Origin of the sequence: Cephaloticoccus capnophilus, from assembly GCF_001580045.1 — a bacterium.
Taxonomy (GTDB): domain Bacteria; phylum Verrucomicrobiota; class Verrucomicrobiia; order Opitutales; family Opitutaceae; genus Cephaloticoccus; species Cephaloticoccus capnophilus.
On the sequence record NZ_LSZP01000047.1, the window covers coordinates 57,672 to 115,124 of the forward strand.

46 protein-coding genes and 2 tRNA genes (2 of these 48 running past the window's edge) are annotated in these 57,453 nt (G+C 62.4%); 16 read left to right on the top strand and 32 right to left on the bottom strand.

Annotated features, from left to right (window positions below):
* The 4 genes from ureC to ureG form a co-directional block, all read left to right on the top strand.
* Window positions 1-805, top strand: the 3' portion of a protein-coding gene (gene ureC / locus AXK12_RS06210) for an urease subunit alpha (protein ID WP_068712563.1). Its footprint begins 905 nt before the window's first position; only the last 805 of its 1,710 coding nucleotides appear in the window; the start codon falls outside the window, past its left edge; it ends in the stop codon at window positions 803-805.
* A gap of 11 nt (window positions 806-816) precedes the next feature.
* Window positions 817-1,347 (top strand): urease accessory protein UreE, encoded by a 531-nt coding sequence (gene ureE / locus AXK12_RS06215; RefSeq protein ID WP_068712566.1) that lies wholly within the window; start codon window positions 817-819, stop codon window positions 1,345-1,347.
* Window positions 1,348-1,386: 39 nt separating this feature from the next.
* Window positions 1,387-2,067, top strand: a complete 681-nt coding sequence (locus tag AXK12_RS06220) for an urease accessory protein UreF (RefSeq protein ID WP_068712568.1) — start codon at window positions 1,387-1,389, stop codon at window positions 2,065-2,067.
* A gap of 146 nt (window positions 2,068-2,213) precedes the next feature.
* Window positions 2,214-2,819: an urease accessory protein UreG gene (gene ureG, locus AXK12_RS06225; protein ID WP_068712656.1), complete on the top strand. Its 606-nt coding sequence runs from the start codon at window positions 2,214-2,216 to the stop codon at window positions 2,817-2,819.
* Here the strand turns inward: ureG and AXK12_RS09100 are convergent.
* A complete protein-coding gene (locus AXK12_RS09100) occupies window positions 2,816-2,998 on the bottom strand; it encodes a hypothetical protein (protein WP_156468906.1) in 183 nt (60 codons plus the stop codon). The genes ureG and AXK12_RS09100 overlap by 4 nt on opposite strands.
* A 362-nt stretch (window positions 2,999-3,360) precedes the next feature.
* Between AXK12_RS09100 and AXK12_RS06230 the strand changes: the two genes are divergently transcribed.
* The 3 genes from AXK12_RS06230 to AXK12_RS06240 all read left to right on the top strand — a co-directional run bounded on the left by AXK12_RS06230 (window position 3,361) and on the right by AXK12_RS06240 (window position 5,165).
* A tRNA-Ile gene (locus AXK12_RS06230) sits at window positions 3,361-3,436 on the top strand.
* A gap of 37 nt (window positions 3,437-3,473) precedes the next feature.
* A complete protein-coding gene (locus tag AXK12_RS06235; RefSeq protein ID WP_068712570.1) occupies window positions 3,474-3,875 on the top strand; it encodes a hypothetical protein in 402 nt (133 codons plus the stop codon).
* Window positions 3,876-4,085: 210 nt separating this feature from the next.
* Complete coding sequence (locus AXK12_RS06240; protein ID WP_082782702.1) at window positions 4,086-5,165, top strand: DUF481 domain-containing protein; 1,080 nt, start codon at window positions 4,086-4,088, stop codon at window positions 5,163-5,165.
* Between the two features lie 190 nt (window positions 5,166-5,355).
* Here the strand turns inward: AXK12_RS06240 and AXK12_RS06245 are convergent.
* Window positions 5,356-5,433: transfer RNA gene (locus AXK12_RS06245), tRNA-Glu, on the bottom strand.
* A gap of 160 nt (window positions 5,434-5,593) precedes the next feature.
* Here AXK12_RS06245 and glgB point away from each other — a divergent pair.
* The gene (gene glgB, locus AXK12_RS06250; protein WP_231863565.1) at window positions 5,594-7,627 is read left to right on the top strand and encodes a 1,4-alpha-glucan branching protein GlgB; all 2,034 of its coding nucleotides are present in this window, start codon (window positions 5,594-5,596) and stop codon (window positions 7,625-7,627) included.
* Window positions 7,628-7,680: 53 nt separating this feature from the next.
* Window positions 7,681-8,844, top strand: coding sequence for a hypothetical protein (locus AXK12_RS06255; RefSeq protein ID WP_068712576.1), 1,164 nt, complete (start codon window positions 7,681-7,683; stop codon window positions 8,842-8,844).
* A 97-nt stretch (window positions 8,845-8,941) separates the two neighbouring features.
* On the opposite strand, the gene ispH is transcribed toward AXK12_RS06255, so the two are convergent.
* The 11 genes from ispH to lgt form a co-directional block, all read right to left on the bottom strand.
* On the bottom strand, window positions 8,942-10,780 hold the full coding sequence (gene ispH / locus AXK12_RS06260) for a 4-hydroxy-3-methylbut-2-enyl diphosphate reductase (protein WP_068712577.1): 1,839 nt from the start codon (window positions 10,778-10,780) through the stop codon (window positions 8,942-8,944).
* 97 nt (window positions 10,781-10,877) lie between these two features.
* Entirely contained in the window at window positions 10,878-13,697 is a 2,820-nt protein-coding gene (gene alaS / locus AXK12_RS06265) for an alanine--tRNA ligase (protein WP_068712578.1), read from the bottom strand.
* A 140-nt stretch (window positions 13,698-13,837) separates the two neighbouring features.
* Window positions 13,838-15,898: a potassium transporter Kup gene (locus AXK12_RS06270; protein ID WP_231863566.1), complete on the bottom strand. Its 2,061-nt coding sequence runs from the start codon at window positions 15,896-15,898 to the stop codon at window positions 13,838-13,840.
* 242 nt (window positions 15,899-16,140) lie between these two features.
* Complete coding sequence (locus tag AXK12_RS06275) at window positions 16,141-18,993, bottom strand: type IA DNA topoisomerase (protein ID WP_068712579.1); 2,853 nt, start codon at window positions 18,991-18,993, stop codon at window positions 16,141-16,143.
* A 187-nt stretch (window positions 18,994-19,180) separates the two neighbouring features.
* Entirely contained in the window at window positions 19,181-20,344 is a 1,164-nt protein-coding gene (locus tag AXK12_RS06280; protein ID WP_068712580.1) for a lactonase family protein, read from the bottom strand.
* Window positions 20,345-20,359: 15 nt separating this feature from the next.
* On the bottom strand, window positions 20,360-23,893 hold the full coding sequence (locus AXK12_RS06285; RefSeq protein WP_231863567.1) for a PPi-type phosphoenolpyruvate carboxykinase family protein: 3,534 nt from the start codon (window positions 23,891-23,893) through the stop codon (window positions 20,360-20,362).
* 205 nt (window positions 23,894-24,098) lie between these two features.
* Window positions 24,099-24,833 (bottom strand): ABC transporter ATP-binding protein, encoded by a 735-nt coding sequence (locus tag AXK12_RS06290; protein WP_068712581.1) that lies wholly within the window; start codon window positions 24,831-24,833, stop codon window positions 24,099-24,101.
* 68 nt (window positions 24,834-24,901) lie between these two features.
* Window positions 24,902-26,140: an ABC transporter permease gene (locus AXK12_RS06295; RefSeq protein WP_068712582.1), complete on the bottom strand. Its 1,239-nt coding sequence runs from the start codon at window positions 26,138-26,140 to the stop codon at window positions 24,902-24,904.
* Window positions 26,141-26,582: 442 nt separating this feature from the next.
* The gene (locus AXK12_RS06300) at window positions 26,583-26,966 is read right to left on the bottom strand and encodes a response regulator (RefSeq protein ID WP_068712583.1); all 384 of its coding nucleotides are present in this window, start codon (window positions 26,964-26,966) and stop codon (window positions 26,583-26,585) included.
* Window positions 26,967-27,056: 90 nt separating this feature from the next.
* Entirely contained in the window at window positions 27,057-29,270 is a 2,214-nt protein-coding gene (locus tag AXK12_RS06305) for a PEP-CTERM sorting domain-containing protein (RefSeq protein ID WP_068712584.1), read from the bottom strand.
* Window positions 29,271-29,446: 176 nt separating this feature from the next.
* Window positions 29,447-30,238, bottom strand: a complete 792-nt coding sequence (lgt, locus tag AXK12_RS06310) for a prolipoprotein diacylglyceryl transferase (RefSeq protein ID WP_231863568.1) — start codon at window positions 30,236-30,238, stop codon at window positions 29,447-29,449.
* Between the two features lie 222 nt (window positions 30,239-30,460).
* Between lgt and gcvT the strand changes: the two genes are divergently transcribed.
* The 4 genes from gcvT (at window position 30,461) to AXK12_RS06330 (ending at window position 36,554) form a co-directional block, all read left to right on the top strand.
* Entirely contained in the window at window positions 30,461-31,600 is a 1,140-nt protein-coding gene (gcvT, locus tag AXK12_RS06315) for a glycine cleavage system aminomethyltransferase GcvT (protein WP_068712588.1), read from the top strand.
* On the top strand, window positions 31,597-31,980 hold the full coding sequence (gcvH, locus tag AXK12_RS06320; RefSeq protein WP_068712590.1) for a glycine cleavage system protein GcvH: 384 nt from the start codon (window positions 31,597-31,599) through the stop codon (window positions 31,978-31,980). The genes gcvT and gcvH overlap by 4 nt, the downstream gene beginning before the upstream one ends.
* Window positions 31,981-32,188: 208 nt before the next feature.
* Window positions 32,189-33,367, top strand: coding sequence for an efflux RND transporter periplasmic adaptor subunit (locus AXK12_RS06325; RefSeq protein ID WP_068712592.1), 1,179 nt, complete (start codon window positions 32,189-32,191; stop codon window positions 33,365-33,367).
* A gap of 55 nt (window positions 33,368-33,422) precedes the next feature.
* The gene (locus tag AXK12_RS06330; protein ID WP_068712594.1) at window positions 33,423-36,554 is read left to right on the top strand and encodes an efflux RND transporter permease subunit; all 3,132 of its coding nucleotides are present in this window, start codon (window positions 33,423-33,425) and stop codon (window positions 36,552-36,554) included.
* A gap of 119 nt (window positions 36,555-36,673) precedes the next feature.
* Here AXK12_RS06330 and AXK12_RS06335 read toward each other — a convergent pair whose 3' ends face one another.
* The 11 genes from AXK12_RS06335 to rpiB form a co-directional block, all read right to left on the bottom strand.
* Window positions 36,674-38,833, bottom strand: a complete 2,160-nt coding sequence (locus AXK12_RS06335) for an LPS-assembly protein LptD (RefSeq protein WP_156468908.1) — start codon at window positions 38,831-38,833, stop codon at window positions 36,674-36,676.
* Between the two features lie 70 nt (window positions 38,834-38,903).
* Complete coding sequence (gene sucD / locus AXK12_RS06340; RefSeq protein ID WP_068712598.1) at window positions 38,904-39,827, bottom strand: succinate--CoA ligase subunit alpha; 924 nt, start codon at window positions 39,825-39,827, stop codon at window positions 38,904-38,906.
* A 38-nt stretch (window positions 39,828-39,865) separates the two neighbouring features.
* Window positions 39,866-41,047: an ADP-forming succinate--CoA ligase subunit beta gene (gene sucC, locus AXK12_RS06345; RefSeq protein ID WP_068712600.1), complete on the bottom strand. Its 1,182-nt coding sequence runs from the start codon at window positions 41,045-41,047 to the stop codon at window positions 39,866-39,868.
* Window positions 41,048-41,409: 362 nt separating this feature from the next.
* Window positions 41,410-42,204 carry a ribonuclease PH gene (gene rph / locus AXK12_RS06350; RefSeq protein ID WP_068712603.1) on the bottom strand — a complete coding sequence of 265 codons (795 nt, stop codon included), beginning with the start codon at window positions 42,202-42,204 and terminating at the stop codon, window positions 41,410-41,412.
* Window positions 42,205-42,221: 17 nt separating this feature from the next.
* Window positions 42,222-43,196 (bottom strand): HPr(Ser) kinase/phosphatase, encoded by a 975-nt coding sequence (gene hprK, locus AXK12_RS06355; RefSeq protein ID WP_068712605.1) that lies wholly within the window; start codon window positions 43,194-43,196, stop codon window positions 42,222-42,224.
* 13 nt (window positions 43,197-43,209) lie between these two features.
* Window positions 43,210-43,992 (bottom strand): LPS export ABC transporter ATP-binding protein, encoded by a 783-nt coding sequence (lptB, locus tag AXK12_RS06360; protein ID WP_068712607.1) that lies wholly within the window; start codon window positions 43,990-43,992, stop codon window positions 43,210-43,212.
* A 17-nt stretch (window positions 43,993-44,009) separates the two neighbouring features.
* Window positions 44,010-44,609 carry an LptA/OstA family protein gene (locus tag AXK12_RS06365; protein ID WP_068712609.1) on the bottom strand — a complete coding sequence of 200 codons (600 nt, stop codon included), beginning with the start codon at window positions 44,607-44,609 and terminating at the stop codon, window positions 44,010-44,012.
* Window positions 44,606-45,145: an LptA/OstA family protein gene (locus AXK12_RS06370; RefSeq protein WP_068712611.1), complete on the bottom strand. Its 540-nt coding sequence runs from the start codon at window positions 45,143-45,145 to the stop codon at window positions 44,606-44,608. Before AXK12_RS06370 ends, AXK12_RS06365 begins: the two co-directional genes overlap by 4 nt.
* A 9-nt stretch (window positions 45,146-45,154) precedes the next feature.
* The gene (locus AXK12_RS06375) at window positions 45,155-45,703 is read right to left on the bottom strand and encodes a KdsC family phosphatase (RefSeq protein ID WP_068712613.1); all 549 of its coding nucleotides are present in this window, start codon (window positions 45,701-45,703) and stop codon (window positions 45,155-45,157) included.
* Window positions 45,700-47,733 (bottom strand): alpha-ketoacid dehydrogenase subunit alpha/beta, encoded by a 2,034-nt coding sequence (locus AXK12_RS06380; RefSeq protein ID WP_068712615.1) that lies wholly within the window; start codon window positions 47,731-47,733, stop codon window positions 45,700-45,702. The genes AXK12_RS06375 and AXK12_RS06380 overlap by 4 nt, the downstream gene beginning before the upstream one ends.
* 82 nt (window positions 47,734-47,815) lie before the next feature.
* Window positions 47,816-48,259, bottom strand: coding sequence for a ribose 5-phosphate isomerase B (gene rpiB, locus AXK12_RS06385; RefSeq protein ID WP_068712617.1), 444 nt, complete (start codon window positions 48,257-48,259; stop codon window positions 47,816-47,818).
* 118 nt (window positions 48,260-48,377) lie between these two features.
* Here rpiB and AXK12_RS06390 point away from each other — a divergent pair, with 118 nt between their 5' ends.
* Window positions 48,378-48,851: a hypothetical protein gene (locus AXK12_RS06390; RefSeq protein WP_068712619.1), complete on the top strand. Its 474-nt coding sequence runs from the start codon at window positions 48,378-48,380 to the stop codon at window positions 48,849-48,851.
* 364 nt (window positions 48,852-49,215) lie between these two features.
* Here the strand turns inward: AXK12_RS06390 and AXK12_RS06395 are convergent, their stop codons facing one another.
* From AXK12_RS06395 to AXK12_RS06410, 4 genes are read right to left on the bottom strand one after another with little or no spacing between them, the layout of a single operon-like run.
* Window positions 49,216-50,055 (bottom strand): NAD(+)/NADH kinase, encoded by an 840-nt coding sequence (locus AXK12_RS06395; protein ID WP_068712621.1) that lies wholly within the window; start codon window positions 50,053-50,055, stop codon window positions 49,216-49,218.
* Window positions 50,056-50,114: 59 nt separating this feature from the next.
* Window positions 50,115-51,629: a TlyA family rRNA (cytidine-2'-O)-methyltransferase gene (locus AXK12_RS06400; RefSeq protein WP_231863569.1), complete on the bottom strand. Its 1,515-nt coding sequence runs from the start codon at window positions 51,627-51,629 to the stop codon at window positions 50,115-50,117.
* 2 nt (window positions 51,630-51,631) lie between these two features.
* Window positions 51,632-52,624 (bottom strand): bifunctional heptose 7-phosphate kinase/heptose 1-phosphate adenyltransferase, encoded by a 993-nt coding sequence (locus tag AXK12_RS06405; RefSeq protein ID WP_068712623.1) that lies wholly within the window; start codon window positions 52,622-52,624, stop codon window positions 51,632-51,634.
* Window positions 52,621-53,829, bottom strand: a complete 1,209-nt coding sequence (locus AXK12_RS06410) for a M24 family metallopeptidase (RefSeq protein ID WP_156468910.1) — start codon at window positions 53,827-53,829, stop codon at window positions 52,621-52,623. The genes AXK12_RS06405 and AXK12_RS06410 overlap by 4 nt, the downstream gene beginning before the upstream one ends.
* A 53-nt stretch (window positions 53,830-53,882) precedes the next feature.
* Here AXK12_RS06410 and AXK12_RS06415 point away from each other — a divergent pair, with 53 nt between their 5' ends.
* Complete coding sequence (locus AXK12_RS06415) at window positions 53,883-54,443, top strand: DUF192 domain-containing protein (protein ID WP_231863570.1); 561 nt, start codon at window positions 53,883-53,885, stop codon at window positions 54,441-54,443.
* 124 nt (window positions 54,444-54,567) lie between these two features.
* On the opposite strand, the gene AXK12_RS06420 is transcribed toward AXK12_RS06415, so the two are convergent.
* The 3 genes from AXK12_RS06420 to AXK12_RS06430 all read right to left on the bottom strand — a co-directional run bounded on the left by AXK12_RS06420 (window position 54,568) and on the right by AXK12_RS06430 (window position 56,262).
* Window positions 54,568-55,035 (bottom strand): hypothetical protein, encoded by a 468-nt coding sequence (locus AXK12_RS06420; protein ID WP_068712626.1) that lies wholly within the window; start codon window positions 55,033-55,035, stop codon window positions 54,568-54,570.
* 115 nt (window positions 55,036-55,150) lie between these two features.
* Window positions 55,151-55,465 (bottom strand): hypothetical protein, encoded by a 315-nt coding sequence (locus tag AXK12_RS06425; protein WP_231863571.1) that lies wholly within the window; start codon window positions 55,463-55,465, stop codon window positions 55,151-55,153.
* Window positions 55,466-55,554: 89 nt separating this feature from the next.
* The gene (locus tag AXK12_RS06430; RefSeq protein WP_068712628.1) at window positions 55,555-56,262 is read right to left on the bottom strand and encodes a DUF4412 domain-containing protein; all 708 of its coding nucleotides are present in this window, start codon (window positions 56,260-56,262) and stop codon (window positions 55,555-55,557) included.
* A 101-nt stretch (window positions 56,263-56,363) separates the two neighbouring features.
* Here AXK12_RS06430 and AXK12_RS06435 point away from each other — a divergent pair, with 101 nt between their 5' ends.
* Window positions 56,364-56,876, top strand: a complete 513-nt coding sequence (locus AXK12_RS06435) for a NanQ anomerase/TabA/YiaL family protein (protein WP_068712630.1) — start codon at window positions 56,364-56,366, stop codon at window positions 56,874-56,876.
* A gap of 132 nt (window positions 56,877-57,008) precedes the next feature.
* Here the strand turns inward: AXK12_RS06435 and AXK12_RS06440 are convergent, their stop codons facing one another.
* On the bottom strand, window positions 57,009-57,453 hold the 3' portion of the coding sequence (locus AXK12_RS06440) for a DUF5069 domain-containing protein (protein ID WP_068712632.1). Its footprint extends 5 nt past the window's final position; the window shows 445 of its 450 coding nt (coding positions 6-450); its start codon lies beyond the right edge, outside the window; its stop codon occupies window positions 57,009-57,011.

Consider the following 57,453-nt stretch of genomic DNA (forward strand, 5'->3'; position numbering starts at 1 on the left):
CCGCCCCTACACGGTCAACACCATCGACGAGCACCTGGACATGTTGATGGTCTGCCACCACCTCGACCCTGCGATTGCCGAGGACGTGGCCTTTGCCGAAAGCCGCATCCGCCGCGAAACCATCGCCGCCGAAGACATCCTCCACGACCTTGGCGCATTTTCGATGATGTCCTCCGACTCGCAGGCGATGGGCCGCGTCGGCGAAGTCATCACCCGCACCTGGCAGACCGCGCACAAGATGAAAGTCCAGCGCGGCGCACTCGCCGAAGACGCCGCCCTCGGCGGCGCGGACAATTTCCGGGTCAAACGCTACCTTGCCAAATACACCATCAATCCGGCGATCACCCACGGCATCGCGCACACCGTCGGCTCGATTGAAGTCGGCAAACTGGCCGACCTCGTGCTGTGGCGACCGGCATTTTTCGGCGTGAAGCCGAGCCTCATCCTGAAGGGCGGGATGATTGCCGCCGCGACGATGGGCGACCCGGGCGCATCGATTTCGACCCCGCAACCGGTGCACTTCCGGCCCATGTTCGGCGCGTTTGGCAAGGCACTCAACACCTCGGTGACTTTTGTTTCCAAGGCCGCGCTGGACAATCCCGCCGTTGCCGCGCTGGGGCTCGGCAAGCCGCTGATTGCCGTCAGCGGCTGCCGGGGCGTGCAAAAGCGCGACATGATCCACAACGACGCCACGCCGAAAATCGAGGTCGATCCCGAAACCTACGCCGTACGTGCCGACGGCGAACTGTTGACCTGCGAACCCGCCCAGGTGCTGCCGATGGCGCAGCGCTACTTCCTGTTTTGAACCCACCCTTTATGTTGCAACTGGACACCCGATACGACGGCCCGGAACCGGCCACCGACACGCTGGAACTCGATTTTGCCGCGCGCAGCAAAACCCGCCAGCGCGTCCGGCTCGCGAGCGGTGAGGAGGCCGCGCTGCTGCTCGAACGTGGCACCTTGCTGCGCGGCGGGCAAAAACTCAAAGCCAGCAATGGCCGGATCATCGCCGTCGTTGCCGCACCCGAAGCCCTGCTCGAAGCACGTTGCCAAGGCCCCCTCGCGCTTGCCCGCGCCGCTTACCACCTCGGCAACCGCCACGTCCCGGTCGAGATTGGCGAAGGCTGGCTTCGGATTCAGGCCGACCATGTGCTCGAACATATGCTGCTCGGATTGGGCGCGAGCGTGCACGCGCTCAATGCGCCGTTTGAGCCAGAGTCCGGCGCGTATGCGCACGGCGGGCATTCGCACTCGCATGACCACGACCCCGCGCACAGCCACTCGCATTCGCATGCCCATTCCCACGGCGAAGGCGGTGGCGCGAAAATCCATATGATGGGCGAGTGATTCCTGCCCGCCTGCCCGCCACCACCACCGCCACTGCCGATGCTCCGCCTCGTCCGCCTGCTGCAACTTGCCAGCCCCGCCCTTCCGGTTGGGGCCTATACCTATTCGCAAGGGCTGGAATGGGCAGTCGAGTCCGGCGCAGTCACAGACGAAGCCACTGCCGCGCGCTGGATTGGCGACGCACTCAGTTACACCCTCGCAAGGCTCGAAGCCCCGCTCACGGCGGCCTTGCTCGCGGCATGGCGGACGGGCGATGACGCCCGCGTCAGCGAACTCAATGCCGACTTCAACGCCAGCCGCGAGACGATGGAGCTGCGCGCCGAAACCGTGCAAATGGGCTGGTCGCTGCTGCGCCTTCTGTCCGAACTCGACGCCTTCGCCGGACTCCCCGGCTGGCGCGACCGGCTTGTCGCCGTCAACGAACCCGCCTTTCCCACCGTCTGGACTGCTGCCGCTGCCGCGTGGGGCATCGCCGCCGAACAAGCCCTCACCGCCTACTTGTGGATGTGGCTTGAAAACCAGGTCATGGCTGCCGTCAAAGCCATCCCGCTCGGCCAAAGTGCCGGACAACGCCTGCTCGCAACCTTGGGCAAGCGCATCCCCGGATTGGCCGCCGAAGCCGCCTCCCTGCCAGAACCGCAATGGAGCAATTTCAGCCCCGGCCTCGCCATTACCAGCAGCCTTCACGAAACCCAATACACCAGACTGTTCCGCTCATGACCACTAACCAAAGCGCGCACCTCGCCGCTCACGGCGAGGTCAAGCGAGGCCATCGCCATATGGAGCCGAAGGCTCCCCTAGCTTGTGGAGGAGAAGCTCCGGCCGCAGGGGCGGAGTTCTTCACATCATCCCTCAGCACCCAAGCTCTGCGCATCGGCATCGGCGGCCCGGTCGGCTCCGGCAAGACCGCGCTGACCCTCGCCCTGTGCCGCGTCCTGCGCGAACGCTATTCAATCGCCGTCGTGACCAACGACATCTACACCGCCGAAGACGCGCAATTCCTCGTCCGCCACCAAGCCCTGCCACCCGAGCGCATCATCGGCGTCGAGACCGGCGGCTGCCCGCACACCGCCATCCGCGAAGACGCCTCGATCAACCTTGAAGCCATCGACCGTCTCAACCGCCGCTTCCCGGGGCTTGAGATCATCATCGTTGAATCCGGCGGCGACAACCTCGCGGCCACTTTTTCGCCCGAACTCTCGGACCTGACGCTTTACGTCATCGACGTCTCGGCGGGCGACAAAATCCCGCGCAAAGGCGGCCCCGGCATCACCCGCAGCGATTTGCTGGTCATCAACAAAATCGACCTCGCGCCGCTGGTCGGTGCCTCGCTGGAGGTGATGGAGTGCGATGCCAAAAAAATGCGCGGCGAGCGTCCGTTCGTGTTTTCCAACCAGAAAACCGGTCAGGGACTGGATGAGATTATTGCGTTTATCGAAGCGCAAGGGCTGCTCGCACAAAAATCGGCCTAGGGCCTGTTCTCGTTTTTTCCCACTACGCGATGGACGGCAGGCTGTGCCTGCACCCATTTACCGAAGGCTTGGTTGCCGTGCATGCGCACGGCAACCAAGCCTTCGGTAGAAAGGATCCCAAACTTGGAGGCGGAAGCTTCACTCGTGGTTTTTCCCACTTCGCCCAAACGGGTTATCACTCTACATTCCCTTTTACTCCCCGCCCTGTCGCAACGCGACAGGGGGAATGCTTTCAAATTTGGGATTTCGCTTTCGCGCGATAGCGCGAAAGCGAAATCCCAAATTGAATGGGTGCAGCGACACGCTGCCGCCCCACGCGCAGTGGGGAAAAGCGTATCAGCGCGGCCATGTTTGAAACGGGAGCAAACCCTAGTGAGTCGGGCAGGCGAGCGCTTCGTCCGGCCGGAGGCCAAGGGGAGGGTTTCCGTTTTCGAAAGGTTTTAGAAAAACAGTGCGAAACTGCGCTTGTCGGCTGGGGGAGCGGGACTACAGCCTCGCTGCTCTCGCGCGTTACTTTTGGTGGTGTCGCGTGCAGCAATCTGGGCCTGTAGCTCAACGGTTAGAGCAGAGGACTCATAATCCTTTGGTTCAGGGTTCGAATCCCTGCGGGCCCACCAGATCGGATCCACATTCGCTTACCTATCCTTTTCTCCCATGAGCAGTCCCGCTTCCTCCGCTGCCACTGCCGAGCACAAGCCCTTTAGCCTAGTCGAAATCCTCATTGTGCTAATCATCATCGCGCTGATGGCCGCTATGTCGCTGCCGATATTTGCGTGGCTGCGCAACTCGGCTCGCGAAAAGGCCGTGCTCGAAAATCTGCGCAAGCTCGATGTGGCGGCCCAGCAATACTATTTGGAGCAGGGCAGTAACACCGCGCCATACGAGGCACTCGTGGGGCCGGAGAAATACATTGATCGATTGAAGTCGGTAGCGGGTGAGGACTACTCGACGCTGGTTTTCGATTCCGCGGCGCCCGAGTTGAGCATCAGCGCGCCCAAGATCAAGGGCGGCAAGGTCATCACGCTGCGCCGCGCTTCGGCGCCGGATAAGCCGTAGCTGAGCGCGAGGAAGTGAGCCTTGTGTGCTGTGTGTCCCGAGGGGCTGCTCCCGTTTCAAGCGCGAGCCGCGCTGCGAGTGAGCTTACTTTCACTGCGTAGTGTGGGGCGGATCCTACGTAGCGTATCATTTTGGTGGTAAAGTTGCGCGAGTGTGTGGTTCTGGCTCGCAGTTTCCTTTTCTAGCATTCCCTTCCGCCTCGATTTTCCCATGTCCCACTGTTCGCCCGCCTGTTTTGTCCGTTTTGTATTAAGTTCGGTTGTCGCGCTCGTTCTTGCCGGAAGTGCCGAACCCTTGGCGGCTGCGGAGTTGCGTTTGAGCAATGGCGATCGGCTTACAGGCACGCTCATTGAGCGCAGCGAGGGGAAGCTGCACTTTCGCTCGGCAGTGTTGGGCGATCTCGTGATTGATGAGAGTGTGGCGACTTTAGTGGAGGAGGGGCCGCAGAGCGTTGCGGCGAGCGAATCAGAGGCTTCCGCCGCAGAGCTCGCGCAAGCGCAGGCGGGGGTTGAGATCGAGGCGGGCGCGGAGGCTGTGGCCCCGTTGGTCGCCGATGTCGAGGCGGGTGAGAGTGACGGCACTGCGGATAGTTCGGGCGGTGTCCAAGTGCCGCCGCGCGTCACTTGGAGCGGGCAAATCGAGCTCGCGCTTTTCAGCCAGACCGGGCGCAGCAAGAACCAAAACTCCTCGGTTCGCCTAGAGGCGTCGCGCGTCACGAAGCGCAACAACTACCGGCTGCGCAGCCGCTACCTTTACGGTAAAAATGCAGACCAAGTGGCCAACGACCGGATCAATGCTGACCTGCGTTGGCGGCGGGAGCTCGGGCCGCGCTTCTTTACACAGAGTCTGACGAGCTACCTGCGCGACCGGGTCGCGCAAATCGCGTTTAATGCGGAGCAAAACGTGAGCTTGGGCTATCAAGTCTTTAAGGACGAGCGGCACGAGCTCAACGCAGGCGTGGGGATCACGGGGCTGTATCGTGATGTCACAGGCCTGTCCCAAAGTAGCCTCTACCTCGGCGAGGTGTTTCAGGACTACGGTTACAAGCTCAACCACCGCTTCACGATTAGCGAAGGGCTGAATGTGCTGTACTCGACCGATGGGCGTGTGGTCGGAACCAGTGTCGATAACTCGCACTACAAGGTGCGCTTTAATAGCGCCCTCCAAGGAAAGATGACCGAGCGGATCGCACTCGTACTGCGCTTCGAATACGAATACGATAACTCAATCCTCGTAAAGGAGGCGCGCACCGACCAGCGGATTACTACCTCCGTAGGTTACGCCTTCTGAAGTGCCCGTGGCCCTCGCGCTCACGAAGAATCGCTCGCGAGTGCACTGAGGTTTTCTTCTGTGTGGCTCTTCTAAAAACGAGCAGGCCCGCGACTCGGGAGGGAGTGGCGGGCCTTGTTGCTTGCGCGGCTCATTTTGCCAGCAGCTTCCTGCAAGGCGCGATAAGACGAGCGCAGTCGTTGCTTTTTGGTGGCGTCCCCACGGGGATTCGAACCCCGGTTCTCACCGTGAAAGGGTGGTGTCCTAGGCCGGGCTAGACGATGGGGACAGAACCAAAACGGAGCGCGGACGCTACGATGGGGTTCCCGCTGCGCAAGGTAAATTTTAAGCGAAGTGAGGCGTGGGCGGATATGTTTTCGTGTGGCCTTTATTTTGTCGAGATGGGGAAGGAGTGTCGCCACTGTGTCCTGAGTACCCCAACACACGTCATGCCTAAGCCGAAAAAAGAGCCTCACGTCTTTCCCCCAACCTTGAGCGCAGACGATTTGCACCTGTTTAACGAGGGCACCGCGCATCGGATTTACGACAAGCTCGGGGCGCAGCTTTGCGTGCACGAGGGCGTCGCGGGCGTGAGTTTCGCGGCCTGGGCACCGAATGCGTCTCAAGTCTGGGTGGTCGGCGATTTCAACGGCTGGGATGGCGCGGCGCACCCGCTGCGTATGCTCGGCAGTTCAGGCGTCTGGGAGCGTTTCGTGCCTGGGCTCGGTGCTGGGGTTTTATACAAATTCCAAATTTGCGATCGGAGCGGGCACTCGCAGCTAAAGACCGATCCTTATGGGCAATCTTTCGAGGCGGCTCCGGGTAACGCGGCCATCGTTTGTGACACACGCAGCTACCAATGGGGCGATGCGGAGTGGATGCAGGCGCGGCGCGAAGGCGCGGTGAGCCGATCAAGTGAGTCGGGTGCCGCGCGCGAAACTTTAGACAGGCCGATCTCGATTTACGAAGTGCACCTCGGCTCTTGGCGGCGCGACCCGAGCGAGCCCGATCGTCTCCTCAGCTACCGTGAGCTCGCGCCACAGCTTGCCGATTACGCAGTGGAGATGGGCTTCACGCATGTGGAGATCATGCCGATCGCCGAGCATCCTTTCGATGGCTCTTGGGGCTATCAAGTGACGGGGTTTTACGCGCCTTCGCAGCGTTACGGTACGCCGGAGGACTTTGCGTGGTTCGTGGACCACCTGCACCAGCGCGGCGTCGGTGTCATCCTCGACTGGGTGCCCGCGCACTTCCCGCGCGATGCCTTCGCGCTCGCGCAGTTCGATGGGACAGCGCTCTACGAACACGCTGACCCGCGCCAGGGCGCGCACATGGACTGGGGGACACTTATCTTTAACTACGGGCGCAACGAGGTGCGCGGCTTCCTCGCCGCCAATGCGCTCTTCTGGCTCGAGCGCTACCATATCGACGGTCTGCGCGTGGATGCTGTCGCCTCCATGCTCTATCTGGACTACTCGCGTGCCTCGGGAGAGTGGATTCCCAACCAGTACGGCGGCCGCGAAAACCTGGAGGCGATCGCTTTTCTCAAACACGTTAACGGGCTCATCGAGCACTACCACCCGGGCGTGTTGCGGATCGCCGAAGAGTCGACCTCCTTCCCCGGCGTCACGCGCCCGCTTGCCGAGGGCGGGCTGGGCTTCGACTTTAAGTGGAACATGGGCTGGATGCACGACACGCTGCACTACTTCGCGAAGGAGCCGGTGCACCGTAAATGGCACCACAACGACCTCAGCTTTGGGATGCTTTACCAGTACTCGGAGCAATTCATAACCGTGTTTTCACACGACGAGGTTGTTCACGGGAAAGGCTCGCTGCTTTTAAAAATGGGCGCGGAGCACATCCCCGAAAAAGCGGCAAACTTGCGCGCGCTCTACGCGCACATGTGGGCTTGGCCGGGTAAAAAACTGCTCTTCATGGGCGGTGAGTTCGCGCAGTCCGCCGAGTGGAGCCACAACCGCAGCCTCGATTGGCATTTGTGCCAATACGCCGACCACGAAGGCGTGCGGCGCCTCGTGCGCGACTTAAACCAGCTCTACCGCAGCGAGCCTGCGCTGGGCACTAGCGATCTTTCGCCCGAGGGTTTTCAGTGGCTCGCGTGCTACGATACCGATGCGAGCGTGATCGCCTATTTGCGCAAAGCGAGCGCCGCCGCGCGCCCTTCAGTAGGCGGTGCTGGCGGCGACGCTAGCGCGCAAAGTAGGCGCAGCTGCGCGGCGCTCATTGCGATCGTCGGTCACTTTACGCCTGTCGTCCGCGAGCACTACCGAGTGGGCGTGCCGCAGGCCGGGCTTTGGCGCGAAATCCTCAACACTAACAGTGCGCACTACGGGGGTAGCGGGCTTGGCAACGATGGAGCGCGGCACACCGAGCCCATCCCTGCCGACGGTCATCCCCAATCTCTGCTGCTCACACTCCCACCGCACACGGTGCTGTTTTTCAGGTGCGAGGTCGGGCCACAATAGCCCGTTGACTCGTGGGAACAAGCACTCGGATAGTGCGCTCATACCTTTCCCTGATGAAGCGATTTTTACCGACTATCACGCTCCTCGCTGCTGCCGCCCTCGCCCCTTGCGCGGCCCTTGCCCAGAGCGCAAGCAATACCGAACCGGCTAGGCCCGAAAGCGAACTGCCCAACTTCGATTTCGGCGATCTGCATGTGGAGCAGAAGTTTAACATGAGTGTGGGCTTCCGCGCAGTTAGCGGGCCGAAAGTGACCTTTTCGGGACACGGAAATACAGTCGGCGATCTTTCCCAGGCTCTCGACCCTTCAATCACCGACCAAGCCCGCCAGTACAACGATGGCTTTGTGGGGCTAGACCAGCGTGAGGGCAACCCGGCCGATGGTAAGACGAATACTTGGGGCATGGTTGACGCTAAGCAGCTGGTGAACGGCGGGCAGGACGTCGCCATGCATCTCTACAGTGCGGAAGTGACCGATGGCGGCACGCATCAAAGCAAGCAAGGCAGCGACTTCGGGGCTGAGCTGCTTGTGACGCGCGACATGGGGCACATTGGCAAGCGGCTGCAGTGGCAGCTTTTCGCAGGCTTTAGCGTAAACAGCGTTTCCGGTGCGGCGCGCGACAGCGTGACCGCGTCGCTCACGACCGTGCGCGATCTTTACTCGCTCGCGGGTCAGACGCTTCCGAGCGGTCCGCCCTATAACGCGCCTTCGTCAATCGTCGATCCCAACGATGCGGAGAAGACCATCGACACGACCGTGCTTCTTGGCCGTGCGCCTGACTCGCAAGGTATCGATATCGGTGTGGGCGACTCGCAGGTTTTCAACGCGTGGAAGCTCAAGGGCACCTACGTCAGTTTTCGCGCCGGCCCTACGCTCCTTTACGACATTTCGGAGAAGATTAAGCTCAGCATCAGCGCGGGCCCCGTCCTCATGTATTCGGGGACCACTTACAATGTGGAGACGCTCTTCCTTCTCGATACTGGCGGTGAGATTGTGACGCGGATGGAAGACTCCGATAGCAAGGTGCTGACCGGCTACTATGGGGATGTGACCTTGCACTACATGATTACTGAGCGGGCGGGCTTCTATGCCGGTGCGTTCTTCCAGTCTGGTGAAAGCTACAACCATGACCTCGAAGACGGCGACACGGCCTACTCGGCACACATTGACCTGGAGTCGCTCAACGGCTTCCGCGCCGGCCTCCAATACAAGTTCTGATATTCGCTCGCGGGCCGGCCAGTGTGGGGCGGAAAAAGTAAAGCGTCCCGCCTGTGCCGTGAAACGACTAAGCGAGAGGGCGCGCGCGCAGACTCGCTTAGTCCCCCTCTAGCTCAGCGAGAAGGCGGTCGATTGGGCGGAGGGTTTCGGGCCGGAAAAAGCCGTTTAGGCGGGTGATCACTTGCTGGATAATCCCGTCGGGGCAGGAGGCACCGCCCGTAATCAGCACGTGTTTCTTCGGCTCTAGATTCGTCCACAGCGGGCGGTGTTCTTTGTGGGCTTGGGCTCCGCGCTCGTAGGGGAAGACGAAGTGCTCGACTTCGTGTGCGCTTAAAATGTCGCGCTCCGACTGGATAAAGTGTGCGCGTTTGCCCAGCGCGTTTTCGCACAGCCGGTAGAGTTGATAAGTGTTCGACGAGTTGGTGCCGCCGATGACGAAGGCCGCGTCGAGCGGGCCTTCGAGTGCCTTGGCCAGCGCGTCTTGATTGACTTGGGTGGCGTAGCAGAGCGTGTCGTTTTTGTTGCTGCCGCCGACGCGCTCTACCGCGTCCTCTGCGCCGTAGCGGGCGGTGTAGCGTTCGCGCAAGTAGTCGATAATGGCGCGGGTCTCGTTGACGAGAAGCGTGGTTTGGTTGACCACGGCGACGCGTGCCAAGTCGCGAATGGGATCGAAGTCGGGCGTGTGCTTGCCTTTGAAAAACTCGTAAAACGCAGCGCGGGCTGCCTCCGCTTCGGCTGGCGTAGTCGCTGCGATGATACGCTCCAATCGCCGCACCTCGGCGAGGTCGCGGACGATGAGGGCGGGCGCGTAGCGACGGGTGTTGGAGAAGGTCGCCTTGGTCTCCTCGTGCTCGGCCTTGCCGTGAATGATGACGGTGTAGCCTTTGCGGCCGTAGTTGCGCGCGGCTTTCCAGACCTTTTCTACAAGCATGCAGGTGGCGTCGTATTGGCAGACGGCGACCCCTTTGCGAACGAGCCGCCGCTTGTCCTCATCTGTCGCCCCAAAGGCCGGGATAATCACCACGTCGTCGCTCGTGAGCGTATCCCAGAGTAAGACACGGCTTTGTTCTCCTTTGGGCACGGGGGGCTCGTTGTTGGCCTGTGTCCGGCTGGAGTTCTCGCGTGCGGGAGTCTCGCGCGGCTTTCCATCCACGCTAAACGCGACGCCTTTATCGCTTTGCAGGTAGCGGAGCCCACGTCGGAGCAGGTCGGCGTTGACGAAGGGGTTATGAATCAGCTCGGAGAGCATGAAAACGCGGCGGCCCGGGTTGGCGGCGAGGGCTTCGTAGGCGCGCTCGATGGCGTTTTTCACGCCGAGGCAAAACCCGAAGTGGCTGGGGATGTGGTAAGCGACCGGCCCGAAATCGAGCATCACTGGCGCGCTGGCCGAGCCCTCGCGTGTGCGTGCCCGCGCCTTAATCAGTTCGCAGAGCTTTGACTGGTAAAGCGCGCTAGAGGCGTCGTCGTTGGCGTAGATGGCGACGTTACGCTCCTTCTCTGGGCGAAACTTATAGATGAAGTCGTTTTCGCCCAGGTGTAGGTAGGGGATGCGCAGCAGGTGTGGCTCGAGCAGCGCGAGGAGTGCGTGCAGCTCGGGTGCGAGCTCTGAAGCGCGGGCTTCTAGCGACTCGATTGAGTGAAACTTAATATCGGATTTGGCGTTGGCGACCGCCCTGACCTGCGAAAAGTAAACCTGCACGGGGCCGGCATTCTCCCTGTCTGCGTCGGGGGGCAGCTTTGCGGAAAATTGCGGTTCCGGGGCAGTGAAACTCCCGCTGCCGAACGCGGTTTCGATTTTTGAGACAGCGGCGGCGAGGGCGTTTGCGTAAAACGGCAGTTCCAGCCGATCCTTGCGATTGAGCACGGCCAGCCGGTTACAGCAGTCGAAGCCGACAATGACTGAGGGCGATTCTTGAGAGGTGGCCGAGGGCTGCATGAAGGATTCCGTTTTGGCGTTTGGTTCAGAATGACGGCGCGGGCGTTAGCCTCGGTGGCCGAGGCCGTTTTTCGCAGGTCGTCACAGGGCTGGCGAGTTATAGACTCGCCCGCCATGAATGCCAGCGGTCGCTGACTGCGCCACCGCCCATTGCGAAGTCGGGTTTACCGCCGCCTTTGCCGCCGATCTGCGCCGAGAGTGCGGCCACGAGTTTTCCAGCCTGGTATCCGGCGGCGATTGCCGCGGGCGAGCAAAAGGCGACGACTGTCGCCTTTTCGCCAAAGGCCGCGCCGAGCTGCACGACGCCTTCGCCGAGCTTTGCGAGCACTTGCGAACCGAGCGTGCGCAGGGCTTCGGGGGACTCGACCTCGACGACGGCGATGACTCGTTTGAGCGCTGCGGTCGGCTCCGCTGCTGCGTTGGCCGCATCGAGCGGCTGGGCCTTGGCGGTGAGTTCATCGGCGAGGCCAGCAGCGGCTTTTTGGCTAAAACTCTTCAATTTGCGTTCGAGCTCTTTTTGAGTGTCGAGCAGCGCATCGAGCCGGGCGAGTGCGTCACTGGGGCTTGCCCCGAGTCGTGCGCAGAGCGCGCGCAGTGCGGCCTCTTCCGTCGCGACGAGGTCGTAGGCGGCTTGTCCGGCGACGGCCTCAATCCGGCGCGTGCCTGCCGCGATAGCCGACTCGCCTACGAGTTTAATTAGGCCGATCTCCCCGGTGCGGGTGACGTGCGTGCCGCCGCAGAGTTCGCGGCTAAAGCCGCCCGTATCGACCACGCGGACGATGTGTCCGTATTTGTCGCCGAAGAAGGCGAGCGTATCGGCGGGCTTTTTGTCGAACTCGGTCTCGTAGGCTTGGACTTCCGCGTTTTCGAGGATGCGCGCGTTGACGAGTCGCTCGACCTCGCGGAGTTCTTCGGGCCGCATGGCCTCGAAGTGTGAGAAGTCGAAGCGCAGCCGTTGCGTTGTGTTTGAGCTTCCGGCTTGGCGGACATGCGGGCCGAGGACTTGGCGCAAGGCCCAGTGGACGAGGTGTGCCGCCGTATGGTGACGAGTGATGGCGGCGCGCGCTTCAGCATCGACCGAGAGCGTAGCGGAGTTACCGACCGTGAGCGCGTCCGCCGCCGCGGTATCGTCTGTGTGGATACGGTGGAGGTGCCGATCATTTCCGTCTTTTACCGTGTCGGTGATTCGCAGCGTCTCTTTACCGATGGTGACTTTTCCGGTGTCGCCGACCTGGCCGCCCATCTCGGCGTAAAACGGGCTTTGGTCAAAAACGAGGTAGGTGGCCGCCGTGGTATCGGCTTTTTTTGCGCCTTCGCTGCGGATGAGCTCCACGAGTGTGGCGGAGGCGTCGAGCTGCGTGTAGCCGACGAAGCGGGTTGGCGTGAGTGCGGCGGCGTTTGCCGTGCCCGTCTCGCTGCCTTCGGTCGCGGCGACGACGATCTCTTTCTTTTGCGCGGCGCGGGCACGCTCGCGCTGCTGCTCCATAAGCGCCTCAAACTTTTGCGTATCGACCGATAGTCCGCGCTCGGTGGCGAGGAGCTGGGTCATGTCGAGCGGGAAGCCGTAGGTGTCGTAGAGTTCGAAGGCGGCCTCGCCCGAGAGTTTTTTTGCGTGCGCCGATTCGGCGTGGGGCGCCGCTTGCGCCTCCGCATTGCCCGCAGCGCGATTAAAAAGGGTGAGTCCGCGCTCGAGTGTGCGACCAAAGGATTCCTCTTCGCTGCGAATGATGCGGCAGATGATTTTCTCTTGTTCGGCCACTTCCTTAAAAACGGGTCCGAGCGAGGCGACTACGGGCGCGACGAGTTTTTCAAAGAAACCGGTTTTTAGCCCGAGCTTTGCGCCATAGAGGATACCGCGTCGGAGGATTCGGCGGATGACGTAGTTGCGCCCTTCGTTACCGGGCATGATGCCGTCGGCGATTGCGCAGGTGAGGCAGCGGGCGTGGTCGGCGAGCACGCGGAAGGCGACGTCGATTTGCTCTTGCTCGCTGAGGTGGTCGCGGCGAGCGGGGACGGTGCCCGCGTAGTGTTTGCCGGAGCGCGCGGCGATTTCGGCAAAGAGTGGGGCGAAGAGGTCGGCGGCGTAGTTGGAGGGCTCGGCAGTGAAGTCGGTAAACCCGCGTGTCGTGGCGTAGAGCCCGGCGACGCGCTCGAAGCCCATGCCAGTATCGACGTGTTTGGCGGCGAGTGGCGCGAAGCTGCCATCGGCATTGGCGTTAAACTGGATGAATACGTGGTTCCAAATCTCGATGCAGCGTGGCGAGTCGCGGTTGACGAGTGCCCGGCCCGCGGCCTCGTCGTCGTCGGGCAGTAAGTTGAAGTGCAACTCCGAGCACGGGCCGCAGGGGCCGGTCTCGCCCATCATCCAGAAGTTATCTTTTTTACCGCCGTGGACGATGTGCAGCGCGGGGTCGAGCCCTGCATTTTTGAAAATCTCGGCCCAGATGTCGTAGGCTTCTTGGTCAAAGTCCGCTGGGTCGCCTTGGGCTTTGTCCGGCGCGTAAATGGTGGCGAAGAGTCGTTTGGCGGGGATGCCCCAGACTTGGGTGAGCAGTTCCCAGCCCCAGCGCAGCGAGTCGGCCTTAAAGTAGTCGCCGAAGGACCAGTTGCCGAGCATCTCGAAGAAGGTGTGGTGGTAGGTGTCGAAGCCCACGTCTTCGAGGTCGTTGTGCTTTCCGCCTGCGCGGATGCATTTTTGCGTGTCGGCGGCGCGGGTGTCGCGAGCGGGCCGGGCCCCGGCCCATTGGCTGACGCGCGGTTCGGCCTCGCCGAGAAAGATGGGGACGAACTGGTTCATCCCCGCATTGGTGAACAGCAGCCCGGGTGAGCTCGGCAGCAGCGGCGCGGAGGGCACGATGGTGTGCCCGCGTTGGGCGAAGAAGTCGAAGAAGGACTGGCGGATCTCGGCGGAGGTCATTGGCGAAAGACGAAAGGGCCAAATCACAAGTGCGGGCCGCCTAGCTCGGCGACTCTTTTTATGAAGGAGAGCCAGCTTGGGCAAAGTTCACGGCGCCCACTTTTCCGAGATGCTAAATGGGTGGAGGCAGTCCGGCGCCGCTATAACTGAATGGGTAGGCCGACCTCGATGATTTGCATGGGCGGGAGTTGGTAGTAGTCGCGGGCTTGGCGGGCGTTGCGGCTAAGGAAGCCATAAAAGTGTTTTTGCCATTCGGGCAGTCGCGCCACGCCGCCGGACATAATCATCTCGCGGTTAAAGTAATAGGTGGCCTCGGCGGGGACGAGTGGCACGCCGCCTTGGTCGCGGAGTTGCTCAATGAGTGCGGCGACGTCGGGCGACTCCATGTAGCCGTAGTGTGCGATCGCCCGCCAGACGCCGTTCTCACCGATCGGGCGGACCTCGATCCGCTCGTTGGCGGGCACGTAAGGCGCGTCGGAAGTCATCACGCTAAGCAGGACCACTGTCTCGTGCAGCACCTTGTTCGCTTTAACGTGATGGAGGAGGACAAGCGGCGTGCCCTTGGGGTTACCCGCCATGAAAACGGCGGTGCCGCGCACGCGCGTGATGTGCGGACTGGCGGCGATGTTGCACAGCTCGTCTTCAGTAATGTCATTGGCGTAGACACGGGCGAAGACCTCATTTTTCCCCGAGCGCCATGTGTGCATCACCACGAGCAGGGCGACGCTGATTGCCAGCGGCACCCAACCGCCATCGGCGAACTTGTGGAGGTTGCTATAAAAATAGGCCAAATCGACCACGCCAAAGAGCGCACAAAGTGGCAGTGCCCGCGCGCGTGACCAGCCCCAGGCCCGCTGCGCGACAAGGTAAAAGGCGAAGGTCGTAATCACCATCGCTCCTGTGACAGCGACCCCGTAGGCGGCGGCCACCGATGAGCTCGTTTGGAACGCGAGCACGATGGTGATCGAGCCGATGCACAGCGCGGCGTTGGCGAGCGGGATGTAGATTTGTGCGCGGTGTGCCGCGCTCGTGTGCAGGACTTTGAGCCGTGGGAAAAAGCCGAACTGTATCGCCGAGCGAATCATCGAGAACGTGCCCGAGATCAGGGCTTGGCTCGCAATCACAGCGGCGAGGACAGAGAGTAGCATGAGCGCGAGCCGTGCCGCCCCCTCGGGAGCGATTGCTAAAAATGGGTTATCCACCGAGTGGCCCGCCGCGTGCTCGGCGAGGATGTGCGCGCCTTGGCCGAAGTAGTTGAGCACCAGCGCGGGCAGCGCGACGACATACCACGCGTGCATAATCGCCCGCCGCCCGAAGTGGCCCATGTCCGCGTAAATCGACTCCACTCCCGTAATCGCGAGCACGACCGCACCAAGCAAGGCGCTGACCTCCAGCGGGTGTTGCCAGAGGAGCCGCCACCCGTGCCACGGGGCCAGCGCTTGGAGGACTAGCGGCTCACGGATAACCTGCCAAAGCCCGAGGCCGCCCAGCACCGTAAACCAAAGCAGCATGATGGGGCCGTAGATGCGTCCGATCTTCTCCGAGCCTTTACTCTGAAACCAAAAAATCCCCAGCAGCAGCATGATGGCGAGCGGTACGACGAGTGGGCTCGTTTCGGGCGCGACCAGGCTCAGGCCTTCCGTTGCCGAAAGCACCGAAATCGCAGGGGTGATGACGCCCTCGCCGCAAAGCATGCAGGCCCCGATAAGGATCAGAATCGTATGGGGGCGCAGCCGATGCTGGTGCTTCTTTTTTTTGTCCGGGCTATCCAGCCGCGACTTTACGAAGAGGGCGAAGATGCCGCCCTCGCCGCGATTATCCGCGCGCGTGACAAAGCCCATGTATTTAACACTCACTACGCCGACCAGTGACCAAAAGATGAGCGAGAGGATGCCGAGCAGCCCACTGGTGACTTCTTCGGCAGGGAGTAAGGCGACCGATTGGCGCAGCGCATAGAGCGGACTCGTGCCGATGTCACCGAAGACGACGCCCAGCGCGATTAGCGCGAGCCCTGCGCGCGTGTGTTTGTGCGGATCGGCAGGTGGTGGCGCGTGAGAACCGGAAGCCGCAGGCGGCATGGCAGCACGCGGCTGCGCCTCAGTTTGGGCGGACTCATCGGGTTGTTGCGCGGATTCGCCATTGGGCGAGGACTGGTCACTTACGGAAGCGTCGTCGTTGTTGCCGCGCTCTTTGGGATTCATTGCGGCGAGAGCTTTGCGCCCAAAGCTGCGCGCTCCAAGCCGTTTCGCTGTGCCCTCATAGGGTGTTAGCTGCGCAAATAAAACGAGTTAGGGCCTGTTCCCGCTTGAAACGCGAGCCGCGCCGCTACTTACGGCGCAGCCCGAAGGGACGGGCATTTGGCTCGCGGCTCGCCACTCACGTGTGCTGCGCACGCTCGCCGCTGCATCGTGCTCGGCGACGTGGATGAGAGCGCCGCCGCAGCTTAGCGCGGGGGGAACTCGAAGTCGGCTTTGGATTTTCTCGGAGAGAGGACGAGGTAGGCGCTGAACTCTGAACCGCGCTTGGAGGTGAAGCCGGCGAGGAGGCCGGTTTTGCCGTCGCTTACGAGTTGCTGGATTTCCTCAGGCTGCAGTTCGCGCCCGCAGAGGCTGCGCTTGATCTCGAAGACGATCCGTCCGTCCTCGTCGGGTTTGCGCACGTAGTAGGCGTCGGCGGTTTGCACGAGTTCGCCGCCTCGGTGCAGCTTGCTTTCGCCTAGGACGGTCGCCGCAGAGAGGTCGGGCGGGGTTTTAGGTTTTCGGGCGGAGGGCTTGCCGTCTTTGCCGAGCTTCGGGGCGCGCGGCGGAAACTCCCAGCGGATGCGCGCGCCATCGCGGGTGAGGTAGGCGTCGAAGGGGCGCCCGCGTTTGGAAATAAAACCTTGGATGAGCTCGGTTTTGCCCTCGGTCACGAGTTGCTTGGCGTGGTCGAGAGTAATGGGTTTTTGGCACATGAGGCGGCCCACGCGGAAGGCTTGCTCCCACTCGTCGGAGTCGGCTTTGCGCTGGCGCAAGACGTAGTGCGGGCCGGTTTCGCAGAGTTCGGCACCGGTTTTTTCGTCGCGCCAAACGGGGGCGAGTTCGCCGAGGTCGACCTTGTCGCCGAAGTCGAGCTCGGTCTTCCATTTTCCGGTTTCGGGATCTTCGACGAGTTTGAGCGCGGCGGCGAAGCGGGAGCGGGTTTTTGCGGATACGAAGCCGTCGAGGGGGCCGACTGCGCGGTCGCGGACGAGGGTGGCGACTTCGTCTTCCTCCATTTTTCGCCCGCCGATAACTTTATAAATGCTTAAGCGGCCATCTTGGGATTTGTAGGCGCGCAGGGTTTCGCGCAGCGGCAGGCCGTCGGTGGGCGAGGGGATCGTCGTTTCGCGGCCCGAGGCGGCGTCTTCCTCGAAGTGTTTTACGTTTTCGACGAGGGCTTTGGTTTGCTCGACGATTTCGGCCATAAAGTCGCTTCTCGCAAAGCGGGACTGCTCCATTTGGCGGAGTTTAAATTCCCACTCGCCGGTCATGGCCGGGCTGGTGAGTGCCTCGGCTTTGACTGCAGTGAGGAAGTCGAGGAGCTGCTCGGCCTTGGGAGTCGGGGCGAGTTCGCGGCCTTCGCGTTCGAGGTAGCGCTGGTTAATGAGCCCATCGATGGTGTCCGCGCGGGTGGCGGGGGTGCCTAGGCCGCGCTCCTTCATGGCTTCGGCGAGCTCCTCGGCGTCGAGGAGTTTACCGGCGGTCTCCATCGCGGTGAGCAGCGTGGCCTCGGTGTAGCGTGGGGGCGCTTTGGTGGCTTCGGCGTGAAGCTCTGCGGAGAGGGTTTTGGCGTCGGCTTCGGTGGGGCCGAGTGCGGGGAGGGCTTTGTTGCCAGTGCTGGCTTTGGCGGAGTCGGCTTTTTTCGAGGAGCTGCCGCTACGATTTGCGGAGTCGGCCTCGTCTTCGTCGATCGCGCTGCGGCCGTAAACGGCGAGCCAGCCGGGGGCGGTGAGGACTTTGCCCTCGGTTTTAAAGCGGTGCGGGCCGATTTCGCTGGTGCGGGTGGTGACGGCGAACTCAGCGGCGGGGTGAAAGACGGCGACGAAGCGGCGCGCAATCATGTCGAAGACCTTGGCCTCGATGTCGTCGAGTTTGGCGGCACTTTGCGTGGTGGGGATGATGGCGAAGTGGTCGCTGATTTGCGCGTTGTTAAAGATGCGCTTGTTGGGCCGTACCCAACCGGCGTCGAGGACGCGGCTGGCGTGGGGCGCGAGGTCGGCGCCGGTGATTTGCGCAAGGACGTCGCGACAGGTGGGGATGTAGTCTTCGGGCAGGGCGCGCGAGTCGGTGCGCGGGTAGCTGATGACCTTGTGCCGCTCGTAGAGGGCCTGCGCGATTTGGAGTGTGCGGCGGGCGGAGAGGCCGAGCCGCGAGTTGGCTTCGCGTTGGAGGGTGGTGAGGTCGTAGAGCCGAGGGGGCGCTTGGGTGGCCGCTTTTTTCTCTTCGCTTACGCGGGCGAGCGGCGCCTTTTCGCAGTCGGCTAAAATCGCTTCGGCGGCGGTCTTTTCCCAGAGCCGGTCAACGCGGTCGTGCTCGTCGTCGCTCTTTTTAAAGTCGGGGCGTTGGTAAGTGCCTTCGTAGGTGCCTGCGGCGATTTGGAAGGTCGCCGTGATGCGCCAGTAGTCGCGCGGCTGGAAGCTGCGGATATCGCGCTCGCGCCCCACGATGAGCGCGAGGGTGGGGGTCTGCACGCGGCCCACGGAGGCGACGTTTCCAGCGCGTGAGCCGAACATCCGCTTGGTGATGGCACGGGTGCCATTGATGCCGATTAGCCAATCGCTCTCGCTGCGGCAGCGGGCGGCGTCGCCTAGGCCCGCCATTTCCTCGGCACTGCGCAAGCGCTCAAAGGCGGTGCGGATGCCTTGCGGAGTCATCGTCTGTATCCACGCGCGGCGGACGGGCTTTGCGCACTTGGTGAGTTGATACAGGTAGTTAAAGATGAGCTCGCCCTCGCGGCCCGCGTCGCAGGCGTTGATGACTTCGTCGATGTCCTTGCGAGCGAGGAGCTTTTTAAGCAGGGCGAAGCGGTCCTTGGAGCTTTCGATGGGTTTTAGCTCAAACTTTTCGGGGATGATGGGCAGCGTCTCTAGCCGCCAAAACCCGTATTTTTTCTTATCGATGTCCTCGGGCATGCGCAGCTCGACGACATGGCCCACAGCGGAGGAGATGACGTAGCGGTCGTTTTCGAAAAAATCGGATTTTTTAGGGAGCTTGCCGAGGGCGCGCGCGAGGTCGGCCGCCACTGACGGCTTCTCCGCGATGATAAGGGACTTCATTAGCGGGAGCGGTAACGGGCGGCTTACTCGGCGTCTAGCGGTTTATTTGCCGAGTCCTAGACCTACTGCCTGTCTGTTTGCGAGATGGAGGCGCCCTGGGCGTCCGCTAAAGCGACCAAAAAACCGAATTTTACTGCGCGAAGTGTTGAAGTGGGCAACTGGCCTCGGCCTAGCGTGGCACGGCGCTTCACTCGCTGAAGACCACACAGACGGGTTTAGGGACGGTCACGGTGCTGGTGGGTGTGGAGGATGGGAGGCCGGTCGTTTGGTCGATGGCGAAGGCGCAGAGGGTGTTGGACTCTTGGTTGGCGGTGACGAGCCAGCCCCCGCAGGGGCAAATGGCAAAGTGGCGCGGGGAGCGTCCGCCAGAGGGGGTGTGGCCGAGTAGGCGGAGCTGCCCCCTTGTGTCGTCGAGCGCGAAGGTGGCGATGCTGTCGTGCCCGCGATTGGAGGCGTAGACCCAGCGTCCGTTCGGGTGGATACGGACTTCGGCAGCGGTGTTTTCGCCCGAAAAATTGGCGGGAAGAAGTGACTGCGTGTCCACCAGAGTGAGGGCGGCAGTCTCGGAGTTATAGGTGTAAGTAGTGAGCGTGCTATCGAGCTCGCCCACGACGAGTAGGAGGCGTCCGTCGCGGCTAAAGGTGGCGTGGCGCGGTCCTGCGCCGGGGCGAGTCGCCGTGTAAAAGCTGGGTGCAGGGCTCAGCGTGGCGTGTTCGGAGTCGAGCGCGTAGGCGTAGATGCGGTCGAGCCCGAGATCGCAGATGTAGGCGTAGCGGTTGTCGGGGGAGATTGTCGCGGAGTGAACGTGCGGGGCGTCCTGGCGCGTGGGGTGCGGGCCGGTCGGGTGGCCGAGTCGGGAATGCTCGATCACGCGGGTCGGCGAGCCGAGCGTGCCGCCATGGCTTGCGGGCCAGTTGCCGCCTGCCTGTATCGGGATCGTCGTGACAGTGCCGTGGTGATAGTGCGAGGCGATGAGGAGCTGTGCCGTGGCATCAATCGCGAGGTGGCAGGGCGGCTTACCGTCGCCGAGATAAGCTTCGCTCGCGGGCGTGAGTCGTCCGCTTACCCGGTCCACTGCGTAGGCCGCCGCCGCGGCGTCACCGCCGCTAACGGCGTAGAGCCTGCGCTTGTCGGGCGAGACTATCAGCCAAGTGGGGTTGGCGGTTTTGGCGGCGACTTCGGGCACGGCGAGTGCGCCGCTTAGCCGGTCGATCTGGAGCGTGTAGATGCCTTCGGAGCCACTGCCGGTGTAAGTGCCCACATAAAGGCGCGCAGGCCCTTTTGTTTGGCGCAGCGTCGCTGTCGCAGACCGAGCCGCGGCGTCATCGTTTGTTAGCTTTTGGGGGCTCATCGTTTTTTGAATGGGTTAGTCTGCTTTTGGCGCGAGTGCGGGCTCGGCCCCGATCGTGCCGCGAAGTTCGTCGAGGTAGGCGGGGCTTTGGACGTGGGCGAGTCGCTTGCGTGCGGCGTGGAGGCGCGTGGCGATGCCGAGGCGTTGGGCCTCGGCGGCGTAGCTATCACGTGCGAGGAAGGCTTCGAGATAGCTGCAGTGTGTGCTCCACTGGGCGGAGTCGATGCGTTGTTTGGCGGTGAGTCGGTCGTGATACCAGTCGCTGTCGAGGATGGCTGCGGCGTCGAAGCGTGCGCGGAAAGCGGGTGCGGCCAGGGTCTCCCCCTCGTAGTGGCCGTCGCGCATGAGGTGCAGGAGTGCGCGCAGTGGCGGGCAGGCGAGCGCGATACTGCCGTCGGCGAAGTAGTGCTCCGCGACGGCGCGCTGGGTGGAGACGATGTTGTCTATCCCGTCGGCGAACTCATCGAGCGATTGCTGCTCGGGGCGCAGCATGTCGTCGGTGAAGATGACGTGCGGGTGGTTAAAGACGCGTCCGCAAAAATGGGATACGAAGCGGCGAGTGATGCGGTAGCCGAGTCGGCTGGCGAGAACGCGGCGGCCTGCGTGCTCAAAGTCTTCGCAGCGTTCGAGGTGGCCTTCGGCGATGAGTGAGGCGGGGACGCGCTCTTGCGGGCCGATCCGGCACCAGACTTCGGGGATGAGCAGGCTGATGTCGTGATCGACGCGCGCCTTTGGGCCCACGCAGCCTGCCGAGGAAAGGAAGCCTGGGTAGCCGGTGACTGCGTAGGAGACGAGCGTGGCGTTTAGGTCGTAGATGGGCGGCAGCGCGTTGAAGGGGCCTTTGGTCAGTGCGCCTTCGGAGCCTGCGCCGGTCGTCGACGGCGACTTGCCGGTGAGGCTGCAAATAAACTCCATAAACAGCTCGGGGAGCTCCATGTAGTGAAGCGGGCCATACACGGCGAGCGAGCGGATGCCGGACTTTGGCGCGGCGGGGTTGTTACGGCGACCCGCGAGCACGGCATTGATTGGCGTGTGCACGGGTTGGTCGAGCGGGACGCGGCGGGCGAGGTGCAGCCCGATTTTGGCAATGTAGGTTTCGCGTGGGTTGCGCAGGTTGGAGCGGACTTGCAGGTAACGCGGGTTTTTCGAGGGCTGCCCATCGACGATGCGTGGGTGGGCCGAGGAGACGAAGTAGTCTGGCTTCCCCGAGCAGGCGCGGCGGATGAGTGCTTGCATGGGCGCGGTGAATTGGTCGAGGCGCAGTGCGTCTTCGACGAGTGCGCGGGCGTCGGCGGGGGTGAGTGCCTCGTAGTTGGAGAAGAAGTTATCCTCTTGGGCGAAGTCGCTCTCGGTCTGGTGGTCGTAGCCGCGGCGTATCGCTTCATCGGGCCGCTGGAAGAGCCGGTATTCGCAGTTGTGGACAAATTTGAGCGAGGGCTCGGCAGTCGTGCTACTGAGTCCGTCGAGCCGGCCGAGGCCGCTCGCGAGTTGCTTGCGGGGGACGACGACGGAGCTGGTGATGTCGTCCTCGACTTGGATTTTGAGCGCGGGTTGGAAGTCCATCCGCAGCCCAAAGGTGCGCCAACCGCCGTCGGGCAGGAAGCCTACGCGCAGGAAGTTGGCGTCGATGCGGTGCCCCTCGAAGCGCAGCTCGTTGGCGGGGGTGCCGTTGACGATATCGACGCCGAAGTGCGTGCGCCAATCGTCGCCCCACTCGGGGCGGTAGAAGCGTTTGACCGTAAAAACGAGTTCCTTGATGTGCTGTGGGATGGTTTGCAGCCAGTCGTTGTAGTCGGCGGAGAACTCGGCGCGTGAGGGCGTGAGGAGCTTGATGACCGAGCCGAGCGAGCGCTCGTTGCTGAGGATGGGCCGCTGGTCGCTACCGTGTCTGGTGGTGTCGCGAAAGCGCGTGCTGTAGTCGCGTGCGAGGAGTTCGGCGACTTGGGTAAAATCGCTTTCAAAATCCATCACGAAGACGGGACCCGCGAGGATGGCGTCGGAGAGGCTTTTGGAGATTTCTGACTTACCTCCTCCGGAGACGGTGCAGGGCTTGTGCGCGAGCATGCACTCGGCGTTGGTGCCGACGAGGCGCCAAGTGCGGCTGTCGCGCGGCTTTTCGAGGTGCACCTTATAACCCGAGGGCAAGATGTAGACGTGGCCGGGCCGGAGTAGCTGGGTGACTGTGCGGCCTGCGTGTTGCCAAGTGACCGCGGCGCCGCCGGTCAGCGTGAAACGCGACTCGGCGGGCACGTAAACGATGTCTGGGTGATCACGGTCGAGCGCGGAGCCGTCGGGCTGGGGCAGGGCGCGGTCGCCGAGTAGCGCGAGCGCTTCGTCGAGCCGGTGCGGGTATTTTTTGAGGATACGGTTCGCTTTGAAGTCCTCCGAAAGATCGTAGCGAGTGAAGATCAGTGCGCCGCCCGCATGCTCCTCTTCGGCGAGGCCGTAGAGGTTGGTCGCGTAGCTGATCTGCGTTTTGACCTCTTTTTTGCAGTAACCGAAGTAGTTGTCGGAGAGGAGCGTAATGATGACACCGGAGGCGTCGCGCGCGGTGATTTTGAAGGCTTGGCCGTCGTTGTAGAGCTCACTGGGTTCGCGCCAACACATGCCGTCGCGCTGTTGGCGTGGGCTTGCCTGGTCCCAATGCGGCAGGCCGAGTTCGCGCTTGGTGAGCCGTGTGAGGTGCGGCGCGAGGATGACGCAGCCGGTGTGGCCGCTCCAATGTTCGGGGTCGAGCGCGGCGTCGTTTTCGGGGAGTCGTGGGTCGCCCGCGTTACCGAAGATGCTTTCGACGAAGTCGAGGTTGCAGACGAGATTTCCCGGCGCGAAGAAGCGGATCTCCATCGACTTTTCCGGCGAAACACCCGGGACGGCGGGGCAGATGACTGGGCGCAGAAGCAGCGAGAGAAAGCAGCCGGTCGGCTGTGCGTGTGCGGCGTGTGCTGGCTTTGGCGTGGTCGAGAGAAAGGGCAGCTCCATGAGCTCGGCGGTCGGTCGCAGCGCGTGGTCGAGCAGGCGGCCAAAGACATCGAGCGGCACGGCCTTTTTATCGTCGGGGATGGGCAGCCCGCCTTCGGCGATGTGAAAGAGGCCCTGAGTGGTGCGCCGGTCGCTGCGCGGGTTGTGCAAGACGCCTTGGCGGACGCGGTAAGAGCTGACGATTGCCGACTCGAAATGGTCGCGGTCGGGCGGCAGCGAAAGCGTCCGCGCCAGTCCGTGGCGATCGAGGACGAAGGTCGTGTGCGGGAGTTGGGGTGCCCCCTCGCCAAGGAGTCGGTCGAGGTAGTTTTGGATACGTCGGTCAGCGGGGCAAAGAAAGCGCGAGAGCAGCCGATCTTTTTCGCGGCTTAGCGCGATGAGCCCGCTCGTGAGCGTGTCGAGCGCAGCGGCTCCCTCTTGAAGAGGAAAGGGAGGTAGGCCCAGATAGCGCAGTCTCAAATTGATGTAGAGAGGCAGCAGGGCTTCATCTTCGGGCGTCGGCGACTCGGTGGAGGCGGAACTGCGTAGCCCTATGCGGCGTAACTCTTCGGAACTAGGAATGCCGTTCATTTGGGCACAGAGCAAAGCGTGCCTCCAAGGCCTCACCAGAAAAATCGGGGGCGCAACGCGCGGTATTAGGGTCTGTTTCCGTTTCAAACGTGGCCGCGCTGCTATTTACGGCGCAGCCCGAAGGGACGAGGCATCTGGCTCGCGGCTCGCCACTCACGTGTGCTGCGCACGCTCGCCGCGTGGGCTTACCAAGGCGAGAGACGCGTTATGCGAAAAGCCCGTTGTGGAGGGCGAGGCGGCGGGTGCACTTGGCGGCGTGGGCCGGGTTGTGCGTGACGAGGAGGAGCGCGGTTTGGCGTTCGCGGCAGAGCCCGAGGAGTAGGTCGATGATTGTGTCGCCTGTGCGTTCGTCGAGGTTTCCTGTGGGCTCGTCGGCAAGGACGAGTGGCGGCGCAGCGATGAGGGCGCGAGCGATTGCGACGCGTTGGCGTTCGCCGCCCGAAAGCTGTGCGGGCAGGTGATGCGTGCGCTCGCTCAAGCCGACTTGGGCCAAAAGTTCGTGCGCCCGTGCCTTGGCCTCGCCGCGTGCGAGGCCGCAGATCGCTCCGGCCAAGCGCACGTTCGCCAGCGCATCAATTTCGGGAACGAGATAGAACGATTGGAAGATGATGCCGCGCAGCTTTCCTAGCTCTCTAGTTTTTAGAAGGCGTGACGGGCCTCCAACGAGAGGCTCGCCAAAAGAACCGCTCTGCGAGCGCCAGAGCACTTCGCCGGAGTCAGGGGTGTCGAGTCCGGCGAGCAGGTTGAGCAGTGTGGATTTTCCGGCACCGGACTCGCCGCGAATGCTTATACTCTCGCCTGCGCTCACGGAGAGCGAGGCACCGCGCAGCACGGCGAGTCGCCGGTCACCGCTGGTAAAGGTTTTGTGCAGGTCACGCGCGACGAGGACGGGTGCCGTCTTTTCTTTAGTGGGGAGCTCGGTTTCTGAGGTGGGCGTCATGGCGGCAGTATCGGGCGTGGTGGCGGGTCGCGAGGCTGCGGTAGTGGCGGGCGCGTAGTCTGCTTTCCTTACTCGGCACGGAGGGCTTCGACGGGGCGCAGCCGCGCCGCTCGCCATGCGGGCAGTAGCCCCGCCAAGGTCGAGATGACGATTGCGCTTGCGATAATGAGGAGGAGGTCGGCGCGCGCCGTGTGCGCGGGCAGTTGGCTAAATTGGTAAAACCGCGCGAGCACCTCTTCGCTGCCGGTTAGTTCGGTGAAGACGCGCACGACATCGTTGCGAAAGTGTAGAAAGGTAAGTCCTAGGCCGAGCCCGCAGCCTGTGCCCACGAGGCCGATGAAGAAGCCTTGAAAACAAAAACAGGCGGCCACTGCCCAAGGCCGTGCACCGAGCGCGCCGAGGAGGCCGATTTCGCGTGTTTTGCGCACCACGGCGATGAGCAGCGAGCTGGCGACCGAAAAGGCGGATACGACGATGATAAAGGTGAGCAGGAAGAAGATCATGTTCTTCTCCAGTTGGAGGACGAAGAGGAAGTCTTCGTTGGCATCGAGCCACGAGCGGGCTCGCACGGGCAGGGCCTCGTCGGCGAGTCGCGCGTTGATGCGCGAGGCGACCGCATCGGGGTCGCTGCCTGCGGCGAGCTTTACGTTAATGCCGTGGACGGCTTCGCCGAGTCCGTAGAGTTCCTGCATGGTGCGCAGCGTCACGAGCGCGAGTGCGTTATCGAGTTGCTGGTGGCCGATTTCAAAAATCCCCACGACTTCCAGCTCGCGGGGCATGGGGAGTTCCTCGCCTTTGAGTCGTTCGAGGAGGAGCGGCGAGTAGAGGTCTACGCGGCTGCCGAGCCGTATCCCGAGGCTTTCCGCGAGGGGCGCACTCAAAATGACGCCGTCGTCGTCGAGCGCGTCGAGCGAGCCTGCGCGGACGAAGCGGCGTAGCGGCACGACCGCTTCAGCGCGTTCGAGGTCGATGCCTTGGATGGCGGGAAACACGGGTTTGCGCGCAAACTCGAGCATCGCAACGCCTTCGGCAAAGGGCGTTGCAGCGACGACTCCGGGCACCGCCTCGACTTGGGCCAGCACGGCTTCGGGGTCTTGCAAAAGTCCATAGGCGCGAAGCTGCACTTCTCCTTGTGTATCCACAATCATCTGACGGATTTGGTGGCCGAAGCCGCCCATCACACTGGTCGAGACGATGAGTAGCGCGACGCCGAGCGCCACGCCGAGGACGGAGATGACCGTGAAAAACGGAAACACCCGCCCTTTCGGGAAGAGTTGTCGGAGTGCGAGGTAAAAGGGCCAAGTCATCAGGAAAACGCAGCATGCTGCCTCTCGGGTCAGCGACCGCAACGGTTTACGTTTTCAGTGGCATGTCGCCCCCGGGGAACCGTGTTTTTTTCCACTACGCGTGGGGCGGCAGGCTGTGCCTGCACCCATTCAATTTGGGATTTCGCAGCGCGCTATCGCGCGACACCGAAATCCCAAATTTGAAAGCACTCCGCCCTGTCGCGTTGCGACAGGGCGAGGAGTAAAAGGAAAAGTAGAGTGATAACCCGTTTGGGCGAGGTGGGAAAAATCACTCATAAACTCCCGCCGCCAAGTTTGGGTTCCTTTTCACAGAGCCGCTTGGCTGCTGTGCGAATGCACGGCAACCAAGCGGCTCTGTAAATGGGTGCAGCGACACGCTGCCGCCCCACGCGGAGTGGGACCTGTGGCGCTGCTATTTTGGCGAGTGGCAGGCCGCGATTGTTTACTGTGCACTTTGGTTTTTAGCGATGAGGGCTTCGATTTTTTCGAGGAGTTTGGGCAGGTCGATGGGTTTGGTTTCGTAGTCGTCGCAGCCTGCGGCGAGGGCTTGTTCGCGGTCGCCGCGCATGGCGTGGGCGGTGAGTGCGATGACGGGGATGTGGCGTGTGGCCTCGTCGGCCTTGAGTCGTTTGGTGGCTTCCCAGCCGTCGAGCACGGGCAGGCTCATGTCCATGAGGATGAGGTCGGGTTTACCGCTGAGTGTTTGGTCGATGCCTTGTTGGCCGTCTTCGGCGAGGAGGACTTGGTAGCCGCGCGTGGCGAGGCGGCGCGAGAGCATGTCGCGGTTCATTTCGTTGTCTTCGACGAGGAGCAGGGTAGCGGGCATGGCGAGGAGCAGGGGTGGGTGAGTGAGCGGTCGTGGATGATAGATGCAGCGAAGTCGGCGCGGGGCTTACCCTACGCCGACTCCGTGTAACTACGCATATTTGTTGGCGACTCGCCGTCTTCGCCAAGCAAAGAATCCGAGTGCGCCCGCGGCTAGGACTGCGCCGGTGGTGCCGGGCTCGGGGGCGCCGTTGTACCAAGTGGGCACGATCTCGAAGTAGTCGGCGTTGTAGTCGATGAGGTGGGCGGGGTCTTCGTCGTAGCCGAACTTGATGCGGCCGAGGTATTGGGCGATTTCGGCTTCGGCGGAGCGGTGGATGAGGAGATGCTTAGTAAGTTCTTCCCAACCGTAGACGATTAGCTCGCTCGTGTTGTCCGCTATGACGATGTGGTCGAAGCCGATGAGGTCGTTAACGCTGGGGCCGTTTGCGAAATTGAGCGCACAGGCTCCTTCGATGGTGAGGGTGTCGAGGTATTGCTCGACGGAGTAAAGCTCCAGGGAGGTGTTGGAGTGATCCGGGAATATCCCTTCTCGGATGCGATTTCCGCGCAGGGTCATGGATGCGCTGCGCTGGAGTTGGTTGTCGCCGTAGAGTTCGAGCTTGGCCCCATCGCGTCCGCCGTTGCCTACGAAGAGGTGGCCGCCGAGGCCGATGCCGTCGCCCCGTCTGGCGAGGATGAGGGTGCCTTCGTGGAGGTAGTGGTCGCCTCGCAGGGCACTCAGGTCTTTACTTTCCAAGACGAGTGTTCCGTCGCCGCTTTTGACGAGGCCGATGCCGCTGCTGTTACTGGGGAGGGTTTGGCGGATGTTGGAGTGGATGCTGAACCAGCCTTTGTAAACGTGGACGAGGAGTTCGCGCTCTGGGGTGAGGAGTTCGCCGCCGTGGATTGCTTGGAGGCCATCACCGCCAGTGGAGAGTAGGGCACCGGCGTTGAGGGTGAGTTTGGTATGAGCGTCGAGTTGGAGCGAGCTGTCTGCGGCGAAGCGCAGCGAGTTGATGCTGCGGTCGGTGCTGAGGTATTGGTGGGTAGTGAGCGAGGCGTTGTGCGGGGCTTCCCAAGTGTTGGGGTCGCCGGTGTAGTAGTCGGTGTAGGCGACGAGGTGCTTGCCTTTGAGCGTGGCGAAGTGTTCACCGTTAACGGTCGCCCAAGGGAGGATGCCGCCTTCGAGTTCGGGCATGGCCCAGGGGCCCGCTCGGTCGCGGAATTTGAGCTGTGGGGTGTAGCCGCCGGTGCCGAAGGCGCCGCCCCATGCTGCGTTTGAGTTGGTGAGGTTGAGCGTCGCGCCGCTGTCGCGATATAGGCCGCCGAGGGTGAGGACGGTGGACTGGCCGGGGCGGTAGTTGGTGACGTCGATCACGTTTGCCCCGCCTAGGAGTTCGATGATGCCCGTGCGCTCGAAGGAGTTTCCCGACTTTTGCCCCAAGTAGGAGAAGGCGCCGGAGTTGAGGTTGATCGTGGTGAACTGGCTAAGCCGGTTTTCGAGATAGTGGCCACCGAGCGATGAGGCGTGGTTGCCGAGGTTATCGACTACAAAACGGGCCCCTTGCTCGATAGTGATGGAGTAAAGCCCGTGCAGCGAAGCGCCCACATTTACGCGCAGCTCGGCTTGGTTTACGGTGAGGTTGCCCTGCCAGTCGTTGTTGGCTGCGCTCAGGTCGGCCACGCCGATGCCCTCGAAAACGAGGTCGCCGTTGGTGAAGCCTTGGTTGAAGCGAACGGCGGTGCGCCAGCGATCTGCCGGGTTATCAATGAGGCGAATCGTGCGCGGGCCGCCGCCGAGGTCGATTTTCTTGTCCCAGATGAGCGTGGCATCGGAGTCCACTGTGCCAAAGACGAGCACGTCACTCGCGCCGATGAAGTGCGTGGTTTTTCCCCAGATGAGCGGAAAGGTGTCGCCGTGGACCCAGAGGAAGCGGTCGCGTCCGTAGGCCGCAAAGCCGCCGCTGCCCGCCCAGCGGATTTGTCCCGCGCTTGTGCCGAGCGTGACGTGCCAGTCGCGCTCTAGCTCGATGACTTTCCCGTCGCTGATGACGAGCTCGGCGTGGGGCGTGATAGCGTCGCTCTCGGGCTCGGCGAGGTAGTTAAAGAGGTCGGCGGCGAAGTCCGCGGCGAATTCGGGGGCGGCGGCAGGCGCGGGGAGCCGCTTGAGCGTGGATTGAGGAAAGACAGAGTCGGGCCTTGGGGCTGTTGCTGCTGTGATTTCAGCCTCGGGCGAAGCGGGAGTTTCTACCTCGGGCCAAGCGGTGTCGCTGCGCCGCGCGGGCGGGGGCAGTAATTGTGCGTGGGCAGTGGCGACCAGCACAGCCCAAAGTAGGGTGCGAAAACCACGTAAAACAGCAGAAAGCAGGCGCGAAAAGGCGGAGCAAAGAAGCACAGCCGGTCAGTAGAGCCCAACGCTGTGCTGTGCTTTAGACCGTAAACGCCCCCGATCTTTTTCTTAGCCGCTGCGGGGAACTACTCGGGCGCACTCCGGCAACTCTAGCTTTTTTTGTGCAGTGGGGTTTTATGACAAAAGCCGATTAATCCCAGCCCTGCGGCTGCCGTGAGTAGCGAGTAAAAAGTGCCTCGGCTTAGCCCGAGGATGAGTGAGGCATCGGGCTCGCGAAATACCTCGCCCACGATTCGCAGCAGCGCATAAGCGACTAAGAACTCGCCGCCGAGCCGCCCGGGTGTGGTCTTTACGCGCTCACTGCGCCAAAATCGCCACTGCGCAAACGCGAGCAGTACCAAGCCTTCGAGGGCCGCGGCGTAGAGTTGCGAGGGGTGGCGGGGCACGAGCGGCAGCGGGCTTTCGGGGAAAAGCACGGCCCACGCGACGGCGCTGGGTTTGCCCCAAAGCTCGCCATTGATGAAGTTGGCGACGCGCCCAAAAAAGAGCCCGGCTGCTGCGACCGAGGCGACCAAGTCGCCCAAATGTAAAAATGCGATCCCGTGCCGTCGCGCGAACCACCACGTCGCCAGCACCACTCCCACGAAACCACCGTGGCTCGCCATGCCGCCTTCCCAGACGCGCAGCAGCGCGACCGGCTCGCTGAAGAGGAGCTCGGGTTGGTAGAGCAGAAAGTAGCCGAGCCGTCCGCCGACCATCACACCGACTACGAGGGCAGTCATGAAATCGGCGACGAGGGCGGGAGGCAGTGCCGATCGGTCGCTGCGCCGCGCGTAAAAATACAGCAGCCAAGCAGCGACGCCGAAGCCCAGCAGGTAGGCTAAGCCGTAGTAGCGAATACCGAAACCCTCCTCGCCGAAGCGCAGCAAAAATGGGCTCAAGTCGTGAGTCCAGTAAGCGAGAAACCTAAGAGGCGGCGCGATCGCGGGCATGGGCTACAGTGTACGCGGGCGGGCTCGGCACTTTGCGAATGGAAAGTGTTGCACTGGGCTACTCTCTGATGGCGAGAGTAACGACTCACCTCAAAATAAAACCGGTCGAATGCCCCCGAAGAGCCTTGCCGCCGCGCGCGCCTGCTGTGCATCTGCTCGGCCCACATTATCATGAGTTTGAAACGCACACCTTTACGCGACTTTCACGCTGAGCACGGTGCTCGCCTCGTCGACTTTGCTGGCTGGGAAATGCCGGTGCAGTACCGCAGCATCCTCGAAGAGCACAAAGCGGTGCGCCGCGCCGCCGGACTCTTCGACGTGAGCCATATGGGCGAGGTCGATGTGCAGGGCCCAGGCGCCCGCGCCTTCCTCGACTCGCTCGTGACCAACGACGTCGCCAAGCTCAGCGCGGGGCGCGTGCTATACACGCCGATGTGCTACGAAAACGGCACCGTGATCGATGACCTGCTCATTTACATGCGTGGCGCGGAGGATTTCTTTTTGTGTATCAATGCGGGGAATACGCCCAAAGACCTCGCTTGGCTAGGCGATCAAGCGGCGAGGTTTAACGCCGAAACAGGGGCAGGTTCGGTGCGCATCACCGACCGCAGCGCGGAGACTGCGTTACTCGCGCTCCAAGGCCCGGCGGCAGCGGCTATCCTACAGCCGCTTACCGATGTTCCGCTCGCTGCGCTCAAGTACTACCATTTTACGACAGGCCAAGTCGCGGGCATCGACTGCGTGATTAGCCGTACGGGCTACACGGGCGAAGACGGTTTCGAGCTTTACCATGCGAGCGAGTCGGCACCCGCGCTCGCCGCTGCGCTTCTCGAAGCCGGTCGCCCGCATGAGCTGGAACTCGCGGGACTCGGTGCCCGTGACTCGCTGCGGCTCGAGGCCGGCTACCCGCTCTACGGTCATGAGATCAGTGACCAAGTCTCACCGCTCGCGGGCGGGCTCGGGTGGACGGTGAAGCTCGATAAAGCCGCTGCTTTCATCGGGCGCGATGCCCTCCGCGCTGAGAAAGCAAACGGCAGCGCGCAGCGCCTCGTCTTCTTCAAAACCGGTGACCGCCGAATCGTCCGCGCCGAGTCGCCCGTCTTTTCTGGCGAGGCGGGCGGCGCAGCGGTGGGCCGTGTGGTTTCGGGAACGCTCTCGCCAATTTTGGGCGAAGCGATCGGCTCCGCATTGGTGGACTCGGCTGCGACTGACTCCGCGGCGCAACTCTGGGTCGATATCCGCGGCACGCGGCTCGATTTACAACTCGTCAAAGCTCCCTTCGTCCCCCTCAAGAAAAGCACCACTTTATGAACAAGCTCCCTAGCGAGCTGCGCTACGCAGCCTCCCACGAATGGCTAAAACTCCTCGGCGACGGCACGGCACTCGTCGGCATTACTGACTACGCACAGAGTGCGCTCGGTGACATCACTTACGTGCAGTTGCCTGCAGTCGGTACCGAGCTTGCTGCAGGTGCGGGCTTCGGCGTCGTCGAGTCGGTGAAGGCGGCCTCCGACCTTTACGCGCCAGTCGGCGGCGTAGTCGTCGAGGTGAACCCCGCGCTCGATGCTGCGCCCGAGACCGTAAACAGTGACCCGTACGAAGCAGGTTGGATGCTGAAGCTGCGGCTCGCGAACCCGAGCGAAGCCGATGCGCTCAATGACGCGGCGGCTTATGAAAAACTGACTCAGTAGTTTCGCGCAGGCTGCCGAGCACGGCAGCGCGAGTGCGTAGTCGTCGCATCAGTTTTCTGCTGGAGCGGCGAAACTCCTTCTCAAGGCCGCACGTCTCGTGCGGCCTATGTTTTTGAAAAGAGGCCCCCGCGTTTCACTGTCCAATAAAACCGCTCGCAGCGGTTGCGCCGCCTACCGTTCGTGTGCACTAGGAGCCTTACTTGGCTCCATGAAACGTTTCCCCTGCATACCCCTTTTTTTAGCGACGGTTATTTTTATAGGGCTCGGGACGAGCGGTTGCGCACGGAAGAAGGCGGGCGAGGGGAGCGGCGGCGCGAGTGCGGCCAGCCCGGCCCAGCGCGCCCAAGTGGTCGAGGTCGCGCCTGTCATCCGCAGCGATTTGCGCGAGGCGATGAGTGTGGTCGGCTCGCTCGAAGCCAATGAGTCCGCGCAAATCCGCCCCGAGATTTCGGGACTCGTTCAAGGGATTTACTTTGAGGAAGGCCAAGCGGTTACGCGCGGGCAGCTCCTCATGAAAATCGATGACGCGGAGTTGCGCGCCCAATACGCGCAGGTCGAGGCGCGCTTTGACCTCGCCGCGCGCAACGTCGAGCGCAGCGAGAGCTTGAGCGAGTCGCGCACTATCCCGCAGTCCGAGTACGACCGTGCGCGCAGTGAGTTTGCCGTCGCCCGGGCCGAGCTCGAAGTCCTCAAACTGCGCATCGAAAAAACCGCCGTAAAAGCGCCTTTCGACGGCGTCACCGGGGCGCGGCTTATCTCGCCGGGCGACTACGTGACGAGCGGCTCTGTCCTCACCACCCTCAACGACCTGAGCCGCCTCAAGATGAATTTCCAAGTGCCCGAGCGTTACCTTAGCAAGGTGCGGCCCGGCACCGAGTTTCGGATAAATGCGCGCAGCCTGGCGCAGGTCGATGCGCAGAGCGGCGTTGTCGCTGCCGATGCGGGGCTCAGCGGCGAAGTCTATTTCGTAAATCCGATCATCGATCGCGGCACACGCTCTAGCGAAATCAAGGGCTACCTGCACGCGCCGCCGCCCGCACTGAAACCGGGGATGTTTGCCAACGTGGACCTCACGCTCGAAGTGCGGCGCGGCGTCCTTACCGTGCCCGAGGGGGCGATTCTCACCGTGACGAGCGGCACCCAAGTGATCGCCGTTGTCGAAAACGAGCGCGGCGAGCCGGTCGCCGAGTTTATCCCCGTGCGCATCGGCTTGCGTGCGCAGGGCTTGGCGGAGATCGAGCCACTCGGGGGCGCGACGCTTCGCGAAGGTCAATCAGTCGTCGCTGCCGGAGTCGGCGCACTTGTCCTTTATCCTAGGATACGGCTCGACCCGCGCCCGCTACGGGCGGAGTTCGCCCCTGCATCCGCGCAAATCGCTGGCCAGTAAAGTGCGTAACTAGGCCGCCCACATCCGCCGCTCCTGCCCAACTTCGTCCCGCGCTATGATTCTTTCCGACCTCTCCATTCGGCGGCCCGTCATTTGTTTAGTGGCGTCGATTTTGATTATCATCATCGGGCTCCTGTCTTTCGCCGACCTGCCCGTGCGCGAATACCCGAGCATCGACTCGCCGATTGTCTCGGTGGATACGAGTTATCGCGGTGCGAGTGCGGAGGTCGTTGAGACGAAAGTCACCGAGCCTCTCGAAAAGGAAATCGCCTCCATAGAGGGCATTCGGCTCATCCGCTCGACCTCCGCCGAGGAGCGTTCGCAAATCTCCGTCGAGTTTAACCTAAGCCGAAACATCGACGAGGCGGCCAACGACGTGCGCGACCGCGTGAGTCGCGCCCAAGGTCGCCTCCCCCCCGAAATCGAAAATGTGCGCGTCACGAAGACCGAGGCCGACGCGAGCCCCATCATGTCGCTGTCGTTTAACTCCGACCGGCACAACCGCTCCGAGCTTTACGAAATCGTCGAGCGCATCGCCATCCAGCGGCTGCAAACCGTGCCCGGCGTAGGCTCGGTAGATATTCGCGGCCCGCGCTATGCGATGCGGCTGTGGGTCGATGCTGACCGGCTCGCCGCCTACAACCTCACGGTCTCCGACGTAGAGCGCGCGCTGCGCCAGCAAAACGTCGAAATCCCGGGCGGGCGCATCGAATCGGTCGCGCGCGAATTCCCCATCAAGGTGCAGGGAAACATGGCCAACCCGCTCGACTACGAGAACCTCGTGCTGGCGACGGCGGGCAACTACCAAGTGAAGTTTACGGATGTGGGCCGCGTGGAGCTCGGGCGAGAAGACTACCGCGGCGAGTCGTTTTTTAAGGGCCGCCCGACGGTCGGCGTCTCGGTCGTGCGCCAAGCACAGGCAAACCTGCTGGATGTCGCCAACGGGATTAAGGCCCTCATCCCCATTATCCAAAACGAGATGCCCGAGGGCGTGCAGGTCGAGGTCGGCTACGACACGAGCGTGTTCGTCGACCGCTCGGTGAAGGAGGTCTACAAGACGCTTTGGGAGGCTTCGGTACTCGTGGTGTTGATGATCTTCATCTTCCTGCGCGATTGGCGGGCGACACTGATCCCGCTCCTCGCGATTCCGATCTCAATCGTCGGCAGTTTCGCGGTGATGAGCTGGATGGGCTTCTCGATAAACGTGCTCACGCTGCTCGCGCTCGTGTTGGCGGTGGGGCTCGTCGTGGACGACGCGATCGTGATGCTCGAAAACATTTACCGGCGCATGGAGGAGGGCGAAGCGCCGGTGCCCGCCGCGATTTTTGGTGCGCGGCAAGTCGCGTTCGCGATTATCGCGACCACGCTCACGCTCGCGGCGGTCTTCTTGCCAGTGGCTTTCCAAAAAGGGCAGACCGGGCGGCTCTTCTTCGAGTTTGGGATTACGCTGGCGGTGTCCGTCATGGTCTCGGCCTTTGTCTCGCTGACGCTGACGCCGATGCTCTGCTCGCGCATCTTGCACATTAAGCGTGAGGGCGGCGAAATCCGGCACAACTGGCTCTACCGTAAAACGGAGCCGTTCTTTGAGGGGCTGGTCCGCTTTTATTCGCGATGCTTGGGCGCGGCGTTTCGCCAAAAGTGGATCGTGCTCGGCGCGACGGCTGCGCTGACACTCGGCGGCTTTTGGCTCTATGGTGGGCTCCAGCGCGAACTCACCCCGCTCGAAGATCGCGGCTCTTTCCGGGTAAACTTCATCCCGCCTGTCGGCTCTACACCGCACTACATGCAGGCGTACTCCTACGAGATTGAGCAAGAGCTACTGAAAATCCCCGAGATGGACCGCACCTTTCACCGCACGGGTAGCGGGGGGCGCGCGTTTATGTTTGCGACGCTGAAACTCTGGGAGGACCGCGAGCGCACGACGCAGGACGTCTCGCGGGAGTTTAGCGCTCGGCTGCGCGAAGTCTCCACTGGCGGCCAAGCCTTTGTCTCGCCCTCGCGCCCACTCGGCGGGCGGCGCGGCGGCAGCGATATCGAGTTCGTCTTGCAAGGCAGCGACTTTGCCGAACTCCAACGGCTCGGCGAAAAATTTGTGGCGATACTGCGCGCCGATGCGCGCTTTTCCCAACCGCGTATCGACCCTTCACCTACGAAACCGCAACTCGAAGTGCGCATCGACCGCGCGCGCGCCGCCGACCTCGGTGTGCCCGTGGCGGACATCGCCTCGACCCTCGAAACGCTGCTCGGCAGCCGCCGCGTGACCCAGTTCCAGCGCGGCAACCAGCAATACGATGTCGTCGTGCAAATCGAGGATGCCGACCGCAGCTCGCCCAGTGATTTGACGCGGCTCTACGTGCGCTCCGCGAGCGGCCAACTCGTGCAGCTCGGCAGTCTCGTGCAAATCGACGAAAACGCCGTCCCCGAAAACTACCCGCACTTTAATCGGCTGCGCTCGGTGACGGTGGGGGCGCAGCTCGGCCCCGACGTGACCGTGGGAGACGCGGTGAGCTTTCTCTCCGCGCAAGCCGCCGACATTTTGCCCAGTGGCTATACCTACGCGTGGGACGGTGAGGCCCGCGAATACGCCGAGAGCAGCAGCGATACCTATATGCTCTTCGGCTTAGCCCTGCTCTTTACCTTCCTGATTCTCGCCGCGCAGTTTGAATCGTGGATCCACCCGCTGACGATTTACACGGGCGTCGCCATCGCGCTCGCGGGGGGGCTCTTCGTCCTGTACTGCACGCGTTTCTGGGGCGCACCGATGACTGACAACCTCTTTTCGCGCTTCGGGCTTATCATGCTAATCGGCCTCGTTGCGAAAAATGGCATCCTAATCGTCGAGTTCGCCAACCAGCTCCAAGTCGCAGGGAAAACCGCCTTCGAGGCGGCCTTTGAGTCGGCAACGCTGCGCTTGCGCCCCATCTTGATGACCTCGATTGCGACGATTTTGGGCGCGGTGCCGATCGCCTTTGCCTCCGGCGCGGGAGCCGAAACGCGCAACCCGATGGGAATCGTCGTTGTGGGCGGGCTGGCGATTGCGACTTTTCTGACGCTCTTTGTCGTGCCGATTTGCTACGTGCTGATGGATGCCCAATGCCAACGCTTCACCGGAAAATCGAGCGCACACGGTCTACAACGTGCCGACGAAATCGAACGCGAAACCCGCAAGATCGAGCAAGCGGCGTGAGCCCCACGCTTGGCTGAGGACAGCTCAACCCGAGCGCATTAGGCTCACGCGCACTCTCCCTAAAAGTTACCGCTCCGACGAGGCGCGCGCCGAGCGCGAGTGCCCAGGCTGGCACAGTTTTAGAAGCCCAAGGCCTGGACGGAGAAGTTGAAGCCGAAGTCGCTTTCGCGGCGGCGTCCGTCGTAAATGGAAACGGTGTATTGAACGCTCCAGATATTGCCGAGGTTTTGGCGGAGCCCGTAGGCCTGTTCGTTAAAGCGGCTGCGGCGTGAGTCGTAATGCAGGCGAGTGAGGAGCGTGATGGCCTCGTTTACGGCGACTTCGTAGCGAAGGACGTATTCGTTGATTTCGCGGCGCAGGTAGTGGCTGTCGAGTCGCAGAGACCACGCGGGGCCGTCGCGCAAGGTGAGTCCCGCGTTAACCTCGCGCAGTGAGAAATCGTCCACGCGCGTGCGTTGGTAGAGATCGAATTGAAGCCACGGGGCGGGCATGAAGGCGAGGGCGGCATGCAGGTCGGAGCCGCGGCGTTGTCCGGCCGCGCGGTCGAAGCGCAGGTCTTGGGCGAGGTCGAGCGTGAGCAGGTCGCGCGAGCCGTAGTCGGCTGCGCGCGTTTGCCAGGTGTTATTGAGCCCGAGCCGGAGCAAGTGCTGTGGCTCGAGCGCGTCGATGTTGCGCGTATCGCCGAGCCCGAGGACGGGTAGGTAACTGCTAAACGGTGCGGTATCGATCGGTGGAATCCAGGTGCGGCCTTTTGTCGCTTGCGGGACGTAGCGGTAGCCGAGCGTGGGGGTGAGCAGGTGGCGCAGCCCGTCGATCTGCCAAACGGGGTTTTGATAGTTCCAAGTTTTTGAGGCACGGAGCGCAGCGTCGAAACCGAACTCGCCGAGGAGGCGTGTGTAACGACGTTTGCCTCCGCTCGCCTTGGCGTAGTGCGTGGCGCGTGCACCGACTATCGGCGTAAGGCTAAACCAGTCCGCATGCGAGATGGGCCGCGAGAGCGCTGCGTAGGTATCGAGTCGGTCGCTGCGCGTCGAGGCCGCGCCGGAGCCCGGCGGGCGCTCGCGCAGCGCGGCGGCACTGGCTTGGAGCTGCGCATGGAGCCCGCTTGCGCCGAGCCGCAGGGCGGGCAGGTCAAAGCGGAGTTCGGGCAGCCGCTCTTGCACGGCGGCAAAATCGTTTGGCCGGAGTCGGGCGAGTCCGCTTACAAAAAAACGGTCGGCGGCGTAGACCGCTTGCACGTAGGTATCGGGGCTCTGGTTACGGTAAAACAGGCTGGGGCGAAAGTCGCGCAGCACCTCGGAGTCTTCCCAATAGTGGAGCTGTGCGCTGAGCTGGAGCCGCTCGGTCACGTCCTGCGAGTGCCACCACTGGATGAAGCTGCGGTGCTTGGGCACGGCGCGCCCGAGCCGGTCGCTTAGGCGGTCTCCGTAGTCGTTGATGAAGCCGGTTTGCAGGTCGCCTGCGGTGATGAGCCCGGCTGAGCGTTCGATCTCGTAGTGCGCTTCGGGGCCGAGCATCACGCCGCGTTTTGAGTAGCCGCTAACTACGCCGCCGATTCGGGTGTCAGGGCCGAGCGGGAGGTAGAGCCCCGTTTCTGCAAATGCACCGAGCGTGGAGCGGTAGCCCGCGTCGAAGGACAGGCTGGAGGCGAGCGGGATGTTTAGCCGGTAGGTGAACTTTGGCAGGACGATGGGGGTAAAGGCACCGATGCCGAAGCGGGCATTGCGAGCGACGACATCGCGGTCGTGTCGGTAGCGCACTGAGCGCGCGGCAATGCGCGGCTGGAAGGCACCGGGCTCGTGCGCGATGAGGAGTGCGTCGTGCACGAGCACTTCGTCGCCCGTGCCTTCGGCACTTGTGCCCGAAATGTAATAGGGGGCGCGGCCTAGGCGGATGTTTTGGGCACGGAAACTTTTGTCAGCGCGCCAGTAGTGCAGTGAGTCGGCAAGCAGCCGTTCGCGTCCGCGTGTGAAGGCGACGTGGCCAGCGGCGACAGCCTCGCCAGTCGTATGCGAGTAGCGGATTTCATCGGCCTCAAGGAGGGTTTCCCCATCGGAGAAACGTGCACCGCCGGAGAAGATGACTTCGCCGGAGATCTCGTCGAAGGCGCTGCGCTCGGCACTGAGCTGCGCTTCTCCGGCAGCAGGGGCGGGCGTGGGCTCGCCACTTTCTTCCTGTGCAGGCGAGAGCAGCGCAGCACTTAAGAGTAAGAGGCAAAGGGAGAACGGGTAACGTAGCGACTGGCGAAAAATCACACTCGGCAGCCTTTTGCTGATCAAAGGCTTGTCGAGCGGGCTTTTGAGCCTGCGCGAGCCGGACGCCAAACTCGCTCGCGCAAGGCTTTAGGGCTTAGCTTAGCGTGACGCCTTTGGCTTTGGCGGCGCGGATGAGCGCTTCGGCCATGTCGCTGGGCGTCTCGGCTACCTCGATTCCGCACTCCTTAAAGCTGGCGATTTTGGCGGCGGCGGTGTCTTCGGCTCCGCCTACGATTGCGCCCGCGTGGCCCATCCGACGTCCGGCGGGAGCGGTCGTTCCAGCGATGAATCCGGCGACCGGTTTCTTGCAGTGCGCCTTAATCCAGCGTGCGGCCTCGACTTCGGCGGAGCCGCCGATTTCGCCAATCATGATAATGGCGTGGGTGTCGGGGTCGTCGTTGAAAAGTTTGATGACGTCGAGGTGCGAGGTGCCGTTGACCGGGTCGCCGCCAATCCCGACGCAGGTGGATTGGCCGATGCCGCGCGTGGTGAATTGGTAGACGGCTTCGTAGGTGAGCGTGCCCGAGCGCGAGACGATGCCCACGTGGCCTTTGCGGTGGATGTAGCCGGGGGCGATGCCGATGCGGCAACCGCCGTGCGAATCGGCACCGGTGCCGGGGGTGACGAGGCCGGGGCAGTTGGGGCCGATGAGGCGGGTTTTGCGGCCCTGCATGGCGCGTTTTACGCGCACCATGTCTTTGACGGGAATGCCTTCGGTGATGGCGACGGCGAGGTCGAGCTCGGCGTCCACGCATTCAAGGATGGCGTCGGCGGCGAAGGGCGGTGGGACGAAGATCGCCGAGACGGTTGCGCCGGTTGCGGCGGCGGCTTCGGCAACAGAGTTGAAAATCGGCACGCGGTGCCCGGCGTGTTCAAAGACTTGGCCGCCTTTGCCGGGGGTGACTCCGGCGACGACTGCGCTGCCGTAGTCGAGCGAGAGTTGCGCGTGTTTCGCGCCAAAGGCTCCGGTGATGCCTTGGATGAGGACTTTGGTTTCGGGGGTGACGAGAATGGCCATGATTTAAAGAGCTGAGAGGAGAGAGTGCGGGGGTGGCGTTAGGCGACGAGGGCGACGATTTTTTGCGCGGAGTCGGCCATGCTGTCGGCGGGCGTGAGGGCGAGGCCGGAGGTGGCGAGTGTGGCCTTGCCTTGCGCGGCGTTGTTGCCTTCGAGCCGGACGACGAGCGGGAGCGTGAGGCCGACTTCGCGGACGGCCTCCACGATGCCTTCGGCGATAACGTTACAGTCCATGATGCCGCCGAAGATGTTGACGAGGATGCCGCGCACGTTGGCGTCGCCGAGGATGATTTTGAAGGCGGCTACGACTTTATCCTTCGAGGCACCGCCGCCCACGTCGAGGAAGTTGGCGGGGTTTCCGCCGTAGTGCTTGATGATGTCCATCGTGCTCATGGCGAGGCCCGCGCCGTTGACTAGGCAGGCGATGTTACCGTCGAGCGCGATGTAGGCGAGGTCGTGCTTGGAGGCTTCGATCTCCTTAGGGTCCTCTTCGTTGAGATCGCGTAGGGCGACGAGTTCGGGGTGGCGGTAGAGCGCGTTGGAGTCGAAGGAGACTTTGGCGTCGAGCGCGAGGACTTCGCCGGTCGGGGTAGTGATGAGGGGGTTGACCTCGACCATCGAGGCGTCGGTTTCCCAGAAGCAGGTGTAGAGGGCTTTTAGAAGTTTGGCGGCGTTTTTGGCTTCGGTGCCGCTTAGGCCGAGTGCGGCGATGAGTTCGCGCACTTGGAAGTCGGCGAGGCCGTAGGCGGGATCGACGAAGACCTTGGTGATTTTTTCAGGCGTCTCGTGAGCGACCTTTTCGATTTCTACGCCGCCTTCGGTCGAAGCGACGATGACGGGGCGCGAGCTGGCGCGGTCGAGAAGGATGGCGAGGTAGTATTCCTTAGCAATGTCGCTGGCGGCGGTGAAGTAGATCGTCTGCACCTTGCGACCGGCGGGGCCGGTTTGGGCGGTGACAAGCGTGTTGCCGAGCATCTTGGCCGCGAGCTCGGCGGCATCCGCCTTGGTTTTGCAAAACTTGACGCCACCTTGGAACCCGTCGGTGAAGGTGCCCTTGCCGCGACCACCGGCGTGGATTTGCGATTTTACCATGACCGGGCCTTCGGGGAGTTGGGCGAGGGCAGCGGCAAACTCGTCGGGCGACTTTGCGGGCACACCTGCGGGGACGGGGACGCCAAATTGGGAGAAGAGGGCCTTGGCCTGATACTCGTGGATATTCATGCGGGGGAGTTCTGTGAGAGAGCGGACGAGAAAAACTGGGACGCTGGCGGACGGGCCGAGCCGATGCAGTTAAAAACTTTTGGCACTCCGTCGAAATCGCGTGCGTAGGATTTGGGGGGGCGAGGGCGGCAGCTGCATCAGCCGATGCTTATCCAGCCTGAGCCGCTTCCATCTGGTAGATTATAACAAGGCCTATAACGAAGTCTCCAATACGCCCGAACTTGCTAGCTGCGGCGCGGCGTTTGGAGGGATCGCCCTCATTTGTTTTGTGTGGGCAAAAGGGAGGATTCGTAGACGGCCCAAGAGTAGGGATAGCGGCCAGCGCGAGCTGGCAGAGAGAAGTACGCCTTCCCGCCTTTCGCTCACCGAGTGGTGAGGAGCGCGCGGGCGATTTGGGTTTGTTGTTGGGCGGCGAGGGTTTTTAGACCGCCAGTCGCTAGGGCGAGGAGTTGCTGGAGTTGTTCGTGCGAAAAGGTGGCTTCCTCACCTGCGCCTTGGACTTCGACGAACTGGCCGCTGCCGGTCATCACCACGTTGGCGTCTACTTCGGCGTCGCGGTCTTCGATGTAGTCGAGGTCGAGGACGGGCACTCCCTTTACAATGCCGACACTGACGGCGGCGACGGAGTCGCGAAAGGGGTTTTCGGCGATGCGTTTGGCGTCGATGAGTTTTTGCACGGCGAGGCGCGCGGCGACGTAAGCGCCGGTGATAGAGGCGGTGCGGGTGCCGCCGTCGGCTTGGAGTACGTCGCAGTCGATCCAGAGGGTGTTTTCGCCGAGTTTATCGAGGTCGATGCTGGCGCGTAGCGAACGACCTATGAGCCGCTGGATCTCGACCGAGCGGCCATCTTGTTTGCCGCGCGAGGAGTCGCGTGATTTGCGGTCGAGCGTGGAGTAGGGGAGCATGGAGTACTCGGCGGTGAGCCAGCCGCCTTTGATGCCTTGCTGGCGCATCCAAGCGGGGACTTTGGGCTCGATCATCGCCGCGCAGATGACGCGGGTTTGCCCAAAGGAAACGAGCACCGAGCCGGTGGCGTGTGGGGCGATTCCGAGCTCGAACTGGATGGGGCGGAGTTGGTCGTTGGCGCGTCCGTCGTGGCGGCGATTTGCGTTGCGAGCAGTGGCCGTGGGGACGGGCGAAGGAGCGGTTTCGGACATACTTTGGGCTTGGGTATTTAGTTTTTGAGCAAGGGGTTTGGTGGAGTTTGGCCCGTCATGTGCGCGATAAGCCGGTCGTTGAAATCTTTGGCGGGGTCGTGGCCGATGGTTTTGAGCGCTTGGACGAGCGCGGCGACTTCGACGAGGCGGGCCATGTCGCGCCCAGGGCGCACGTACAGCTCGATGTAGGGGATTTTGACGCCGAGGATCGTGTAGTAGGCTTGCTCGAGGCCGGTGCGCTCTTCTTGGACTTCGGGCGTCCACTCTTGGAGCGTAATGACGAGATCAATCCGTTTTTGATGCCGTACGGATTTGATGCCGAACATTTCCGTAATGTTGATAATGCCGATGCCTCGACACTCCATCCAACCGCGGTTGAGCGGGCGGCTGGTGGCCATGAGTTCGCGCTCGTCGAGGAGTTTGACGACGGTGAGGTCGTCGGCGACGAGCGAGTGACCACGCTGAATGAGGGCGAGTGCGCACTCGCTTTTACCGATGCCGCTGGAGCCGCGCAGGAGGACGCCGACTCCCTTGATGTCGAGCGTAGTGGCGTGCTCGATACCGGTGGGGGCAAACTCGTTATCGATGCACAGGGTCGCCATGTTCACGTATTTCATCGTGATCATGGGGGTGCGAAAGATGGGGAGCCCGATTTGTGCGGCGACTTCGAGCATCCAGAGCGGGGGATGGTAGTTGCGCGTGAGGACGAGGCAGGGGATGTGCTTGCGCGCCATCTCGCGCAGAATGAAGGCGCTGCGCTCGGGGCTGAGACTTTTGAGATAGGTCATCTCGGCGGCCCCGAGTACTTGGATGCGCTTGTTCGCGAAGTATTTGAGGAAGCCGGTTAGCGCGAGGGCGGGGCGGTTGATGGAGCCTTCTTTAATCAGGCGGTATAGGCCCATGCCGGAGCGGGTGAGTAGCTCCATTTGCAGTTTCTCACCGTAGGTGGCGAAAAACTGGCCGACTGTGATGCCGTGGACGTCCTTTTTCACAGAGTGAGATTTGTCAGAGGTTAAAGTCCTCGCCGAGGTAGAACTCGCGGGCTTGGGCGTCGCCGATTAGAAACTGTGCACTGCCATGAGTGAGGACGCGGCCTTGGTGGATGAGGTAGGCGCGGTCGACGATGCGCAGGGTTTCGCGCACGTTGTGATCGGTAATGACGATGCCGATACCGCGCGCTTTGAGCTGGAGGATGATGCGTTGGACTTCGGCGACGGAGATGGGGTCAATCGCCGCGAAGGGCTCGTCCATCAGGAGGAATTTGGGGCGAGTGACGAGGGAGCGGGCGATTTCGAGCCGTCGGCGTTCGCCGCCGGAAAGCGTGAAGGCTTTTTGTTTGGCGACGTGGGTGAGGCTGAGCTCTTCGAGGTGCTGGGCGACACGGGTGCGGCGTTCAGCGCGGGGGACTTGCGTCGCCTCGGCTATGGCAAGAAGGTTTTCTTCGACGGTGAGTTTGCGAAAGACGGAGGGCTCTTGGGGCAGATAGCCGATGCCGAGCCGTGCGCGTTCGTGCATCCGCAGCCGCGTGAGGTCGGTATTGCCTAAGCTGACGAGCCCGCGTGTCGCGGGCACGAGCCCGACAATCATGTAAAACGTCGTAGTCTTGCCCGCCCCGTTGGGCCCGAGCAGTCCGACGATTTCTCCGGGGCGAAAGGAGAGGTCGATGCCGTCGACGACGTTGCGCGGGCCGTAGGTTTTGACGAGACCGTGCGCCGAAAGCGCGTCCTTTTCGTCAGTAGAAACGGAACCAGCGGCATGGGGAGACGTATCGACGAGAGACTCGGACATGTGGGCGCGACTAAGGGTTATTGCGAGTTTCCCGAAGAGCTCGTTGATGCGCGGGGGGCCTTGGTTTCGTCGTCGAAGCCTAGGTCTTTAATCGGCGGCAGCGTGATGCGTGCGGGGGCCTCTGCCGTGCCTTCGATGACGGCGCGCCGCTGGCCACGATAGAGGACGAGTTGGGGGCCGGTGGCCGAGTAGTCTCCGTCGAGGCTGCGAACGATGGGGTTTTCGCTCAAAACGATGCGGTCTTCGCCCGGGAACACCTCGGCACGGCCACAGCTTGCCTCACGGTCGCCTTGGACGATGCGGACGTTACCCGTGGCGACGAGCGACTTAAAGTTGCCGTACTGGCCGAGTGTCGCAGCGGGGTCTCCTTTGCGCGTGGCGACGACTTTTAGGAAGTCGCAGTGCAAGGAGAGGTTGTTGCCGGTGACGACGACCGAGTCGCTAAAGGTCGCGGTGGTCTCGGTATCGGTGCTGATGAGTTCGGAGAGGCCGGCACACTTGATGACGGTGGGCGGCGGCGGCGTGTTTACGGTTTGGCCGTGGGCGGTGAGCGATATGCACCACAGCGTTGCAAATACTATGGGGCCGAAAACGGGGCGGCGGCAGAAATGGCTCATCGGAGGAGGTCGGGCAGGGAGCTTTGGAAGCGGATGCGGGTGTTTTTAGCGATAGAGACTTTTCTCGCGGCGTGCTCATAACGCCAGCCGATGCCGGTGATCTCGACGTCGTCGCGGATGATTCGCACGGGGCCTTCGCCGCTAATCGTTTCTTCGTCGGTGAGCGCGGTGGCTTGCGGGCTGAGTAGGATGGTTTCGATGGCGCTCTGCGCTGTACCGTCGAAGAGCGTAAGGTTGAGGTTGGTCAGTTCGATCTGGTTGGGGCCGACGATTGCTTCGCTGCTTTCGATTAACATCGAGCGGTGGCCTTGTGCGTTAAATGTGGGGAGCCGAAACTGGCTGAGCGGGGCGCGCATGGAGAGGCCGTCGCGCGGAGTGCTGTCTTCCTGTGTGGCGGGGTCGGCTATCGGCTTTTGGGGCTCGGAAGCGCGGACCTGAGAGGCGACCGCGACGAGGAGCGCTGCGGCAAGTAGCGCGGTAACGAGACGGCGACGGGAACTGTGCCGACTGCGCACGCTTAGGAAGATCGTATTCATCGTATCGTGTTACTGCTTAACCGCAGCGGCTTCGGTGCCGCGGTGGGCGCCGAGGATGTGTTCGCAGACTTCGCGGACTGCACCGCGACCGGCGGCGCGGGCGGGGACATAGTTTGCGGCGTCGAGCGCAGAGGGCATGGCTTCAGGTGCGGCGATGCCAACGCCGGCCCAGGAAATCGCGGGCGCATCAATGTCGTCGTCGCCCATGTAGGCGCAGTGTTCGGGGCTGAGCCGGAGGCGCGCGGCGAGCTCGCTGAGCGCGGCGAGTTTGTCGGTGCGCCCTTGGATGAGGTGCGGGATACCGAGTTCGCGTGCGCGGCGGGTGGTGGCTTCGGAGGGGCGGCCACTGATCCACGCGGTGGTGATTCCGGCGCGGGCCAAGCGCACGAGTCCCATCCCGTCGAGGATGGAGAAGACCTTGGCCTCTGTGCCGTCGGAGGCGATTTGGACAGTGCCGTCGGTGAGGACGCCATCGACATCCATCGCGAAAAGCCGGATTTTTGCCCAGTCGGTCGCAGTCGCTGCATTACGTGCGGGAGTGGTCTGTGTCGTGGTCATCCGAGCCAGTTGAGGAGTTGTTCGATAATGCTATCTTGTTGCGGGCGGTACACGTTTTCCAACTCGGAGGAGAAGGGCACAGGGACATCCATCGAGCCGATACGCAGCGGCGGGGCCTTCATGTGGGCGAAGTGGCTTTCGGTGAGTCGTGCAGCGAGCTCCGCGCCGAAGCCGTGTGTGCGCCGGCCCTCGTGGATGATGGCGAGCCGGCCGGTGCGTGCGAGCGAGGTCTCGATTTGGTCGAGTTTTAGCGGTGAGAGCGCGCGAAGGTCGAAGAGGTCGAGGGTGATTTCGTACTCGTCGGCGAGGTAAGCGCAGACGGCTTCCGTGCGGCGAACGGCTTCGCCGTAGCTGATGACGGTAGCGGCGTCGCCTTGGGCGAGCTGCTTGGGCTCCCAGATTTTTTTGTAGTCGGGGTTCCACGCCACCGGCTGTTTAGGGGAGCGGTACAGGGCTTTGTTTTCGAAAAGGAGGACGGGGTTATTGTCTTCGTAAGCGGCGAGCAGCGCGTCGAAGGCGTCTTGCGGAGTGCTCGGGTAAAGGGCTTTGAGCCCGGGGAAGGAGAGGAAGGTCGCTTCTAGTTCCTGCGAGTGGAATGAGCCGAGTTGGACGCTGCCGCAGGGGAAGCGCAGGACGAGTGGGCAGGCCGCACCGGCGCGGAAGAAGTAGGTCGCTGCGTTTTGGGTGATTTGGGTGACGGCTTCGGTGGCGAAGTCGGCAAATTGAAACTCCTCAATCGGGCGGTATCCGCTGAGCGCGAGGCCGATCGCGTAACCGGTGCAGGCACTTTCGGCGAGCGGGGTATTAAAGACGCGGGAGCGGCCAAACTCGTCGAGGAGGCCGTCGGTGACTTTAAAGGCACCGCCGTAGCGGCCAATGTCTTGACCAAGGATGAGCGACTCGGGGCGCTCGCTTAAAATTTTGCGGTGCGCCGCGGTGATGGCTTGCGCAAAGTTAAGCGGCTGTGGCTCGGCAGGGGTCGCCGCCCAAGTGATGGGCGCGCGCGCGGTCGGCGCTGCGAAGAGTTCGCCGAGCATGTCGCCTGCACTCGGGCCGGGGATCGCGAGTGAGTGCTTCACACAGGCTTCGAGGTAGTGGTCGAGCTCGGCTTCGATTTCGCTAAGGGCGCTGTCTTGGCCTTCGCGTACTAGTTTTTCGCGGAATCGCGGTAGCGGGTCGGCGGCGTGGAAGGCGTCGTTTTCGCCGGGCTTTAGGTAGTCGCACGTGTCATACGCGGCGTGGCCGCGCAGCCGAAGGGTGTGTGCTTCGATGAGGATGGGCTGCGAGTTTGCGCGGACTCGGTCGATGGCTGCGCCGAGTGTTTGGGCAAAGGCTTCGGCGTCGGTCGCATCGGCACTGATGCCTTCGATGCCGTAACCGGCGGCGCGTTGCCAGAGTTGCACGTTTTGCGGGTACTGCTCTTCGGTCGGGGTAGAGTAGGCGTAGCGGTTGTTTTCTATGACGAAGACGATGGGCAGCCCGAGCAGTGAGGCGAGGTTGAGTGATTCGTGTACGTCACCCGTGCTGGAGGAGCCATCGCCGAAGAAGGCGAAGCCGACGGCGGGCTCGCCGTTGCGCCGTTGGGCATCGGTAGCGCCGAGGACGTTGGAAATCATCGTGCCGAGGTGGCTAATCATCGGCAGCGAGCGGTTGGCGGGATCACCGTGGTGTACGTTGCCTTCGCGGGCTTTGGTGGGGCTTTGCGCGTTGGCAAAGTATTGGTTGAGGTGCTCGCAGAGGTGCCCACTCCAGATGAGGTGCCCGCCGAGGCCGCGATGGGTGAAGGAGACGACGTCGCGGGCTTTATCCGCTAAAAGTGCGAGTGGGACGATGAGGGCCTCGTTGCCTTGGCCGCCGGTGACCGTGCCTTTGATGAGTCCTTGGCGAAACAGGTCGAGGATACGGTTATCGGTTGCGCGCGAGAGGTACATCCAAGCGTAGAGCTGGAGGAGGGCCTCGGTGCGGCGGTTTTCCAAGTCCTCGCAGCGCAGTGTGCGCGCCTCAAGTCGCGTGGGTATCGTGGGCAACATAACTGGCGGGCGACGCTGGCGGGTTGCGCCGCAGCCTCAATCGTTTTTTGGTCGGTCGTGCCGAAGGGCTTGCGCGTGCCGCTTACGCGAGCGAGTCGAGTTTTTCGATGCGGGGCAGGTGGCGCCCACCCTCGAACGGGGTTGCTAGCCATACGCGGACGATGCGTAGCGCGTCTTCGAGCGAGATCGTGCGTTCGCCCAAGCTTAGGCAATTGGCGTCGTTGTGCGCGCGGTTCCAGATGGCGACTTGCTCGTTCCAACACAAGCCGCAGCGCACACCCTTGACGCGGTTGGCACTCATCGCCTCGCCATTGCCCGAGCCGCCGAGCACGATGCCGCGCTGCACCTCGCCCGCCGCGACGGCACGCGCCACGGGGAAACAATAGTCGGGGTAGTCGCAGCTCGTCTCGCCCGAGTCGGTGCCGTAGTCGCGCACAGTGTGGCCTTCCTCTAGGAGCATGGCCTTAATGGCCTCTTTGTAACGAAATCCGGCGTGGTCGGAGCCGATAGCGATTGAGAACTTCATAGATTCGAGGTGGAGAGAGTGGAGGCGCTTGGCAGCAGGAGAGCTGTGTGAGGTTGTGAGTAAAGCCTTGTGAGGGATTGAGTGTGGCGTAGCGTCCGCTTTGCAACGCTTGTCACCTATGCAAATAACACCCCATTCCCGTCGCCTCCTTTTCTCCTTAGCTGCTGCGCTGTTTGCGCTCGTTATTTCCGGCTGCTCCACGCCCGCTGGCCGGATTACTAAAAACCAAGATGCCTTTGATTCATGGCCGGTCGAAGTGCGCGAAAAGATTCGCGCGGGCGAAGTCGATCTGGGTTTCACGCCGGCCCAAGTGCTCGTCGCCCTCGGCAAACCGACACGCAGCTACTCGCACAAAAGCGAGGGGAGCGAGGCCGAGATTTGGGCTTACTCGGGTAAGTCGGGCAAGTGGCCGGTCGGCCTTTCGGTTGGGCTCGGAGTGGGTCGCAGCAGCGGCGGTTGGGGTAGGGGCACCAGTACCGGTGGCGCAATTGGGATTAACACCGGCAACTATGGGCATGCTGCAGTCGATGAAGCGCTGCGCGTTATCTTCGAGAACGGGGTAGTCGTCGCGGTCGAAGCTCGCCAAAGCTGATTCATCAAGTCGCCACTACGCGTGGTGCGGCAGGCTGTGCCTGCACCCATTTACAGAGCCGCTTAGTTGCCGTGCATTCGCACGGCCACTAAGCGGCTCTGTGAAAAGGAACCCCAAGCTTTGGGACGTGGGTTTACTGGTGATTTTCCCCACTTCGCCCAAACGGGTTATCACTCTACTTTCCCTTTTACTACTCTCCCTGTCGCAACACGACAGGGGGAATGTTTTCAAATTTGGGATTTCGCTTTCGCGCGATAGCGCGATGAGAAATCCCAAATTGAACGGGTGCAGCGATGGACGGCGGGCCAACGAGCCCGCCGCCAAATAAAACAGCCTACGGCTGCCGCCCCACGCGTAGTGGTTCTCAAGGAGTGCTCACCACTTCGCCGCCCCATTTGAGTTTTGTGCGCACGACTGCGAAGTGCGAGTAGTCGTCACGGTGCGCGAGCGGGACTTGGAGCTTTGAGAGGCAGATGTCGATGGGCGAGCCCATGCCTACGCGCAGGTCGAGCTGTCCATCCATCGCGACGAGGAGCGGGCAATCTTCCGTGCGGTTAATGACGCGCAACTTTACTTCTTGGCGGAAGATGATGGCGCGGTTGCTTAGCGTGTGCGGGCAAATCGGTGTCATCGCGATAACGCCTGCGTCGGGGTGGATGATTGGGCCGCCTGCCGAGAGGTTATAGGCGGTGGAGCCGGTGGCGGTCGAAAAAATCAACCCATCGCAATTGTAGGTCGTGACTAGTTCGCCGTCGGCTAAGACTTCGAGCCGGACGATGCGCGAGTTCGCTTCGCTTTTTACTAAAACGTCGTTGAGCGCGAGGTCATGGACTCCCGGCCCGGTCGAGCAATCCAGCATTGCGCGGTGGTCAACATGGAAGCGGCCTGCGAGCAGTTCGGGGAAAAGCTGCAGCGCTTCGTCTGCGGAGAACGTGGTCAAAAAACCGAGGCTACCTTGGTTGACGCCGATGAGGGGGACGTTCCAACGCGCCGCCTCGCGCGCCGTGCCGAGCAGCGTGCCATCGCCGCCGACCACGCAACACGCGTCGCAGCCCTCCAAGTAACCGCGCGGGATCGGGCAGCGCGTGGTTTGCTTGAGTGCGACACCCGCCGCGCGCGTTGCGGCGACCAGCTCGCGAGCGACTTCAGCGGCTCCGTCTTTCTCCTTATTAATGACGAAGGCGATTTTGCGTAAAGGTTTCATAGTTTCGCAGCTAGGGGCCGTTTCATTTTTCGGATGAGTGCGAGGCGCACGGCAATTTGTTAGCAGCCCGTTCTAGTAAGGCTATTGGTTTCGCCGAGTCCGGCCTCTCGTTTGGTCGCGTTGGGCGTTTGGCCTCCGTGACTGGAAGCGGGGGCTTGCTTCTTTAGGACGATCAGGAACTCACGGTTTCCATCGGCTCCGGTGATGGGCGAGTCGATATGGCCGATGAGCTCGGCGGCGGGGAGTTCGGCGAGGGCGAAGTCACGGACTTTCGCGAGGGCGGCGTCTTGCACTGCGGTGTCGCGGATGACGCCACGGCCTTTATCGACCTCGGCCTTTCCGGCTTCAAATTGCGGCTTTACGAGCGCGACGAGCACGCCGGTCTTTGCGCGGACAAAAGGCCACACGGAGGGCAGCACCGAGCAAAGTGAGATGAACGACAAGTCCATGACGACCGCGTCGAAGGCACTGCGCGGCAGATCGCCGGGGCCGAGGTGGCGGGCGTTGACCTTTTCCAAATTGGTGACGCGCGGGTCGTTGCGGAGTTTGGCGTGAAGCTGTGCGCGCCCCACGTCGAGGCACACCGCGCTCGCGGCTCCGGCTTGGAGTGCACAGTCGGTGAAGCCGCCAGTCGAGGCACCGACGTCGAGGAGGTGCGCCCCGCGCAAATCGAGCGCGAAGTGCGCGAGTGCGGCGGCGAGTTTCTCGCCTCCGCGACTGACGAAGCGCGGCGGCTGCTCGACTGTGAGTTCTGAGTCTGTGGGGAGCTCCTTGCCGGGTTTATCAAGTCGCTCGGTGCCGCGTCGCACGCGCCCAGCCATGATGAGCGCCTTGGCCTGTGCGCGCGACTCGGCGAGTCCGCGCACAACGAGCAACTCGTCGAGCCGCTGTTTTTTAGGCGTTGGGGGCTCATTTGATGCAGCGGGTAAGCTCTCAACAAATCGAAACAAGTCAGCGTGAAGGTTCGCGCCTTCAGGCAATCGCTCGCGCCATTCGGCCTCGCTATATTTGCCCGTGCAAATGGCAGTGGCGTGGATGCCTGCGCGTAAGCCCGCCTCGATGTCGCTCTCGCGGTCGCCGACCATCCAGCACTGCGCCGGGTCGAGTGTGTATTTCTCAAGCATCTCGCGGATGAAGCGCGGCGAGGGTTTGCGGTAGCTGTGCGTATCGTCTTCGCTAGGCGGTGGGCTGTGCGCTTCGGGGGCGATACAGATCTCGGTAAAAAGGCCGGGGCCGAGGCCGAGGAGTTCGAACATCCGTGTGTTGCAGGCGTGCACGTCGGCGAGCGTGTAGTAGCCGCGTCCGATGCCCGATTGGTTGGTAAAAAGGAAGAGCCGGTAGCCTTTGCGGAGTGCGTTGCGCAGGGCGTCTCGCGCGCCCGGGATTAGCTCCACGCCTGCCGGATCGGCGAGGTAGTCCTTGTCGTAAATAATCGTGCCGTCGCGGTCTAAAAAGAGGGTCGCCGCCCCTTTTATTTGGCGAGTGCCTCGTTGGGCACTCGTCGTCGCAGTCGCAGGCTCGCTGATTTGGCGTGGCGCCGCGCCGCCGGAAAATTCGTTTTTTGGAGCACTCATAATTAGCCACGCCGGGAGCTGGCGCGGAGTTCTTCGGGAGTGACGGGTGCGGTGCCGAGCTTGCCGACGACGACTCCGGCGGCGGCGTTGGCGAAGTGCGCGGCGGTCTCTAGGTCGGCTCCCGCGCTGAGTGCGAGGACGAGGCTGGCTAGCGCGGTGTCTCCCGCGCCCGAGACGTCGAAGACTTCGCGTGCGGCGGTGGGGATTGTGCGTGTGACTTTCCCGCCGGTGCTGAGCAACAAGCCGTCTTCGCCGAGCGTGATGACGAGGTGGCGCGTGCCGTGTGCACGGTGGATGCGGCGGCAAATCTCGGCTGCCGGATAGGGTGCGTGCGGTGCGGGTTCGAGCCCGGCGAGTTCGTAGGATTCGCGGCGGTTGGGTGTGATGAGGTCGAGGTCGCGAAACTTGAGTTTGCGCTTCGGCTTCGGGTCTAGGGCGATGAATTTACCGGCGGCGCGGGCGAGTTTGGTGACGCGGGCCACGAGCGTATCGGTGAGGATGCCTTTGGCGTAATCGCTTAAAATGACAGCATCGGCGTGTGCGATTTCTTCGGCGAGTAGGGCTTCGGCGGCTTTGGGGGAGAATTGGTACGCACTGGGCGGCGATTCACGGTCGAGGCGGCAGAGCTGTTGGTGCTGCACGAGGACGCGGGTTTTGAGAATCGTGGTGCCTGTGCCCGGGGTGGGCAGGAGTGCGATGTGGTGCGCATCGAGAATGCTGCGCAGGCGACTCCCCGCTTCGTCGTCACTCACGAAACCGGCGACTGTGCAAGCGGCTCCGAGCGAGGCGATGTTGAGTGCGACGTTGGCCGCACCGCCCGCCGTCCAAGTGTCGCGCGCGATGTCGACGACGGGCACGGGGGCCTCGGGCGAGATGCGCGTGGCGTCACCCCAAATGTAGTGGTCGAGCATGACGTCGCCGACGACGAGGATCCGACGCGCGGCGATTTTTTTGAGGAGGGCGTCGAGGGCTTTTAGCGAGAGGTGGCTACTCATCGAATTTCCCAATCGTAAGGGTGAGAGGAGAGGGGTTTTGCGCCGCGCGCGCCGACTTGCACGACGTCTTCGATGCGGCAGCCGCCCAATCCCGGGTAATACAGGCCGGGCTCTACGGTGATGACGCTGCCTTTTTTGAGCGTGTAAGGCTGAGAGTTGACGCGCGGGGCTTCGTGAATGGCGAGCCCGACGCCGTGGCCTGTGCCGTGGAAAAAGCCGACTGAGCCGTGCGGGCCGCGCCGCGTCTCGTAGCCTGCGGCGGCGAAAGTTTTGAGGACTTCGCCGTGAACGTGCGCACCATCGACGCCTTCGCGGACGGCGGCGATGCCCGCACGCTGCGCGGCGTGGACGGTCGCGACGAGGCGGCGCTGGGCTTCGGAGGCGCGGCCTTTTAGGTAAGTGCGGGTCATATCGCCGAAGTAGCCGGTTTTTACGACGCGCGGGAAAATATCGACGATGATTAACTCGTGTGGGCGCAGCGGGCCGTGGCCGCGTTCGTGCGGGTCGCAGGCTTGGTCGCCTCCGGCGGCGATGGTGTCATCGGCACGGCCACCCTCGGCGAGAATCGCGGCTTGGATGGCAAAGTGTAGTCGCTCGGAGCTGAGCGGGCGGCCTTCAAAAATCAGTTCGCGGCCGCGAATTTTTGTGCGACGGAGGATGTCTTCGACCGCACTGAAGCCGACCGAGCTGAGTCGATTTCCCTCGCGGATAGCGGCGGCTTCGCGGGGGCTTTTGATTTCACGTTCGGGAAAGAGCGGCCCATCGGCGATTTCAACTTCTACGCCGAGCGCGCCGAGCTTGACGAAGAGCGCGGCGGGGAAATCGCTGGCCACGCGGAAACGGCGGATGCGTTTGGCCTTGGCGATCGTGGCGATGATTTCGGCGGGGCCGATGGCGACCGGTGTGCGAGTGCGGGCCGAAGTGGTGTTTTTGGCGCGGGCGGAGAACGCTTTTTTTGCGCGTTCGCTCCATTCTTCGAGGGCGAGAACTTCGTCGAAACTGCGGGCTTTTTTTACGCGGCCAAACTCAAGCGCACTTTGCACCGTGTAGCGTTTGCCGCCAATGCCGAAGGCGATGAAGGGGTCGTGCACGTCCACTCGGCTAAAGTAGAGCTGGTCGGCGTTGGTCGCAGTGTCCGCGTAGATTAAAGTGGCGGCTTCTCTTGATTTTTTCTCGGAAGCAGGGGACGAGCGCGGAGAGGTCACGTGGGGAGAACGAGGGTTGATTGTGGTCAGGTGGGCGATTAGCCACCGCGTCCGTGAAAAACGCAAATCTGCTTTCCCCTTTCCCTCTGCGTCTGTGGTGCGCGCTGTTGTTGGTGTGCGGCGGCGTATTTTTTAGTGGCGGCTGCTCGGCCGATGAGGGAGCGAGTGCGGCGGCCGTGCCGAAGACGGGGGCGGACTGGTTTGAGCTTTCCGTGGGCGGGCAGCCGCTGCGCGTGCAGTTGGCGCTCACGCCTTCCGAGATGCAGCGCGGGCTGATGGAGCGGCGTGACTTGGGCGCGGATGAGGGGATGCTATTTGTCTATGTGCGGCCCGACCAGATGTCGTTTTGGATGCGCAACACGCCGCTGCCGCTCGATATCGGGTTTTTCGATGCCGAGGGCGTTCTGCGCGAGATTTACCCGCTGCATCCTTTCGACGAACGGCCTGTGCGCTCGCGCAGTTTGCGGCTTCAATTCGCACTCGAAGTTAATCGCGGCTGGTTTAAGGCGCAGGGGCTCGCGCCTGGTGCACAGCTTGATCTTTCCGCACTCACTGCCGCGCTGCGCGAGCGCGATTTCCGGCCCAATCAATTTGGGCTAAAAGAGGAGTCGTAGACTCTTTTAAATTTGGCGGGCCGCCTGAGGACGTGCGCAGGACGGGCTTAGCCGCCAAGGCTAGCGCACTTGACGCCGCCAAGGCTGACGCACTTGACGCCGCCGCGCCGTCGTCAAGCTGAGCTCACAGCGGACCGCCGGGCTCCATCTCAACCGTCTCCTTTGGCACTTGGTTATCAGTGCGTACGACGAGCACCGGCTCCTTCGTTTTTACCCAAGTGTTGTATTCCTTAAAGTGTTTGGCGGGGACGTTTTCGAGCGTCTCGCCGATTGTGGAGACGGGCAGCAAGCTGCCCTTTTTCGTGTCGTTAAAGTCGTAAGCGGCGCGGCAAATCCGGTCGGGTGTGGTGCCGACGTTATCCTCCTCGGGGATTTGCAAGACCCAGCCCACGAAGTCGTCTTTGGGGAGTTTGTGCTCAGGGTCGGAGACGAGGATGACGAACTGTTTTTTGATTGGCGGGGGCTTGTCCTCCTCGCTCGGGTCGGGCTGCACAGCCAGCCGCAACTCATCTAGGACGCGTCGTAGCAGTGCGGGCTCTAGCTCGTTTTTCTTTAAAATCTCGGCGACCTTGTTGACGTCAATTTTGGGCATGGCGGGGCGGGGAGTTCGGCGCGAGTCTGGGGCGAGTGCAAGGTTTTGAGTGGGGGAGGGCGCTTTGGTGCGCGCCGTTCGCTTGTTCGCTTAACTGTTTTTGGGGCGGATCTTGTTAGGGATTTATGAGGACGCCTTTGGGTTCTTTTGGCCGGTGGTTTGAGCGGCCGGAGATGCGCCCGGGACCAGTGCGTGCGCTCAGGCGCACGATTTCATCGAACTGTTTCGGGGTGATGAGACGGCGAGGCAGCCGTCGCTCGGCTTCGGCGATGAGTCGCGCGCGGTCGTCATCCGTCGGCTCATGTGGCTCCCAAGCTGTGTGGTGACCTTGGTGGCGGGTCCACTCGATATTGCCGCCGTGGATGACGACGCTGATTTCGTATTTGCCTTGTTCCGGGTCGCGGCTCCACCAGCCGAATTTGGTGCTCATAAGGGGTTGCGAGGAGGGGAAACGGGATGTGGAGCGGTTATTGGAGAAAGTGGTTTTGGGGTGTGTAGGGGCGACATGAATACGCGCGACTATCGGCTGCCGAGGAGGTCCTCGACGAGTCCGCCCACTTGGAATTCTCGGTAGCTTGGCGGTGGCACGAAAAGATCGTCAGCTTGTGCGTTTTGCTGCACGGACAAAGTCTCCATGCTGAGTGTGTTTTTGCTGCCCGGGAGGCTTTGCACGCGCAGGGGGAAGAAGCCTTTGCCTGCTAAGGCTGACACCCACGGCGGGGCAAACTTTGCGTCCGCCTCCGCTGCTAGGCCGAGCCCCATGAAGCTGCCGAGCTGGTCGGTCGCCCAGACTTCAAAGGCGTCGCTCTCGTCGCGGACGAGGTACTTGGTGCAGCGATAGCCAAGGATTTTTTTGCGGGCGCGGGTCGGCTCGATTGTGACAGTGTCGATGTTGTGCCCGAGTGCGACTTGGGCACTGTTTTCTAGGGACATCGTGACGAAGAGCGGCTGCCCGGGCAGGAGCACGAATACCTCGTTTTTGAAGAAATCGACGATCGTGACCGCTCGCACGCCTTCGCTGACCTCAAGCTCGGTGCGCAGCCGCGAAGACTTTACTTTGTAGTCAAAGACGTGTGTGCCGACCCGGTCGTGGGTGACCTTGATTGTGGCCGTGCCCTCAAAGGGTTTTATCGCTGCCGACTTTGCGCGAGCTGCGTTGGCAGGTGTAAGCGCAGCACTGAGCAAGGCGAGGGTTGCAAGGGCGAGGTGGCGGAGGCGTTTGGGCATGAGTGTTTTTTAGCAGGCGGAGGATCTCAAGTGGTGCGGCTCGGCAGGGCAAGTGCGCATCCGGCTTGCGCTACTACGTGCTATGCGGCACTTGGTCAGCAATGGCCGTATTTGGTTCCCTCAATACTGTGCGTACGCAAACGATTGGTTGGCCGGGCTTTGCGGCTGCGTTTGCCTACATTGATGCCTTGTTTCGTGAAGCGAGTGAGCGGCGCGCGCAGCTCTTCGCGCTTAAAGAGGGAGAGAGCCAGCGGCAGGATTTGGAGGGCGGGGCCTTTGCTATTGCGCAAGTCTACGCGGCGCGTCCGCGCTATGGCGTTTTTGAGTCGCACCGCCGCTATCACGATATCCAAGTCGTGGTTGCGGGGGAGGAGCAGATTGAGGTCGCAGAGACTGCGCTTCTGACGCTCACACAAGCCTATGACGAGGAGCGGGACGTTGCTTTCTACGCTGATTACGCGGCAGGGAGCGTGTTGCGATTCAAGGCGGGCGAAGTGGCGGTTTTCGCGCCCTGCGACGGGCATATGCCGAGCGTGCGTAGTGATGGCTTTGATACCGGAAGTGCTGGGGGAGGGCTCGTTTACAAAGTCGTCGTTAAAGTGCCGGTCGAGTAATGCGGCGCGCCTAAGTGGCGAAAATCGCCATCGTGAGTTCGCGCCAAAAAAAAGCGGACACCCGAAAGTGTCCGCCTTGGAAATGGGAGAGTGGACGTGCGGCCAACGCGCGACACGCCAAGAAAAAGAAACCTAAGCTTTGCCTCCGAAGGAGACGTAGTCGTCGAGGTCGATGAGGTCGGCGAAGTTGCGGATGTCCTCACGCGCTGGGGCCGCGTCTTTAAAGACACCGCCGAACCAAACGTGGCTGTCGGCACTGCCCGGGCCCGCTTCAATTGCCCAGTCTGACCATGCTTTGATCTCGAAGGGAGTGCGGCTGCTCTTCTCGCCAATCCAAGCGAGCATCTCGCTGTCGCTTTTTCCAGTGGCGAGTTGCGCCTTAAACTCCTCGGCGTCGATTCCCGCGAAGCCGAAGAAGAGTTGGTCGAGCGGCGAGTTATACTGGTAAGCGCCGAGCTTATCGGCGTTGGCGGCTCGGCCCTTGTCGAGGAGCCGGGGCAGGTGGACATAGCCGCCGAGCTTGGCGCGCATGCTGCGCGGGGGATGCTGAGTGAGGTCAGGAGCAGATAGATTAATA

Bases quoted from the DNA above. Each gene is read 5' to 3' on its own strand.
- AXK12_RS06375 (WP_068712613.1), bottom strand. From the start codon at position 45,703: ATGACCACGACACAGACCACTCCCGCACGTAATGCAGCGACTGCGACC.
- AXK12_RS06295 (WP_068712582.1), bottom strand. From the start codon at position 26,140: ATGACTTGGCCCTTTTACCTCGCACTCCGACAACTCTTCCCGAAAGGG.
- AXK12_RS06290 (WP_068712581.1), bottom strand. From the start codon at position 24,833: ATGACGCCCACCTCAGAAACCGAGCTCCCCACTAAAGAAAAGACGGCA.
- lptB (WP_068712607.1), bottom strand. From the start codon at position 43,992: ATGTCCGAGTCTCTCGTCGATACGTCTCCCCATGCCGCTGGTTCCGTT.
- AXK12_RS06275 (WP_068712579.1), bottom strand. From the start codon at position 18,993: ATGAAGTCCCTTATCATCGCGGAGAAGCCGTCAGTGGCGGCCGACCTC.
- AXK12_RS06380 (WP_068712615.1), bottom strand. From the start codon at position 47,733: ATGTTGCCCACGATACCCACGCGACTTGAGGCGCGCACACTGCGCTGC.
- AXK12_RS06285 (WP_231863567.1), bottom strand. From the start codon at position 23,893: ATGAACGGCATTCCTAGTTCCGAAGAGTTACGCCGCATAGGGCTACGC.
- sucC (WP_068712600.1), bottom strand. From the start codon at position 41,047: ATGAATATCCACGAGTATCAGGCCAAGGCCCTCTTCTCCCAATTTGGC.
- AXK12_RS06370 (WP_068712611.1), bottom strand. From the start codon at position 45,145: ATGAATACGATCTTCCTAAGCGTGCGCAGTCGGCACAGTTCCCGTCGC.
- AXK12_RS06390 (WP_068712619.1), top strand. From the start codon at position 48,378: ATGCAAATAACACCCCATTCCCGTCGCCTCCTTTTCTCCTTAGCTGCT.
- ureE (WP_068712566.1), top strand. From the start codon at position 817: ATGTTGCAACTGGACACCCGATACGACGGCCCGGAACCGGCCACCGAC.
- AXK12_RS06425 (WP_231863571.1), bottom strand. From the start codon at position 55,465: ATGAGCACCAAATTCGGCTGGTGGAGCCGCGACCCGGAACAAGGCAAA.
- sucD (WP_068712598.1), bottom strand. From the start codon at position 39,827: ATGGCCATTCTCGTCACCCCCGAAACCAAAGTCCTCATCCAAGGCATC.
- AXK12_RS06255 (WP_068712576.1), top strand. From the start codon at position 7,681: ATGAAGCGATTTTTACCGACTATCACGCTCCTCGCTGCTGCCGCCCTC.
- gcvT (WP_068712588.1), top strand. From the start codon at position 30,461: ATGAGTTTGAAACGCACACCTTTACGCGACTTTCACGCTGAGCACGGT.
- AXK12_RS06330 (WP_068712594.1), top strand. From the start codon at position 33,423: ATGATTCTTTCCGACCTCTCCATTCGGCGGCCCGTCATTTGTTTAGTG.
- AXK12_RS06240 (WP_082782702.1), top strand. From the start codon at position 4,086: ATGTCCCACTGTTCGCCCGCCTGTTTTGTCCGTTTTGTATTAAGTTCG.
- AXK12_RS06235 (WP_068712570.1), top strand. From the start codon at position 3,474: ATGAGCAGTCCCGCTTCCTCCGCTGCCACTGCCGAGCACAAGCCCTTT.
- AXK12_RS06435 (WP_068712630.1), top strand. From the start codon at position 56,364: ATGGCCGTATTTGGTTCCCTCAATACTGTGCGTACGCAAACGATTGGT.
- AXK12_RS06220 (WP_068712568.1), top strand. From the start codon at position 1,387: ATGCTCCGCCTCGTCCGCCTGCTGCAACTTGCCAGCCCCGCCCTTCCG.
- AXK12_RS06365 (WP_068712609.1), bottom strand. From the start codon at position 44,609: ATGAGCCATTTCTGCCGCCGCCCCGTTTTCGGCCCCATAGTATTTGCA.
- AXK12_RS06300 (WP_068712583.1), bottom strand. From the start codon at position 26,966: ATGCCCGCTACCCTGCTCCTCGTCGAAGACAACGAAATGAACCGCGAC.
- rpiB (WP_068712617.1), bottom strand. From the start codon at position 48,259: ATGAAGTTCTCAATCGCTATCGGCTCCGACCACGCCGGATTTCGTTAC.
- AXK12_RS06400 (WP_231863569.1), bottom strand. From the start codon at position 51,629: ATGAGTGCTCCAAAAAACGAATTTTCCGGCGGCGCGGCGCCACGCCAA.
- gcvH (WP_068712590.1), top strand. From the start codon at position 31,597: ATGAACAAGCTCCCTAGCGAGCTGCGCTACGCAGCCTCCCACGAATGG.
- AXK12_RS06420 (WP_068712626.1), bottom strand. From the start codon at position 55,035: ATGCCCAAAATTGACGTCAACAAGGTCGCCGAGATTTTAAAGAAAAAC.
- AXK12_RS06395 (WP_068712621.1), bottom strand. From the start codon at position 50,055: ATGAAACCTTTACGCAAAATCGCCTTCGTCATTAATAAGGAGAAAGAC.
- alaS (WP_068712578.1), bottom strand. From the start codon at position 13,697: ATGACCTCCGCCGAGATCCGCCAGTCCTTCTTCGACTTCTTCGCCCAA.
- AXK12_RS06270 (WP_231863566.1), bottom strand. From the start codon at position 15,898: ATGAATCCCAAAGAGCGCGGCAACAACGACGACGCTTCCGTAAGTGAC.
- AXK12_RS06325 (WP_068712592.1), top strand. From the start codon at position 32,189: ATGAAACGTTTCCCCTGCATACCCCTTTTTTTAGCGACGGTTATTTTT.
- AXK12_RS06405 (WP_068712623.1), bottom strand. From the start codon at position 52,624: ATGAGTAGCCACCTCTCGCTAAAAGCCCTCGACGCCCTCCTCAAAAAA.
- AXK12_RS06280 (WP_068712580.1), bottom strand. From the start codon at position 20,344: ATGAGCCCCCAAAAGCTAACAAACGATGACGCCGCGGCTCGGTCTGCG.
- ispH (WP_068712577.1), bottom strand. From the start codon at position 10,780: ATGCAGCCCTCGGCCACCTCTCAAGAATCGCCCTCAGTCATTGTCGGC.
- AXK12_RS06430 (WP_068712628.1), bottom strand. From the start codon at position 56,262: ATGCCCAAACGCCTCCGCCACCTCGCCCTTGCAACCCTCGCCTTGCTC.
- glgB (WP_231863565.1), top strand. From the start codon at position 5,594: ATGCCTAAGCCGAAAAAAGAGCCTCACGTCTTTCCCCCAACCTTGAGC.
- rph (WP_068712603.1), bottom strand. From the start codon at position 42,204: ATGTCCGAAACCGCTCCTTCGCCCGTCCCCACGGCCACTGCTCGCAAC.